Origin of the sequence: Dactylosporangium siamense (assembly GCF_016862795.1) — a bacterium.
In the GTDB taxonomy this organism is placed as follows: Bacteria; Actinomycetota; Actinomycetes; order Mycobacteriales; family Micromonosporaceae; genus Dactylosporangium; species Dactylosporangium siamense.
Genome location: NZ_BONQ01000026.1, coordinates 1 through 53,981, shown reverse-complemented (window position 1 = coordinate 53,981; position 53,981 = coordinate 1). Strand labels below are relative to the sequence as shown.

The following is a 53,981-nucleotide window of genomic DNA, read 5'->3' as shown; positions in this document are numbered from 1 at the left end:
TATCCACTGCGGTGCACGCGGCCGACGCCGAGGCCGCTGCCGGCAACCTCGCGGGCGCCCGCGATCTGCTCGTCGACGCGGTCGACGCCGCGCGCGCCACGCTCGGACCCGACGACCTCGAGGTGCTGGCCGCGCAGGCCCGGCTGGCCGCCGTGCTCCGCGAGCTTGGCGCGCTCCCCGAAGCCCGGCGGGTGCTGGAGTCGATGCTGGAGGCCGGCTGCCGCACCCACGGCGCCAACCATCCGCAGTTGCTGCTGGCGACCCACGAGCTGGCGGTGCTCGCGCACGAACTGGGCAACTTCTACGAGGCCGGCCGCAACTTCCAGCTGCTCAGCCAGCACGGGCCGGCTGCGCTCGGCGCGGACCACCACCACGTCCTCGCCGCGCGGCGGTACCTCGGCGAAGACGTTCCCGGCGAGATCGACGCGCCACCACCACTGCCGTTGCCGCCCGTGGGCCCGCCGCCCGGCGAGCCGATCCTGGCCGGCCGGGAAAGGCGGTGGTTGCCGGCCGCCCTGGCGGTCGCGAGCATGGCCCTGGTCGCGTTGATGGCCACGCTGGTCGCCGTCTGGGCGATCCCGCAGCGCGATCCCCGGCCGGACCCGCCGTCGCTGGCCGCACCGGCGGGCCCGATCCCGTCCGCCGACGCCCCGTCGACGAGTTCGAGCGCATCGGTGCCGCCGTCGGGCACCGCGACCGGTCCGGGTCTCCCCGTTCCCGGCGGCACCCGGACGCCGCCGCGGAGCACACCGAGCACGACGGCGCCGGCGGCGATCGCCGGCCGTTACGTGATCCACGTCGCGCACACCGGGCTGTGTCTCGGCGAGGGGCCGGAGCTGTTCGTGAACTCCGGACGCACGGTGCTCGGCCAGCACACCTGCGGCTCGTCGCTGCCGCAGTTCACCATCGAACCGGTCGCCTCCAACGTCTACCGGATCCTGGTCGCCGGTCGCGACGGCACCGGCTGCGCCGACGTCGACTACCAGGGGACGGAGGAAGGTCTGCTGCTCGCCGCACAGACCTGCACCGGAGCCGCCGACCAGCGGTTCACGCTCGAACCGGTGACCACCCCGGCCGCCGGGTACCGGCTGCGGTCGGTGGCCGGCAGCAAATTCTGTATCGGTGTGCTCGAACAGAAACAGGAGCGCGGCGTCCAGATCATGCAGGACACCTGCCGGGGCAGCAAGGCCGAGGTGTTCACCCTGGAGCGTCGCTGAGCACGTCCCGGACCCGCTTGCACTCCTTGGACCGGGCATGCGGCGACTGCCGGACGTTGTTGCACTATCGGCGGCACACGAAGGGTGACGATCATCTGCGCGTCACGGGGCCGCACCACGACGCTGGTCGGACTGCATCCTCGGTAGCCGGCGAGCCCGCGCTCGTCATTCGTCAGCGGGGCTCTCCGATGGTCCACCGGAACGATGCCGCCGCGTGGGTCGCGCCTTCGCGGAGGTAGAAGCGATGCGCCTCGGCCCGCGCGACGCCGGACTCCAGGAAGACGTAGTCGGCGCCGTGTTCCTGCGCCCACGCCCTGGCGGCCGTCAGCAGGCGTGCTCCGACGCCTTGGGAGCGCCATCCGGGGTGCACGGCGAGGTCCTCGATCGAGGCTCGACGCCCGAAACGCACGGAGATGATGTCGAGGTAGACGCTCACCACGCCGACCACCTGGTCCTCGTGCGAGCGGGCGGCGAACAGTGCCACGTGCTCGTCGGCGAGGATCTGCGCGGTACGTTGGACGGCCCGGTCGTGGTCCCAGCCCGGTGGACGACTACCGGGCGGTTCGAAGAGCCACTGCAACCCGCTCACGAACTCCGCCTCGGCGCCTGGTCGGAGCCGCCGTACCTCAATGCCCATCAGACGATCATCCACCGGCTTGATGAGATCGGCGATGCGAATCAGGCGCCGCCGACGATCTGGACACCACGGTCAGCCTGGCCGGCCAGGCCTGCTCCGAGACGCGTAGTCGGCCCTTCATCCGGTTGCCACGCCGGTCTGCGTCTCGAGATCGGCCAGGAACCTTTCGGCGCGGCGGGCGAAGAGGTGGGCCCCCCGTTCGCCGGATCGGACCCGGGCTTCGTCGGCGGCGGCTCGCACGACGTCGACGGGTTCGCCGCGGGCGTGCAGCAGGCGCGCGCGCAGCAACAGCAGGAGTCCTTCGGCATAGCGCTGGCCGTGGGCCTTGATGGCCTGGTCGGCCTGGTCGAGGGCGGTCGCGGCCTTGTCGGGTGTCTCGGCTGCCAGCCACATCTCGGCGACCAGTCCGTACCAGTAGGCGAGGCCCCATCGTGGCGGGTCACGCAAGGTCGCGGCCAGGAGATCCTCGGCCTTGGCCGCGTTGCCGGCCGGGTCGTCGCCGGTGAGGGCGCGGGCCCAGTACCAGTCCAGCCGTATGTAGGTTTCCTGCGCGACGCCGGGAAGGTCGGCGTCGGCCGCGACCCACCGCTCGGTCGCGTGCATCGCCCAGGCCGCGTCGCCGGCCATCGAGGCGGCCATGGTCTGGTAGCGGGTCCAGCCCGACATCTCGAAAGTGTCTCCCTCGGCCTGGTACACCGTGCCGAGCAGGGACCGCGCCGTCTCGACATCGCCCTGCAGCGCGGTGATCACGGCCAGATAGCCGAACCACTCGTCCGGGATCCGCCAACGTCCGAGGTCGTGGCGACGTCGAATCGGGGCACCCCCGACCTGGCCGGCGAGGTGGTACAGACTTTCCTGAGCCGGCCCTGGGTGCGGGTCGGCCGAGTTCGCGAGCAGCGAGGCAACGCCGTCCACCGTGGTGCGGCCTAGCCAGCTGAAACACTGGTACGCCGCGCCGATGTCGCCGATGTCCCAATTGTACAGGCCCCAGGCCTGCCGGCCGTACGCCTGGATGATCGGGTCCGCGGACGCCTGGCCTTGCTCATGCAGCCGGCGAGCCCACATCCCACGGTCTTTCCCGGTGTTGACGTAGGCCCCGGTCATTCGAAAGAAGAGGAACTCGGCGGCGGCCGTCTCGCGGCCGAGTCTGCCGGCGAGATATGCGCCCCGTTCCAGCAGATCGAACGACGAGCCGCCCATTCCCGGGGGCTCGACGGCGAGGAGGTTGAGCAGCGACAGGACGGACAGTTCCAGCTCCAGCAGCCCCGCCGTCCGGGCGATCTGGACGGCCGATTCCAGGTTCCGATAGGCGGCTGCGAACGCGAGCTTGGTCGCCGCGCGGCGACCGGCGCGCGCCAGTGCCTTCGCGGTGCGACCCGGGTCGGCGAGGGGGCCGGCGCCCCGCAGGTGGTAGGCGAGGCGTTCGGCGACGGACTCGTCGTCCGCATGAATGTGTTCGAGGGCGTCGGCGACGCGCAGATGCAGCTGGACGGCCTGCTGCCGCGCAGTGGTCTCGGTGACCGACTCGCGGACCAGGTCGTGCGCGAAGCGCCACGAGAACGGGTCGTCCGGCTTGGTCTCCAGGAGACCGAGTGCTTGCAGCGGTTCGAGGCGTTCGAGGCAGTCCGCGATGTCGACGCCGATCGCGCGGGCGAGCAGGTCGAGGTCCACGTCGCGGCCGATGACCGCGGCGATGCGCAGCAGGCCGTGAGCGCTGTCGTCGAGACCGGTCATCCGATCGCGGACGACGTCTCGCACGGTGGCCGGCACTCCGGTCCGTGTTGATGCGCCGCCGTCGCCGAGCGAGCCGCCGTCGCTGAGCAGCCGGGACAGCTCCTGGACGAAGAACGGGTTGCCGGCGGTGCGGACATGGATGTCGCGGGCGACCTCGGCACCGGGATCGTGGCCGGTCTCGCGGCGGATGAGCTCGGTCACGTCGGTCAAGCCGAGCGGGCCGAGCCGGATCCTGCGGTGGCCGGGCTGCCGGCTGGCCTCAGCCAGCACCCGCGACAGGCCGGAGCCGGGTGTGGGCGCGCGATCGCGCAGCGCACCGATGATCACCGTGCCGGCGGGTAAGCGGCCCGCCAGGTGGCCGAACAGCTGGAGCGAGGCGGCGTCGGCCCACTGCAGGTCATCGACGATCAGCAGCATGGGCCGTGGCGCCGAGGCCTGCCCGACGACGGTGACGACCTGCTCGAACAGTCGGAACTGCGCACCGCTGTCGAGAATCGCCGGCGCGGCCGCATAATCGTCGTCTCGCGATTCGAGGAGGCCGCCGACCTCACTGGCGAGCCACTTCTCCCGCAACGGCGCGGGCAGGCTGTCGAGAATCGGGCGGAGCGTCTGTTCCCAGGGCCACATCGACGGTGTTCCGTCGCCTTCCAGACACGAACCCCACACGACCAGCGCGCCACGCTGACTCGCTTCGGCGGCGATCTCTCGCACCAGGCGGGTCTTGCCCACGCCCGGCTCGCCTTCGACGATGCGGAGCGCTGGGCTGCCGCTGAATGCCATCTCGACGGCTTGCCGCAGTAGGGCGAGTTCCTCGGCCCGGCCGACCAGCCCAGCTGCCGTTCGCGCCGACGCGCCGTCACCCCAGCCGTCCGTACGCGCCACGAGCGGCGACGCCGAGGGCTGCGACAGCACTCGCAGGTGCGCGGCTTGCAGCTCCGGGCCAGGATCGATACCGAGCTCGTCGGCAAGGCGGGCGCGGACCTCGCGGAACAGCGACAGCGCCTCCGCCTGACGTCCCGCCGCCCCGAGGGTGGAGATGAGGCTGGCCTGGACGGGTTCGTGGAACGGCGCCATCGATGCGGCCATCTGCAACGCCGCCAGCACCCGTGCCGGTCGGCGCAGCGACACGGCCAGTCCGGCCGCTGCAGTGCACGCGGCGTAGAACTCATCGTCGATGGCGGCGAAGATCGGCAGCGCGGTTGACCTGTGCGTGAACCCGTCGCCCGCACGGCCCCGCCAGACGCCGAGCGATTCGACATAGCGATCGAGCGCCGTTTCAAGGCGTTGCTGTGCGAGGGCTTCCTTGGCCGTCTCGACGAGTTCCCGGAAGGTGACGAGATCCAGGGTGCCGGGGGCTGCGGTGAACAGGTAGGCGTTTCCGCGGCGGTGCAGGTAGGAACCGTGTGTACGGGCGGGGACCGCGGGTTCGAGCAGCCGGCGCAGCGCGCCGACGTACTTATGGATGACGTTGAGCGCACTGCTGGGGGCCTCGTCGTCCCAGATCAGGTCCATCAGCTCGCTGGTGCTGACCGGCCTGCCCACCCGGGCCAGGAGCAAGGCCAGCAGATAGGCCTGTTGCCGTGGGCCGGCATCCACTTCGACACCGTCGCACCACACCCGCAACGGACCAAGGACCTGAAGGCGCACGAGAGTGCTACCGACCGGCCGATCTTCGTTGCCCGGCCGGCTGGGATGAACGGGCAGGGCCACGCCGACTCCCGGGTGACACAACAGATCGCCAGCTGAAAACCGTCAAGATCGTACTCCAGCAGCGCGGAACCTGCCAGGTCCACAGTCGCTGTCGCTTGCGTCGTCATTCCACGATCTGGTCGGCAGGTCGTGACCTTGCGGCGGTCGGGCGAAGGCAGCAATTGCCGCAGTCGGCCCCGACCCGAGGCGCAGCCAGCCGTGCTGAGGACATAGCGCCTGCGGCCCGGACGGAATCGGCGCGTTTGGATGAGACCGGTAGCGTACGGGCCAACGGGATCGGGCGACGGGGCGGACGATGAGTGATGTACCGGACCTACCGAGCGATGAGCTTGCGGCCTTCGTCGCGGCGGTGATCCCGGTGCTCACCCAGTGGGTTCCCGTCACGCCCGCCCGGACGTTGGGGCGGCTGGGCGCGCCGGACGAGGCGGATCTGCCCTCTCCAGGCGTGCAGGTCGTCCGCGGTACGGCCGACAGCGAGCCCGCGTGCCTGACCGCGCTGCGAGCGCTGGGACCCTTACTGGTGGAGCGTTTGCTCGGCGCGCTGGAGCTCGTCGTCGCCGGTCACGATTGGAGCGGCGCGCCGAGCCTCGTAGCGGATCTGCCGGGTCTTGCGCCGGGTGGGTACGCGTGGGTGGCAACTGGCGGGCATGACAGCGAGGCGACGTCCGCCGCCGCGCTGTTGGAGCGGCTGCATCCAGGACTGGCCGACCGCACGGTTGCCCTGGCAACAGGGATCGCGGCACACCCGGCGGTCACGCGGTTGCTCACGATCCCGCCGGCCGTGACGGACGAGCCCGCGATCGCTGCCCGCCACGGCGCCGCCCATCTCGCCCTGGCTGTGGCGGTTGCCGGTGCCGTGGTCGATCAGGCGGCCCCACCGGTGGTCGTGGAGCGTGCCGCTGCCATCGTCGGCCTCGGGGCTGGTGCGGCGGCACTGCTGCTACGGGACGGTTCCATGCCGCCGGCCTACGCGGCGGCGCTGCTCGCCAAGGTCCGCGCGGAATACCTCCTGCCGCGCGGCATGTACGGCTCGGTCGGCGTGGCCGGGAACCGGTTCGGGTTGACTGAACACGGGGTCGTCGGGCAATCCGACTTCGCCGGTAACGGGTTGGTGGCCGTGACCGACGGCGGCGCCGTGATCCGGACCGGAGTCGCGCAGGGCTCGGTGCACGTCGAGCTGGCCGTGCTCGCGCAGGCACCGGCCGAGGTCGAGTCAGGGTGGGAGGAGATCGTCGAGGTCAGCTGGCCCGCGGCCGAGGGCCGCGCGTCGGTGATCGCGCCGGACGGCACGAGCAGTCCGAGGCTGCGCCGGCAGACCCCGCCGTGGCCCGGCGACTACCGGGTGCGGGTGCACGCCCGTGGCCGCGATGACCTCGACACCGAATCCGAGCGCTACAAGCTCATCGTCTGGGCGGCGCCGGCTGCGGCGGAAACCGTGCACAAGCGCACCGACCGGCTCGGCCACCGGATGCGCGGCGAGCCCGAGCCGGTCCGGCCGCCGCGCCCCGAACACGCCTACCGGTGGGTGCGTCGCAGCCCGCTGTCGGTGGCGGCGACGGTCACGGTTGTCATCGGCGCAACGCTGGAACAGGTGCTGCGTGCTTTCGGCGCCGATCCGAACCGACCCGAACCGATCGACGGCATACGGCGCGATCTGTCGTCGCCCGGCGCCACCGAAACGTGGGTCACCGCGCTGGACACGGGCGACGCGGTCCTGGTCGTTGAGGACAACGGCTACCGCGGCTCGAATGCGGCGGTGCTGTGCGCCGCGTCAGTCTCTGGCCGTGCGGCCAGCATGTTCTGGAACGTCAACGCGGTAACCCGGCTCTCCTTCGCCGACGGCGGCCAACTGCTCGCCTCGTTCGAACCCTGGGGACGTGACGAGGCGGTCCCGCCGCGGGTCGCCGCAGCTCTCGCCGGGCTCGACTTCGCCGAACCCGGCGACCGAACGGAGAAGGGATTGGTGGCGGTCGAGCGGTTCACCGGCGGTGGCATCACCACGGACGACGTCGCCCAGATTTTCGAGACCGGCATCGGTTTCCGCGTCCCGCGCGCGCTGTCACGGTCGGCCCGCTTCAACTCCCAGGGGAACCGCACCGACGCACCACCTTCGGCGCCTCAGGAAGCTGGGCGACCCGACGTGCGGTGAGGGTGCGTAGCGCTCGCCGCACGGCAGCAGCGGATGCGGCACCCCTCTCGTTGGTCGCGCATCCGGGCCCGGAATGTCATCAGCGGTTCGGCCCGCGGAGCACACTGTGGCGGTGGTCGACGATTCGGTTCCGCCTTCCGGCACGGGCACGCCCGGTTCGGTGGACCGACTCGCCGCAGCGAGACCGTCGCCAGCGAGCCGTTGCGCGCGGTCGGTGCCAGATGTGCGTGTCGGTTTCGGTACCGGCGGCCGTTGAGCCGGTAGTGGGGTCACGCCTCTTCGGTTTCTCGCAGGTGCTCGGCGAGTTCGGGAACGGTCGTGAGCACAAGGGGGTCGACGCTCGCGCGGATCAGGTCCGCCTCCTCGTCTCCCCGCTGACCCTCCAGAATGACGACGACGAACGTGGCCGGGAGTGAGCTGTGGATGCCGCCCAGACGTGCGGTCGTGGTCATCGCCTTGCAGACCCGGGCCATGGCGGCGTCATGAGCCGTCCAGAGCGACTCCAGCGCCAGGTCACGTTCGGCATCATCGGTGGCGGGGGCCAGGTACTCCTCGGTGAGGCGCTGGTACCACGGCCGCATCGCATCGCTCGCGGCGTCCAGCACGTCCCACCGCCACTCCGGCGGCGTGAACCGCGTCGAGTATCCGTCGTTGTGGTGCACGGCCGTCTCGGAGTTGGCGGCCAGCGCGGGCGGGAGGATCACGGTGCCGTCGGCGTAGAAGAGGTGGAACGCCGCGGCGTACAACCGCTCGCCCGGACAGGCCGTGGCCAGACCAGCGAGGGCATGGCATCCGCTGTCGTGCCACGCCGCCTCGAAGGCCTGCCAAACCACCACCGCACGGTACCTCGCCGGAGCCGGCGGCGTGCGGCACCGGCGTCGATCGCCATTGACGACGGCGTGAATCCGGCGGATCCGGATCCAAGATCGCCGACCGAGGATCGGCGGCGTGGTCATCGACGTCTCAGGTACCGTGCGGGTTCATATCACAGTCGCTGCCTGCACTTCTGCACGCTCCCGCCGCTACGACCCTCACCGATCCCATCCGACGACCGAGCACTCATCGAGTGTTCGGATGGACCGATCCGTGCAGTTCGGTCAGCGAGCCGCCGCCGACCGAAGTTTCGATCGCCGGCTACGGCCGCTACCTTTCTGCTGAGCGCCCAACGGAGAGGCAACGAAGTGAACCTTCTCAAGGCCAGCCAGGATGCCTGCGCCGCGGCGCTGCGAAAGTACGGCTTCACGGCGAAGCTTCGCGGCATCCTCCTCCAGCCTCGTGCGGACGACGCGGTAACAGGTTGGCTCGGTCTCAGGCGCGAAACGTCCGGCCTGCCGGCCGAAGTCCAAGTCAACCCGGTCGTCGGCGTTCGCCACATCCCTGTGGAGAAGGCGTTCATCGAGCTGCTCAGAGGCACCGCACCGATCCCCACTCTTTCGCAACCCTTGGAAAATCTCGTATCTCGGAGGACCGTCGCACAATGGAGGTTTCGCGCAGGAACGGATCTCAACGCGACAGCGGAGCGCCTCGCCCGGAATGTGCGCGACCACGGACTGCCATTCATTGATCGCTGGGCCGACTGGCGCGTGCTCTCCAGGGACATTGAACAATCCGGTCTGCTTACCGATAACGACCGCTGGTTCCTGCTCCCCATTGTTGCGGCCTTGGATGGAAACCATTCCAGAGCTAGGCAACTGATAGATGAAAGGCTGGCGCGTGAGGCCGGCAGGACCGACGCGTACGCCGCGGCATACTGGGAGTTCGCCGCCAAGTTTTCGACCTGGACTTCAACTCTGTAGATTGCCGCCGGGACCCCATAAGGCTCCGATCGACGTCAATGCACGTGCTGAGCGATGGTGCGGGCGCAGTCCAACGATTCGGCGTGTGTGGTATCAACCTCGACGTCGTAAGCGACGCCCTTGTGCACGGTTTCAGCCTGTAGCGCGGCCATCCCGGGTGCTCGGTCGCCCCGGGCGAACTCCCGCGCTGCGGCGGCCTCTGGCGCGCAGTGCACACCGACCCACAACACCTCCAGACCGTCGAGGTGGCCGCGGAGGCGCTCCTGCGAGGTCCTGCCGTCGAGGAAGACGTCATCGATGATGATCCGTGCGCCCGCTCGGGCCATGGCGGCGACACCCGTTGTCCAGGCTGTCTCGATTGCTCGCCAGCCCTCGCCGAGGACTACTTCGCCGCCCTGCCCGAAGGAGATACCGGAGCCGGACTCGAGGAGGGCGGGCGGCAGGCGGTCGACCAGGTCGTCGACACCCAAATTGATCCACGGCTGGGGAAGGATCGCCTTGAGACAACGGACAATGCCGGACTTCCCCGAACTTGACCCGCCGTTCACGACGATGACGTCAATGCCCACCAGATGACTCCCCTTTCAGAGACCCGGCAGTTCCACGGTGCAACGAAGACGGCTGAAGTACGGGACGATGGTGTCAGCTCGCACGCGTCAGGGCCCAGACTGCGAGTCCGGCGCTGGCGGGCGCTGCGACGATCATCGTGAGGAGCGCGAGTGTCGGCAGGTTCGGCAGGTCGCGGGCGTGGTCGCGCCAGACGCCCCAGACGAACGCGGTCAGCGCGTACGCGGCGAGCGCCCACCACCACGGTCCGCCGGCCGCTGCCAGGGCCACGCCGGCGCCCGCCTGGCACAGGATCGCGGTCATGGCCAGCGTGCCGACCGGTATGCCGTAGAGGGTCGGCGCCGGGGGTGGGGTGGGCGGTGCGACGGCCGGGGCCAGCCGCTGCAGCGGCGCGGCGTTGCCGTCCGGGTTGTACAGGCCGCCGGTGCGGAACATGGCCCGGCCGACGAGGTGCTGGTGGTCGGCGGCGGTCCGGAACCAGGTCTCAGCGGCCGGGATGCCGTCACGCTCCTCGGTCAGCCGTCCCATCTCCCACATCGACTCGACGTCGCCCCGGTCCGCGGCGGATTGCAGCAGCCGCGCGGCCGAGTCGGTGTCGCCTGCCTGTTTGTGCATCATGGCGTGGCCCCGCATGGCGCGGTGCTCGCCGGCCTCGGAGGCCGCCAGCAGCAGGTTCTGCGTGGGGTACCGGCGCCGCACCACCCGCGAAACGCCCCACAGGATCACCGCCCCGACGGCGCAGCCCTGACCGATGGCGAGCAACCAGCCGACGTCGGCGAGCCGACCCACGATCGCCGGGACCGCCGCCACGGCAAGGAGGATCGCCGCATAGCCACGCCAGACCGCCCGGTCCTGCTGCTGCATCACGCACCCCGTCGGACTCATCGACCAGTGGACATACGTCATCACCGTAGCCGAGCCGCCCGGCCGTGTTGGCCCGATGCCGTTGGAAATGCGGAGCGAAGCCGCGTCGACGCTGTCGGAACGCGCGTCACGCGGCTGAAGACCGCGCCGCCGCTACCCGAATGACTGCTCGGCGAAGCTTGGTCCGCCGCGTTCGGCCAAGGTCAGGATCTGTCGCCCGACGTGCTGTGGCGGTTGGCGCAGATACTGCGTGTACCGGTGCGCGCGGAGGCGTAGGTCGAAGTTCTGGCCCTCGAGGTGCCATTCGTGGTCCGGCTGGCCGTCCGGCGAGGCGAGTCGGTGCAGGTCGGCGATCTCCATCAGGTCGTGCAGCGGTCCGAGTCGGCCCGTGATGTTCCAGGCTTGTTCGAACACGAGGGTCGCCGGCGAGATCCAGAAGCTGAACGGCTGAGCGCTCCCGGCCGGCTCGACCCAGCGCACGATGTAGTCGAGATCCAGTAGCAGCCGAGCGGGCGGGAGCGTTGCGTCGTCGTACTCGCCGACGCTGATGGCGTGCACCCGGCAGTCGTGCCAGCCCATGTGTGCGAAGTCAGCGTCCGTCCAGGTGGCTTTGGACAACCCGGAGCCCTCATGCGGCAGTGTGATCACCGTGCCATCCTCCACGACGGCCGCCGTCCACCGCCCGGCTCCATGGGTCAGCCGCGGTGGGGCTGCCCGCCTGCGGCTTTGACGACCCGGTCGCCCACCTGGAGTTGGCTCCACAGCTTCCGGTCGACCTTGACGTCCAGATGTGTACCGTCGTCGAGCCGGACCTTCAGGCGCCGGTACAGGTTGGAGCCGTCGAACAGCGCCCGCGACTTCTTCGCGACGGTCCCGCTCCACGCGTTTTCGTTCGTGGTCATCGAATCCCCCTGGTGAACGGCTGTGATGATGCACTAACCGTACGAATCCGCGGGATCGGGGACGTCCGTCGCGAGACGGGTCTTGCGCCTACGACTTGAGGATGAGTGCAGGCGGTGGCCCGGGTAGGGTACGGCGGCATGGGGGATGCGTTCGCCGTGCGGTTCTCGCGGCGCTGGCGGGCCGTCGCCGCCGTGGGGGCCGTCGTCGTGTCGGTGCCGCTGCTCGCGCCCGCGCCGCTGGTCGTGACGGGGGCCGCCGGGCGGGTTGTGGCGGTGCTGCTGGTGCTGGCGCAGGCCGCCGGGTTCTGGTGGCTCGGGGTCCGGCACCGGCTCGGGATTGTCGTCGTGCTCGTGGCCGCCGCCGGGCTGCAGGTGCTGTATCCGGGCGTGGGGCCGGGTCTCGTGTTCGTCGTGGTGTGCACGTACGCGTGGCTGCGGCCCGCCGCCGAGACGCTCTGGGGGCTGGGTCTCGCGGCGTTCGCCGCCTGCGGACCGGCCGTTGTCCGCGGGCATTGGGCGATGGCCGGGCTGTGGCTCGGCGGGGTCGTGCTCGCCTGGAGCTGGGGCGCGCTGGTGCGGGCCCGCGGTGCGCGGCGGCTGGCCGAGCAGCGGCAGGCTGTGCTGGAGGAGCGCGCCCGGATCGCGCGTGAGCTGCACGACGTGCTGTCCCACACCGTGTCGGTCATGGTCGTGCAGGCGGCCGCGGCCGACGACGTGTTCGACGTCGACCCGGCGCGGGCCCGTGAGGCCCTGCGGCGCACCGAGCAGGCCGGGCGGGAGGCTCTTGCTGAGCTGCGCTGGTTCCTGCGCACCGTGCGGGCCGACGATGAGGGCGACACCGGGACGCAGGCGGCGCCGCAGCCCGGCCTCGATGATGTCGAGCGGCTCGCCGAGACGGTGAGCGCCGCCGGGCTGCCCGTGACGGTACGCCGGGAGGGCACCGACGCCGGGCACGTGCCGCTGGCCGTGCAGCTGTCGGCGTACCGGATCATCCAGGAGGCCCTCACCAACGCGCTTCGGCACGCCGGCGCGGGCAGGGCCGAGGTGGTGATCCGCAGCGGACCCGCCGAGGTGTCCGTCGAAGTCCGCGACGACGGCCGTGGCGGCGCCGGAACCGACAAAACGCGCGTTGGAACCGACAAAACGCGCGTTGGAACCGACAACGCGCGCGCCGGAGCAGACAGGGCGCGGGCCGGAACCGACAAGGCACACGCCGGAACCGGACGGGGCATCGCCGGCATGCGGGAGCGCGCCGCGCTGCTCGGCGGCACGTTGCGGGCCGGACCGGCGCCCGGCGGCGGGTTCGAGGTGGCGGCACGACTGCCGACGCGGGAGCAAACCCCATGAGCGATGACGCGGAAGCAAACCCGACGAGCGATGACGCGGAAGCAACCCGATGAGCGCAGCGCGGACGATGACGGCACCCAAACCGGACGATGACGAGGGAACACACCCGATGAGCGCGGCGGAGGTGACGACGTGACGATCAAGGTGCTGATCGCCGACGACCAGGCGCTCGTGCGCTCCGGCTTCCGGATGATCCTCGAGGCCCGTGACGACCTCGAGGTGGTCGGTGAGGCCTTCGACGGCGCGCACGCGATCCGGCTGGTCGAGCAGACCCGGCCCGACGTGGTGCTCATGGACGTGCGGATGCCGGGTCTCGACGGCGTCGCCGCCACCGCGCAGCTGACCGGGCGGCCCGGCGCCCCACGGGTCATCATCCTCACCACGTACGACCTCGACGAGGCCCTGTACGCGGCGCTGCGGGCCGGCGCCAGCGGCTTCCTGCTCAAGGACGTCCGCCCCGCCGATCTGGTCGAGGCGATCCGGATCGTGGCCCGCGGCGACGCCCTGCTGGCGCCGAGCGCGACCAGGCGGCTGCTGGACCGGTTCGCGGCCATCGACGCGACGCCGCCGGCCGCGCACGGTGCCCTGGAGCAGCTCACCGAGCGGGAGCGGGAGGTGCTGATGCTGCTGGCCCGGGGCGCCGCCAACGCCGAGATCGCCGAACGGCTGGTCGTGACCGAGGCGACGGTCAAGACCCACGTGTCGTCGATCCTTCGCAAGCTCGGCGTCCGCGACCGGGTCCAGGCCGTGGTGCTCGCCTACGACCTCGGTCTGGTCCGGCCCCGGCCGTCATCCTGAAGTCGTAGGCGCGGGACCAGCCGCCGGTCGGACGTGCGCTCGCCGCCGCGTTCCTAGCGTCGATGTCATGATGACACCGCAGCAACGCCGGGCCGTTCGCGTCGTCGTCGGTCTGCTCGTCGCCGGTCTCGCCCTCGGCGTGGCCTCCGCGGCGCTGACCCTGGTGCTGCACGGCGACGTGCTGGCGTACCAGCGAAACCGTCACCCGGACGCGGACCCGGAGGCGCTCGCCCGCACCTTGTGGACGCGGCCGATCCCGATCCTCGTCGTCGCCGGGCTGTACGTCTGGGTGGCCCGTCAGCTGCTGGCGGGCGCGTACCGTGCCTACCGCCGGGTCCGCATCGTGTCGGGCCTGGGGTTCGTCGCCGTCGGCTGGCTGTTCGTGTCGGGCGAGTATCCGTGGTGGCTGCGCGTCGTCCAGGGGGTTCAGCTCGCCGTCCTCGCCGCGCTCATCGCCGCCGTCAACCGGCCCGTGGTCCGCGCCGCGTTCCCGCCGGTGCCCGACCCGCGCCCGCGCAACCGTCGCGCCGCGCTGCTGCTGGCCGTCCTCGCACCGGTCGCCGCCGAGGTCACGCTGGGCACGGTGCCGCTGCGGCTGGCCTGGGCCTGGCTGGTCTTCGCCCCGGTCTACGGCGCGGGTGCCCTGTTCGTGCGCGAGGTGGTCCGCCGCACCGGCGGCGGCTACCCGAACCTGCTGCTCATGGGCGTCGCCTACGGTCTGCTGGAGGAGGGGCTGGCCCTGCAGAGCCTGACCAGCCCGCACCTGTACCACGCCGCCGACTGGGCGCCGCGGCTGTTCGGTGTCAACACCGCCTACACGGAGCTGAACCTCGTCTACCACGCGGTCTTCAGCATCGTCGTTCCGATCGCGCTGACCGAGCTGTGCTTCACCCGCCACGGCACGGCGGCGTACCTGCGTCGCGGCGGCGTCATCGCGGCCGGCGTCGTCACCCTGCTCGGCGCCGCGCTGCTGCGGGTTGCGGTGCCGCCCGGCGAGGACCCGGGGTACAATCTGCCGCTGCCCGCCGTCCTGGGCATCGCCGCCGGGATCGCCGTGCTGGTGACGCTCGCCCTGCGGGTGCGGGTCCGCCCGGCACGCCCCGCCGCCCCGCCCCGGCCCACCGTCCTGGGCGTCCTCACGGCGGTGGTGGCGCTGGTGTTCCTTGGCGCGATCTGGCCCTTCGCGGGTGCGCGGCAGCCGCTGTTCACCCACGGCGCCTGGGCGCTGCTGCCGATGGCCGGCGCGGCCGCCGTGGCCGCCGCCACGCTCGTCGCGCTGCGCCGCTGGGGCGTGGACGGCGGCTGGACCTCGCGCCACGTCGTGGCGGCGTGCACCGGGGCGCTCGCCGGGCACACCGTCTTCGGCGTGATCGGCAACGCGGACAGCCCGCTGGACCGCGGGTACCTCATCGTGGTCACGGTGCTCACCGTCGCCGCCGGGGTGGTCGCGGCGAGGCGGCTCCCCGCAGCCGTCAGCTCCGCGCGGTTGTCGGTGCCGGCTGCAGGGCCCATGCAACGGTGATGGTCGCGGTCAGCCGCTGCTGGCCGGGTTCGGTCGGCACCGGTGTGTCGAGGCCGGCTCTGAAGTCCGGTCCGCCCGCGCTCATGTCGCCGGGAACCACCTCGCTCACCATGATGACCCGGCCGAGTGACCTGCCCGCCTCCCGGGCGTACAGCTCGGCCTTGGTCCTGGCGTCGGCGAAGGCCCGCTTGCGCGCCTCGGTGAGCAGTGCCGTGTCGTCCTCGATCGAGTACCACACGCCGTTCAGTCGCGCGGCGTCGCCGCCGGCCGCGATGGCCCCGGACATGAGGGTCCCGGCCCGCGCCAGGTCGTGGATGGTCGCGGTGAGCCCCTGGGCGGCGGTGTATCCGGTGATCTTGCCGTCGTCGGTGCGTTGTGACGTGACGGTGACGTTCGACGTCTGCAGGTCGGCTCTGGTCAGCCCGGCGCTGATCAGTGCGTCGCGCATCCGGGTGGCCGCGGTGTTGGCCCGGTTCAGGGCTTCGTCGACCGCGGCCGCGCTGGTCTCCACGGCGAAGTCGGCGGTGAGCGTGTCGGGTTCGCCGGAGACCTCGCCGGTGCCGGTGACCAGCACGGTGTCCGTGGGTTGCGCGGCGGCCGGGACATCCGCCAGGGCGGGATGAGCGCCGAGGAGCGCCGACGACAGGGCGACGAGGGTGGTCAGCGCTACGAGGACAGGCATGGTGGCACGTGATCGGTACATTCTTCACCTTAGGGTCGTATTACCCCTATTCAAGCCGCCGCAGCCCGAGTTCAGGTCGCATCTCGCGTATTTGACCGCGAAGGCCCGGACCGGCAGTGGCGGTCCGGGCCGGTGCCGCCGGTCAGTGGCAGCCGCCGTTGGCGGTGTGTTCGGTGCTGGTGGTTGGCGCGCAATGGGTGGCCGTGGAGGCGGGGAGGTCGAGCGTGGGGTTGCGGTCGAAGAAGCCGTAGGGCTTGAGCGTGAAGCCGGCGCTGTCGGTGGGCATGACGGGCCAGTCCTCGGTGCGGGGGAAGTGGGTCAGGCCGAAGGTGTGCCAGAGGACCACGTCCTGGCCGTCCAGAGGGCGGTCCGGCCGGACGTAGGTGGGGATGCCGGCGTGGCCGGGGTGCTGGTTGACGAGGTCACCGGCGGGGAAGCGTTCGGCCGGGTCATACCGGGTGACCCAGAGGTGCTTGGTGGCGAACGCCGCGCGGCGGGCGATGGAGGAGCTGGGGTCGGCGAGGAGGATGGGCTGGCCTTGCGGCGTGAGGACGTAGGCGGTGGGCTGGCCGAGGCGGTTGGCGCGGTCGGCGCTCCCGATGCGCCAGACCCGGCCGGCGCCGGGGTTGGCGTCGCGGGCGCTGTCCGCCTCGCTGCTGATGCGGGTGTACGTGCGGCTGAAGGCGTTGCCGTAGGGGTTGTCCGGGCCGATCGGGTCGGGGCGGATGTCGATCTCGTCGACGGTGTTGGCGACGCCGTCGACGGTCATGTCGAGGCGGGCGCAGAACAGGTGCTGGTGGGCGGGGGCGCCGAGGCCGGGGGCGACCTGCGTGGCCCACGGGGTGTCCCGGGTGTACGAGGACGTGAACATGACGCCGGTGGCCTGGGTCTTGAGCTCGATGGTGCCGTCGAGGTACAGGTACCAGTAGAAGCCGTAGTCGTAGTTGCCGACGGTGGCCCAGAACGAGATGACGAGGCGGCGTTGACGGCGGACCTCGCGGGACTCGGTGAACAGGTCGGTGTGCTTCCACAGCACGCCGGCGTCTTCTTCGTGCATGCAGATCGCGTTGGGTCTGGTGTCCGCGTTGCCGTTGCCGTCGGCGAGGTCGGCGTCGAAGTAGTGGATCTCGCCGAGGCAGTCGCAGCCGAGCTCGAGGCTGTTGACCTGGGCGCCCAGCAGGTATTCGCCGGTGTCGAAGTAGTTCTGCCAGTATCTGATCGGTGACGGGTCGGCGTAGGGGACGACCATCTCGGCGACCGAGGCGCGGTAGATGACCGGGCGGCCCTGGATGGCGAGCTGGTGCAGGATGAGGCCCTCGCGGGCGTCGAACCCGACCCGGAACGTCCAGCCTTCCCAGCTGACCACGTTGCCGTCGACGGTGTACGAGGGCCCGGCCGGCTGGGTGATCTCGATCGGTTTGAGGGTCTGGCGGGCCGGGCCGGTGTAGGCGGGGTCGTCGAAGTTGCCCTCTTCGGCCGGGATGGGCAGGTCGGCGGCGTCGATGAGCTTGACGACCTGCCGGGCGGTGAGGTCGACGTGGGCGACGACACCGTCGACGGGGTGCGCCCAGCAGTGGTCGTCGTCACGGTTCGCGACGAAGGACAACACCCGCAGCAGCCGGCGGCCTTCCTCACCGGGCAGGTCGAACACTCCGGCGGACAGCGGGCAGGGACGCAACAGGCTGAGGTCGGTCAGGCCCCGTCTCGCCATCGCGGCGACCCAGCCCGGGTCGGCCTTGACGATCTCGTCGACGGCGATGAACTCCTCGAGCAGGATCGGCGGCTGTCCGTCGGTGATCGGGTCGATCGGGGTGCGCTGGGTGACGGCGGCGTCGGTGACTGACACCACGACGGTCTCCGCGACGCCGGTCGCGACGTCCAGCAGCACGGCCCGCACGCTCCGCCGTGGGGTGGTGCCGGCGGTGAACGCGAGCACCTCGGCCTTCGCCGGTTCGTCCAGGCCGAGGTACGCGAAGCGGGTGGTCGGGGCGAGCAGCCCGGCCGTGTCGAGGATCGCCCGCGCGGCGACGATCTCGTCGGCGGTGAGCCGGTCGAGGGGGTGGGTCACCGCCGGGGCGGTGGTGGGCGAGGTCGGTGCGGTCGGTGCGGCAGTCATGCTCGGGCCTTCTTCCATGCTGCTGAACGGGGCGCTGCGAGGGGGAGACGGTCACGGCGGACCCGGAGATGTTCCGGGTCCGCCGTCATCGTGGGGTGGTGCATCAGGGTCGGGTCGCGGAAGGAACGGTCACCGCACCGGGGAGGAGTGTTCGGCCGGGCCGGACCCTTGTGGGATCGGGCTGGCCAGGCCGGGCAGTCCGGACAGGCCGGAGAGACCGGACAGACCGGTGGCGCTGCCGCCGCGGCCGATGCCGTCGTACACGTCGCGGCGGGTGCTCTTGACGACGTAGCCCCAGATGAGGCCGATGACCGCGGCGACGATGATGATGCCGGGCAGCACGTAGGTCAGCGCCGACCCGGCCTCGGCCCCCAGGACCGAGTCGGAGTTGACTGCCGTGACGACCAGGATGAAGGCCAGCGCGAGGGTGGCCAGGGCCGGGGCGATGAGCCGCTGCCACAGCGACTCCGGGCCGCCGCCGCGCCGGTTGAAGAAGCCGATGACGGCCACCGACGTGGTGAGCATGAGCAGGATGACGCCCACGGCGGCGACGTAGCTGAGCCACGTGAACAACTCGGCGATCGGGTCACGGTTCAGGACGGCGAACAGGGCGACGATGACAGCTGCCAGCGCGGTCTGCAGCAGGGAGCCGGCGACCGGCGCCGCCGTGCGCCGGCTCGTCTTCGCCGTCCACGCCGGCAGGACCCGCTCGTGGCCCAGGCTGAAGGTGTACCGGGCGACGACCGCGTGGAACGACAGCATCGCCGCGATGATCGAGGTCAGGAACAGGACGTTCGCCGTGGTCGCGAAACCCTCGCCGATGTGCTGGGCGATGACGCTGAAAGGCAGGCCGCCCTCCGGATCCTGGGCGGTCGCGACGACCTGGTCCGGGCCGACGGTGACCGTCATCGCCCACGACGACAAGGCGTAGAGGACCGCGGTGATCGCCACGCCGATGTAGGTGGCGCGGGCAACGGTGCGCTGCGGGTTGCGGGTCTCCTCGCTGTACACCGCGGCGGACTCGATGCCGACGAACGCGGCGATGCCGAACGCGAGGACCCCGCCCAGGCCGGGACCGAAGAGGTTGCCCGGGTCGAGCCCGGCGAACGAGACGGTGTCGCCGGCCGGGTGCCCGAGCGCGGCGGTGTCGAACAGCAGCACCGCGGCGACCTCGGCGATGAGCAGCACGCCGACGACCTTCGCGGAGAGGTCGATGTTGAGCACGCCGAGGACGGCGATGATCGCCCACAGCAGCAGCGACCACACCCACCAGGACCAGGTCAGCCCCCAGTGCGCCGCGGCGAACAGGTTCATCATCGCGCCGAACAGCCCGTAGAGGCCGATCTGGATGGTGTTGTACGCGACGAACGCCACGGCCGAGGCGGATACGCCCCAGGCGCCGGAGAGACCCTGGGCGATGTAGGAGTAGAACGCGCCGGCGTTGTCGATGTAGCGGGTCATCGCGGCGTAGCCGACCACGAACAGCGCCAACGCCACGCCCAGCAACAGGAACGACAGCGGGGTGCCGACGTTGCCGGTCACCGCGAGGGTGACCACCACCCCACCGGCGAGGACGGTCATCGGCGCCGACGCACTGACGACGAAGAACACAAGCTTGCCGGTCCCCAGACTCCGGCCCGCCATCCCGGGTGCATCGGGCAGTTGCCCTTGCATGGTTGTCATTGAGATCCCATCGTCATGATTGTTGACAAGGCACCATAGCCCCGGCTTAGAAGTACTTCAATACCGAATGAACGACGACAGTCGTTAACCGGGAAGAAACATGACCGACGGTAGTGTCCGTCGGTAGGGTATGGCTCAGTTTGAGAACTGGTATGCGATCGGCTACGGTTCGCTGTCGACGTTTCGGGCCCAAATGTTGACCATTCCCGGAATTCAATACCAGTTGGGGAGGCGCGTCGTGCAGCCGCAGAGCCGCCTGCCGCTCGGTGACCAGGTCTGGTTCCTGTTCCACAGCCAGTACAAGCCCGAGACGTTGATCGCCGGGTCCCTGTTCAACGTGGCGCTCGGCGGGGCGTTGATCGCCGAACTGTGGTTCGCCGGCCACGTCGAGATCACCCCCGACGGGGCGCTGGCCCCCTGCCGGACCTCGCCGCTCGCCGACCAGCCCGACTCCTCGGCGGGTCGGCCTCCGCAGGTGTCGCCGACAGCTTTTGAGCAGCACGCATGGCAAGAGCTCAACCGGCGCCCGGCCCTCTACCCGGTCCGGGACTGGATCAATTTCTGGGCCACGCACGGGCCCGACCAGGTCCGGACCCGGATGGAGCAGCGCGGCCTGCTGGAGCGGGTCCGCCGGAACACATACATGCCGACAGATCCACACGTCGCGGCCGGCCCGACCGTCACGCAGCGCTACCTGGTCGAGAACGGCTACCACCAGTTCCGGCCGGGCGACGACGTTCGCCAATACTATGAAACGGCGGTAAATGCCGGTTTCATGCTCGTCACCAACCTTGACCTGGAGATTTCCAGGGACAGCACCGTCCCCGTCGACGAGTTCCGCGCCAGGCTCCAGTTCATGGTGACGAACCTGCAGCCGGAGATGCAGTTCCTCCTGGGCGAGGTCGGCCGCACGCTCAGCGTGCAGGGCCGCCGGCCGTCCCGTCGTTAGCCGGACATCCTGTCCGAAGGCACTCCGGAGAATTTCCGTGACGGGGCAAGGATTATGAAACCCCAATATGCACGTGCACCGGCGTCCTTCGATTCCCGGACGGTCGATATACTTGTCGTCGGCTCACTAAAATAGTGACCGCCGGGTTCAGTGACAAACGGCTCCGGCACGGAAACGATGCCCCGGTCCATCGTGTGATGGTGCCCGCCGCCCGGCCGCGAGGGTTGAACGTCACAGCCCGCTGGCATGGCCAGTCGGAAGGACGATCATTGGTGCCGTGGTAGAAGCGATCGCGGTGCTGGCGGCCGGGTTCTGGGCCGGAATGATCAACGTGGTGGTCGGCTCCGGCACGCTGGTGACGTTTCCGACGTTGCTGCTGTTCGGTTATCCGCCGCTGGTCGCGAACGTCTCCAACAACATCGGCCTGGTCGGCGGCGGGCTCACCGGCACCTTCGGCTACCGGCGTGAGCTGCGCGGGCGTGGCGGTGTGCTGCGCCGCCTGCTGCCCGCGTCACTGCTCGGCGGCATGACCGGCGCGATCCTGCTGCTGGTCCTGCCGGCCGCCGCGTTCCAGCTGATCGTCCCCGGCCTGATCGCGCTCGGCCTGGTCATGGTCGTGTGGGGCCCGGCGCTGCAGCGGCGCATCACCCGCGGACGCGACACCGGCGACGGCCACGGGCACCTCGCAACGCTGACCGGTCCCCGGCTCGCCGGCGTCGTCGCCGGCGTGTACGTGCTCGGCATCTACGGCGGCTATTTCGGCGCCGCCCAGGGCGTCCTGCTCGTCGGCCTGATGAGCGTGCTGACCTCCGACGACATCCAGTCCGTCACGGGCCTGAAGAACCTGCTGACCACAGCCGTGAACGTGGTGGCCGCGGCCATCTTCCTGCTGATCTCCGCCGGGTCCGTCGACTGGAAGGTGGTCGGGCTGATCGCCACCGGAGCGACCCTCGGCGGCGTGGCCGGCGCGCACTTCGGCCGGCGGCTGCCCCCGGTGGCGATGCGCGCGCTGATCGTCGTGGTCGGCGTCGCCGCGATCGCCCGCATGCTCCTCTGACCGCAAACAGCGCCGCACACGGAGAACACCGCACCGCGCCTCTGGTGCGCCAGATCCAGCATCCGGCCCATAGGATCTGGGTGTGCTGTCGGAGCTGTCGTTGGGTATTGAGCCGGCGTTGCTCGTGCGGTCCCCCGAGCAGCTGCGCGTGATCGTTCGTATCGACGGCGTCGACGTCAGCCACACCGACGGCCAGGACGGCCCGGGACCGTGGGACGTGCTGGTGCCGGTGAACCGCTTCGCGGCGACCGATCACGTCACCACCGCGACGGTTGCCTGCTGTCCGAGCTGTGGCCCGGACTGCAGCGCCATCGAAGCGCGCGTCCGCCGCGAGGGCGGCCTGGTGCGCTGGGAGCTGCGGGACCGGCGCGGCGTTCGCCAGGTGGGCGAGTCGCGCACGGTCGTGTTCGATGCCGCGGCCTACGACGCCGAGGTTGCGCGCCTCGAGGTCGACCGCGGCTGGGAGAAGGCGATGCACCGGGCCGGCCGGCTCATCCTCGCCGACCTCGCCCTGCCGCCAGGGATCGAGGGTGTCAGGGTTGGCGTGATCGGTACCGGCGAGCTCGAGGTGTGGCTCGAGGAGCCGGACGAGTATCAGATCTGGGTCCACGCCCCCTGGGATCCGCAGCGACCCGACGAGAGCGCCGCCGTGGTGCGGGCGATGCTTGCCGGACCCGCCGCCGAATGGCCCGCGCAATGGCACAACATCGACGCTGGCTGTGAGGATCCGCCCGCGTACGCCGGGCCGTCCTGGCGGCGTGCGCAGTGGTGAGTGGCCCCAATCGCGGTTGAAGCGGCAGCCCGGCCTCTCGCAGGAGGCCGGGACCGTCGCGGAACGTCAGTCGGCGAGGAACTGCTCCAGCAGGTTGGGAGTGGCGGTGCGGGCGACCCGGATCGCCTCCGCGTCGGGGACGTCGAGGATGGGGTACCCCTGCCGGCCGCCGGCCGTGGTGGCCACCAGTGTGGTCAGGCCGGCTCGACGCTGGAACACCGACATGGTCAGGTTCCAGCCGATGACCGCGTCGGTGCGCAGGACGTAGCGGCGGCGGACCAGGCTGCCGTGCCGGCTGACCAGCCAGCCGGCGGTGAGGGCGTGACCGAGGGACCCGGCCCGGTCCAAGGCCAGGAGCGCGCCGAGTGGCAGCAGCGACACCGCCGTCCAGAACGCCCACCAGGGGGCACCGGCGAGCAGCACGAACGCCAGGACGATCAGGATCAGGATCGTGCTGCCCGTGCCGGCGCGGGTGAACCTGCGCAGGCGGGCCCGGGGACCGTGACGGGTCAGCGGGACGGTCAGCGGGTCCGCGTCGCCGATGACCGTGCCGGCCACGTCCACCGCGACGGCCCGGGGCCCGGGTGGCAGCAGGATCGAGCCGCCGCGCTCGGCGCCCCGGCCGACCCGCAGGCCGGTGGCGATGGCCAGGACCCGGGCGCCGCGCACCGCCCGCAGCAGCAGCGGCTCGCTGAGCTCCACACCGCGCAGCCGGCGCTCCTCGATGGTGGTGTTGCGGGTGGTGAGCAGGCCACGCCGCACGTGCAGGGTGCCGCTGCTGTGCCGGCTCAGCCGGAAGTTCCAGAAGGCCAGCACGTAGCCGGCGGTGGACGCGATCGCGGTGAACCCGGCCACCGCGGCGGTCACGAGGAGGATCGCCACCGGCAGCGGCTGGTTGCGCAGGTAGTCGATCGAGTCGTGCACGAAGCCGATCTTCGTGAGGTCGACGTGGCCCTCGTTGACCAGGCGGGACCCGATGCCGACCAGCACACCGATCGTGACCAGGCCGGACAGCGTGAACGGGCCGTACCGGATCCAGGCCGGGCGCAGGGCCGCCAGCAAGGTCTCGGAGACGGGCTGCGACGGCGCCGACTCGACGCCGGGCATGGGCCGGTGCAGCAGCTCGCGGTGCAGGTTCTCGGCGGCGGCGGCGCTGAGCCCGTCGAGCTTCACGCCGTCGTTCTTCTTGTCGGTCTTGCCGGTGCCGACGGTGACCCGGGCCAGGCCGAAGATCCGGTGCAGCACGTGCGACGTGACGTCCACGGTGCGGATCCTGTCCCGCGGCACGGTCAGTGTCCGGCGGCGGAGCAGGCCCCGGCGCACCTGCACCGAGTCCGGGGTGATCCGGAACGAGGTGGTGAAGTAGCGCAGGAAGCCGATCACGATGCCGATGCCGCCGATGCCCAGCGCCCACCAGCCGCCTTCGCCGCCGGCCCCGCTGCGCAGCCCGACCACCACCGCGACCAGCGGGAAGATCAGCCGTCGCAGCTCCATTACCGGGTGCACCGCCAGCATCCGCGGGCTCAGCCGGCGCCAGCGCTCCTCGACGTCCGCGTCTGCCACCAGAGGAGCGGTGGTCACGTCGCGTCCCCGGTGCTCTGGCCGACCCGGGCGGTCAGGTCGGCGACCAGCTGGTCGGCGACCTTCGCGGCCAGGCCTTCGATCTTGAGGGGACCGGCCGCCGACGCGGTGGTCACGGTCACGTTCGCCAGCTTGAACAGCTGCTCGATCGGCCCGCGTTCGCTGTCCACGGTCTGCACACGGGAGATCGGCGCGATCCGCCGTTCCTGGCTGAGCCAGCCCGTCTGGGTGTACACTGCGGTGTCGGTGGCCTCCCAGCGGTGCACCCGGTAGCGCCACTGCGGCATCACCAGCAGGTGCGCGGCGGCCAGCACCAGCCATACCGCGCCGACGACCAGGTGGGGGAGGCGCGAGCCGTCGCCGTCGATGAACCACCAGGCCGCCTGCGGCGCGAGCAGCACGACCCACAGCACTGCGGCCCTCGCCGCCCAGTACCACAGGGCGCGGGGGCTGGCCCTGTGCAGGGGAGGCCGGAGCCGCACCACATCTGCCGTCATTGTCATGCCTTTCACCTTCGCATCCGGACCCCGATCATCATCGGCCCGTTCGTCGTGGGATCAGCAGTACAAATGTCATAGGTGCAGCCGCGCGGCCCGGGACTCCAGGTAACGCTGCTCCGGCCGGCTGAGCGTGCGCCGGGCCGCCAGCCGGTACTGCTCCCGCGCCCCGGCCTGGTCGCCGGCCAGCTCCAGCAGGTGGGCCCGCACCGCCGCGGTCCGGTGGTGCCGGGCCAGCACCGGGTCCCCGGCGACCTGGTCCAGCGCGGCGAGCCCGGCCTCCGGGCCGTCGACCATGGCCCGGGCGACGATCCGGTTCAGCGTGACCATCGGGCTCGGGGCGAGGGCGTGCAGCATCCCGTACAGGGCGAGGATCTGCGGCCAGTCGGTGTCCTCGGCGCGTGCGGCCTCGTCGTGCACCGCCGCGATCGCGGCCTGCAGCTGGAACGGGCCGATCGGGGCGTGCGCCAGCGCGTGGGTGATGATCGCGACGCCCTCGGCGATCGCGGCCGCGTCCCAGCGGTCCCGGTCCTGCTCGGCGAGCGGGACCAGGGTGCCGTCCGGCCCGGTCCGCGAGGGCCGGCGCGCGTCGGTGAGCAGCATCAACGCGAGCAGTCCGGCCACCTCACCGTCGTGCGGCAGGCGCCGGTGCAGCTGCCGGGTCAGCCGGATCGCCTCCCGGGTCAGCTCCACCCGGTTCAGCGTGTCGCCGGAGCTGGCCGTGTAGCCCTCGTTGAAGATGAGGTACAGCACGTGCCGGACCGCGGTGAGTCGCTCGCCGAGCTCGTCCGGCGCGGGCAGTTCGAACCGGGTGCCGGTGTCGCGGATCCGCTGCTTGGCCCGGCTGATCCGCTGGCCGACGGTGGCCTCCGGCAGCAGCAGTGCCCGGGCGATCTCCGCGGTGCTGAGCCCGCCGACCGCTCGCAGGGTGAGCGTGATCTGTGCCGGCACGCTCAGCGCGGCGTGGCAGCACAGCAGCAGCAACGCCAGCTCGTCGTCGCCGCGGACCTCCGGCGCGGGCTCGTGCTGGATCGCCTCCTCGCGGCGCCGGCGGGCCGTCTCGTTGCGCAGCAGCTCCACCCGCCGGCGACCGGCCACGGTGATCAGCCAGTTCCGCGGGTGCTCCGGGACGCCGGTTTCCGGCCACTGCCGGGCGGCGGTGATCAGCGCCTCCTGCACCGCGTCCTCGCAGGCCTCGAAGTCGCCGTAACGGCGCACCACGGCGGCCAGGACCCGCGGCGCGCACTCGCGCAGCAGGTCCGGCAGCCCGGTCATACCTCCCACGTGCTCAGATCAAGGATCGGGCGCACCTCGACCCGGGTGAGCGCGGCGTCCGGCGCCTTCGCGGCCCACGCGACCGCCTCGTCGAGATCCGCGACGTCGATCAGGTAGAAGCCGGCCAGGTGCTCCTTGACCTCGGCGTACGGCCCGTCCGACGTGATCGTCTTGCCGTCGCGCACCGAGACCTGGGTGGCCAGGGCCGGGTCGCCGAGGCCTTCGCTGACGACGAGCACGCCGGCCTCCCGCATCTCGTCGGAGAGCCGGACGTGACCAATGCCGAAGTCGGTCTGCTGCTGCTCGGTCAGGGTCTCCCAGACGGCGAGGGACTGCGGGTTGGACTGGATCAGGATCAGGTACTTCATGACTGCTCTCCATTCTCTCTTGCCGGGATGTCGAAACCGGCCGGCCCAGCTTCGACATCCCAGGCAAAGAGAAGGGAAGGAAATGTCATGGAGGAGATCCGGGAAGTCATCGAGGGCAAGGCCGCGCTGCTGCAGGAAGGTGACGCCAAGGCCATCCTGTCGCACTACGCGCCCGGCTACGTCGAGTTCAGCCTCGCTCCGCCGCTGCGCCAGCCCGTCGACGGGCAGACCCCGGCAGCGCTGGACGCCTGGATGGCCGGCTTCGAGGCGCCGCCGCGCCGCGAGGTCACCCAGCTGGAGATCACCGCGGACGGCGACGTGGCATTCGCGACCAGCCTCGACCGCCTGACCGCCGTGCCGCGCGGCTCCACGGAGGGCTTCACCCTGTGGTTCCGGGTGACGCTGGGCCTGCGCCGCGTCGACGGCCGCTGGCTGGTGACGCACGAGCACGAGTCGGTGCCCTTCGAGATGGACGGCTCGTTCCGCGCCTCGACCGGCCTGACCCCGACCGGCTGAGCCAGGGGTCTCAGCCCGCGGCGAGCAGGTCGCGGACGACCTGCGCGCTCGCGGGCGTGCCCGCAGCCACACCGTGGGCGCCGTACGGGCGCACGGTGAGCCCTTCACCACGTGAGCCTCCGGGAGATTCCGGGCGTAGCCATGCTGATCAGCGCTTTCAACCTCGTGGTTGACGGCCTGGTGTCGGCGGGCTATCGTCCGTTTCAACCAATGGGTTGAAACGAGGTACTTGATGGTTGCGGACACGCTGTCCCGGGTCTTCGCCGCACTCGCGGACCCGACCCGGCGGGACATGGTGGCGCGGCTCGCCGGCGGCGACGCGACCGTGAACCAGCTCGCCGAGCCCTACGAGATGACGCTGCAGGCGGTGTACAAGCACCTGCGCGTGCTCGAGGACGCGGGGCTGGTGAGCCGGCCACCGGCGCCGCAGCCGCGGCCGGTGCGCCTGGAGACGGAGGTGTTCGACCTGATGGACCAGTGGATCGAGCGATACCGCCGCCAGGCCGAGGCCCGCTACCGCCGCCTCGACGCGGTGCTGGCCGAGATGAACGAAGCGACCACGAACGAAGCGACGCCGAACGACACCGACGAACAGGACGGAAGCACGGCATGACCACCATTGCCGAGACAACGATCGAGGCCGACCCGACGGTGCCGGTCATCCGGATCACCCGAGACTTCGCGGCCACACCCGAGCAGCTGCTGCGCGCCCACACCGACCCGAAGCTGTTCGTGCAGTGGATCGGGCCGGCCGACACCCGGGCCCGCATCGAGCACTGGGACGCGCGCAGCGGCGGCAGCTGGCGGTACGCGTCGGAAGGAAACGGCGAGGTGTACGCCTTCCGCGGCTGCTTCCACGACGTCGGCCCCGACCGCATCGTGCAGACGTCCACGTTCGAGGGCAACCCCGAGGCCGTGGCGCTGGAGACGCTGCGGTTCGAAGCCCTCGGCCCCGGTCGCACCCGGCTGCACACACAGTCCCTCGTGGACAGTTTCGAGCGCCGCGACGCGCGGCTGCGCACCGGTATGCGGACCGGCCTGAACGCCGGTTACGCCAAACTCGACCGGATGCTGGCCGATGGCACTGTCTGAGCTTCCCGCCGAGCGGCACCGGGAGATCTGCCGGGAGTTCACGCAACGGGTCCACGGCACCCGGCAGTGGGACGCGCCGTCGCCGGTCGACGGCTGGGTCGCCCGCGATGTCGTGCGGCACCTCATCGACTGGTTCCCCCACTTCCTCGCCGAGGGCACCGGCATCAAGCTGCCACCCGGACCGGCGGTGGACGACGACCCGGTCGCCGCGTGGCTGCACCACTGCGACGCCGTGCAGGCAGTGCTCGACGAGCCGGGTCCCGTCCGGGTGTTCCGTCACCCGTACATCGGCGAGCTCCCGCTGGACCGCGCGATCGACCAGTTCTACGCGACGGACGTCTTCATGCACACCTGGGACCTCGCCCGTGCCACCGGCCAGGACGACCGGCTGGATCCGCAGGAGTGCGCCAACCTGTTCACCGGGATGGAGTCGATGGAGGAGGTCATCCGGTCGTCCGGACAGTACGGTCCCCGCGTCCCGGTCCGCCCCGACGCGGACGCGCAGACGAAGTTGCTGGGGTTCATCGGCCGCGATCCGGCTTGGGGGAGACACTCGTGATGCTCGCGGACCGGAACGCCGTCATCTACGGCGCCGGCGGAGCGGTCGGCTCCGGAACTGCGGGCCACCACGACAGACAGCTGCACGTAGTCGCCCGTCTCGATCGCTCCCATCGGTGCGTCCCGCTCGGCGCGCACGTTCCTCTGCGAGTCCTGCGGACTTCAGCTGGACCGCGACGTGAATGCCGCCAGAGTCATTCTGGCCGCGGTAGAGCGTGACCGTGCTGGTGTTGATGGCGTGAGACATGCAGTCCCCTCCTCCGGGAGTGGGTTTCGTGCGGCCTGAGTCAGAAATCCCCCGGATCCATCCGTGGGGAAGCGTTAACCAGATGTTCCCCAGCTGAAGCGGCGAGGAGCCCGGCATGGCCGCCACCTCCGTCAGTCACCAGATCACCGGCGGTGACACCGGCACCAGACGCCTTGTCACGTGCGGCGTCGTCGCCGGCCCGCTGTTCATCGGTGCATCCCTGATCCAGGCGTTCACCCGCGACGGGTTCTCGCTCAACCGCCACGCCGTCAGCCTGCTGCTGCTCGGCGACAATGGCTGGATCCAGTTCGCCACCTTCGTGGTGACCGGCCTGCTGGCCGTCGCGTTCGCCGCCGGGGTGCGGCGGCTGCGGCACAACACCTGGGCACCGCTGCTCATCGGCACCTACGGCGTGCTGTTCATCGCCGCCGGCTGCTGCAAGCCCGACCCGGCGGACGGCTTCCCGCCCGGCACCCCCGGCGGCGCCGCGGCCACCATGAGCTGGCACGCCGGCCTGCACTCCCTGGCGTTCTTCGGACTGGTCCTCGCGGTGATCGTGGCCTGCTTCGGGTACGCCCGGCAGTTCCGTGCCCGCAACCAGCGGGCCTGGGCACGGTACTGCGCCGCGACCGGACTCGGCACGCCCGTCCTGCTGGTCGCGGGGATGGCCCTGTCGGCCACCGGCAACGGCGGCATCCCGCTGCTCGGCGTGGCGGTCGCCACCTCGGCCTGGCTCACGGCGATGGCGGTGCGCCTGCGCACGCAGGCATGAGCGCCGAGCCGCTGGACGCGACGTTCGCCGCCCTCGCCGATCCGACGCGACGGGCGATGCTGGCCCGGCTGGCGGAGGGCGAGGCCACGATGACGGAGCTCGCCGCGCCGTTCGCCATGAGCCAGCCGGCGATCTCGAAACACCTGAAGGTGCTGGAGCGGGCCGGGCTCATCTCCCGTGGCCGCTCAGCGCAACGGCGGCCGTGCCGGCTCGAGGCCAGCCCGCTGGAGACGGCCATCGGCTGGCTCGAGCAGTACCGCCGCCGCTGAGAACGGCATCACATTGACGTCGTGGCGTCGAGGCGCTCGAAGGGGCCCGGCCCGTCGTGCGGCTTCGGCGGGGCGTCGAGGTGGCGGACGCGCAGGTCGTCCATGAGCTCGTCGAGGAACGCCGGGCCCTCGTCGCGCATGAGCTGCTGCCGGCTGCGCAGCTCGTCGCTGCCGGGCCGCCAGTCGAGGCCCCAGTTGCCGAGGGCGTGGATGATCGGCAGGGTCTGGATGCCGGCCTCGGTGAGGCTGTAGCGGGCGCGCTGGCCGCGGGAGGCGGTGCCGCGGGTGAGGATCCCCGCCTCGACGAGCCGCACGAGGCGGTCGGCGAGGATGTTGGAGGCGATGCCCTCGGCCGACCCGGTGAGCAGCGCCCGGAAGTAGCGGCGGTCGCCGAAGATGACGTCGCGGAGCACGAGGAGCGACCAGCGGTCGCCGAGCACCTCGACAGCGGCGTTGATCGGACACCCGGACCGTGGTTCCACCGTTCCTCCTTGACAGGTACCTCGCCCCCAATATAGTGATTGCAGAACGCAATCACTAGGGGACGGGGGAGATGATGGGCCGCTGCATCTACTCGATGAACGTGTCCCTCGACCTGCGGATCGAGCAGGTACCCGGCGACAACGGCGCCGGCGAGTGGCTGCGCATCGACGAGGAGTTCCACCGCGCGGCCAACGCGCTGGCCCGGGACCTCGCGCTGATGGTCCACGGCCGGGTCTTCTACGAGGTCATGGAGGAGTTCTGGCCGCGGGCGCACGAGGACCCGTCGCTGCCGGACTACATGCATGAGTACGGTGAGATCTGGACCGCCAAGCCCAAGGTGCTCGTCTCCCGCACCCGCCACACCGCCGACCACAACACCCGGGTCATCGGCGGGGACGACGCGATCGATCAGCTCGCCGCCCTGCGGGCCGGGACCGACGGCACCATAAGCGTCGGCGGCGCGGCGCTGGCCACGCAGCTGCTGCGGGCCGGGCTGCTCGACGAGCTGATGCTCTGGACCCACCCGGCCTTCCTCGGCTTCGGCCGGCCGCTGTTCGACGACTACGAGATGCCGATCGACCTCGAGCTGCTCGAGCAGCGATCGTTGCAGCAGGGCGTCACGATGCATCGTTACGCCATCCAGGACGCAAGGGAGACGAACCCGTGCTGACGCAGGTCGCGGACGGTGTGCTGGTCCACGAGAGCGAGTTCGTCCAGAGCAACGCCGTCGTCGTGCAGGGCCGGGCCGGCGTGCTGCTCATCGACCCCGGCGTGCAGGAGCACGAGATGACCTGCCTCGCGAGCGACCTCCGCGAGCTGGGCCGGCCCGTCGTGGCGGGCTTCTCGACCCATCCACACTGGGACCACCTGCTCTGGCACGCCCAGTTCGGCGACGCTCCGCGGTATGGCACGGCCCGCTGCGAGGCCGCCGTCCGCGATGAGCTGTCCGACCCGGACGCGAAGGCCAACATCATCGAGCACCTGGCCGAGACCGGCATCGCCGACACGGTCCCGCTGGACCTGTATGGCCTCATCACCGCCCTGCCCACCGGGACGGCGCTGGTCCCCTGGGACGGCCCGCGGGTCCAGATCATCGAACACCAGGCGCACGCCCCCGGCCACGCCGCGCTGTTCATCGAGGAACGCCGGGTCCTCGTCGCCGGCGACATGCTCTCCGACGTCCTGATCCCGATGCTCGACCTGCACGGCACCGCCGACCCGGTCGAGGGCTACCTCGCCGCGTTGCGGCTGCTGGAAGGCGTGGTGGGCGGCGTCGATGCCGTCGTCCCCGGCCACGGGTCGGTCGGCCTTCAGGTGCAGGCACGGATCGAGCTGGACCGGGCGTACGTGCTCGCCCTGCGCGACGGCCGTACCCCCGAGGACCCGCGGATCGGCCCGTCGGCCAAGCCCGACTGGGAGTGGGTCGGCGACGTGCACAACGGGCAGGCCCACCGCCTCGCCGAACGCATCAACCGCGGCGGTGCGGCAACCGTGACGCGCTGACTTTTTCAGGATGCCACCGTGATCCTTCGCGCCTCGCCAGGCACTGTGGACGTTGTCGAGAGGGCGGCTCGGCGCTTCACCGGCGCTGCTGCCGGCGTTGCCGCGTTCGTGCGATCACCAGAGACCATCGCGTTCGTCGCTGTGGACGCTCGGGAAGTCCAGGGCTGGTGCTGGGGATATCTGCTGGCCAGGCCGGACGGGACCAGCATGCTGTGCCTGCACCACCTTGAAGTCGCCGAGTCCTGCCGGCGCCAGGGCATCGGCCGCGGGCTGCTCCGGTCGTTCATGGAGGCCGGTGTGCGACTCGGCGCCGGCAAGATGTTCCTCACCACGGGCGAAGGCAACCTGGCCGCACGCCGTCTGTACGAGTCGATGGGGGCAGGTCTGGCAACGCAGGGACCGACGGTGAACTACTGGTTCCTTCTGAATGACGCGCGCTCGCCAGGCGTCGGGGTCTGAGCGAGACGTCCGCTGCCGCTGATCGGCGCATGCGATCGGCGGCAGCGGACCAGTCGTCAGGCGGTCGGGACCTGCTGCAGTGCGGCGGCCAGCGACTCGGCGTTCTTCTTGTCCACCCGCGGGAAGGTGAGCGCGACACCGTCGCCCGGGGTGCCGAACGAGAGGCGCAGCAGGCTCACGATGCCCATCTTGACCTCGGCCAGCGAGAGCTGTGCCCGGGGGACCTCGCCCAGGACGTTCTTGCCGGGCCCGCCCATGAACGTCTGCGACAGGAAGATCATGCGGTGGTTGGTGAGCACGACGAACTGCTTGCCGGTCGAGGCCAGCGCCGCGCCCAGCAGCCCGGCGCCCTCCACGACCAGCGCCTGGCTCACGACCGCCCCGAGGCGACCGGCCGAGAACTTCCCGACCATGGCCCGCGTCGCCACGAGCGGCTGCTCGCCGGGCTGCAGCATCGGCGCCACCTGATCGAACGCACGGGTCTGAAGCTTCTCTTGCATTGCATCTCCGTTTCCACGCGGCGGACAGCCGCGACCGCGACGATGCTAATGACTCGGAGGCCGATTGAGATCAGACGATCAGGTGACATCCCGACATGGCTTGTCGATGCCCCTGACCGGCCGGAAGCCGATCAGGGGCATCGGGTCAGCGCATGCGCCGCACCGCGCGAACGCGCACTACGGCAGGTTCCAACGCTGGTTCTGGGTGCCGTCCGACCACCACAGGATGATCGCCGAACCGTTCTCCCGGTGGCCGCCTTCGACGCCGAGCACCCAGCTCGAGGAGGTGTAGTAGCCGGCCAGGCTGCCGATCAGCTCGTTGCCGTCGGCGTCCGGAAGGAACGGCCGCCAGAACTGGCCGGGGCTGTACTCCTCGCAGTTGAAGCCGAGCGCGCGAGTTCCGGCGTAGGTGTTGTTGCCCTCCAGTGCCAGGCACTTGCCGTCGCCGTTCCTCAGCGAGTACCAGCAGTAGTACGGGTAGGAGCTCCCGCAGTAATGAGGCTGATCCGTCGCGAAGTGCCAGAACTGGTCGGAGTTGCCGGAGCAGGTCCAGACTCCGGCCCTGCCCGCGGCGATACCGATGCACCTGGCCGAATCCGCGTTCTTGATGGGTCCGGCGATGATGACCGCCGTCGTGCCGACGCCACTGGCGGCGGCGCCGGCCGGCGGGTCGACCTTGTAGAGCCCGGCCGGCATCTGCGCCGCCGCCGCAGCGGCGGGCCCGGCCGGCGCGGCGACCGCCTGCGGCGCGACGAACAGTGCGGCGACCGTCGCGACCGTTGCGACCACGGCCATCGGCACGACGCGCCAGACGCGTCGCCTTGCCGTCAACTCTGGCATGGAGCACCTCCCCGTCTTGAGGGACCACGTGACGCGGCCCCGACGGTGCCATCGTTCGGGCTCCATATATTTTCCGGATACGCGTCGCGTACGGCCGGGGCCAACCACCGGCTCGAACTTGACGATGTTCCCTTGACGCGGGCGGGAAGGCTCAGTAATCATTGAGTCAATGAGCACTGAGTCTTCGTCGGTGGAGCGGCGCGCCCGGATTCACGCCGCCCTCGGTGACCCGGCACGCCTGGCCATCGTCGACACGCTCACACTCGGCGATGCGTCACCGGGCGAGATCGCCCGCGCGCTCGATCTGCCCACGAACCTCGTCGCCCACCACGTCAAGGTCCTCGACGAGGCCGGTCTGCTGGTCCGGTCCCGATCCGAGGGCGACCGGCGCCGCACGTATCTCCGCCTCGAGCCCGGAGCACTCGCCTCCCTCGCGTCGCCCGTCCTGACCGACGTGTCGCGGGTGGTCTTCGTGTGCACGCACAACTCCGCCCGCTCCCAGCTCGCCGCGGCGCTCTGGACGCACAGGGCCGTGATCCCAGGCGCGTCGGCCGGCACCCACCCGGTGGCGCGGGTCAACCCCCGCGCCGTCGCCGTGGCCCGCCGGCACGGGCTGGTCATCGACGCCACCGGCACCGCGCACGTCGCCGACGTCGTCCACGACACCGATCTGGTCGTCGCCGTCTGCGACAACGCCCACGAGGACCTCACCCAGGGCGTGCGACCGCGGCTGCACTGGTCCGTCCCGGCGCCCGCGGACACCGACGCCGCGTTCGAGGCGACGTTCGCCGACCTCGCCGCCCGCATCGACCGCCTCGCCCCGGCCCTCGAGCCCGGACCACGTCGTGACTGACGCCGCTCCCGCCGTAGCGACGAGCAGCGCCAGGAGCACGTGCTCGATGACCCACCCGGCACCGTGGCGACGGTTCCTCGCCGAGTTCGTCGGCACCGCGCTGCTCGTCACCGCCGTCGTCGGCTCCGGGGTCATGGCCACCACGCTGTCGCCGGACGATGTCGGGCTGCAGTTGCTGGAGAACTCGGTGGCGACGGCGTTCGCGCTCGGCGCGCTGATCCTGACCTTCGGCCCGGTCTCCGGCGCGCATCTCAACCCGGTGGTGTCCGCCGCGGACTGGTTCCTCGGCCGCCGGACCGGCAGCGGGCTGAGCGCGCGGGACCTCGGCGGCTACGTGGCGGCGCAGACCGCGGGCGCGATCACCGGGTCCGTCCTGGCGAACCTGATGTTCGACCTGCGGGCCGTGGGCTTCTCCGGCAAGGACCGCTCGGCCGGTCACCTGTGGCTGGGTGAGGTCGTCGCCACCGCAGGGCTGATCCTGCTCATCTTCGCCCTGGCCCGCTCCGGCCGGTCGCCGGTCGCGCCCGCGGCCGTCGGTGCGTACATCGGCGCCGCGTACTGGTTCACGTCCTCCACCAGCTTCGCCAACCCGGCCGTCACCGTCGGCCGGGCGTTCACCGACACGTTCGCCGGCATCGCACCCGCGTCGGTGCCGGGCTTCGTCGCCGCCCAGCTTGCCGGGCTCGTGGTCGGGGCCGGGCTGCTCCTTGCGCTGTACCCGGAGGCCGGCCCCGCCGCCGACCAGGTCGTCGCCGGCCACGTCCTGACAGCCGACCAGCTCGGAGGAACCGAATCATCATGAGCGACAAGCCCAGCGTCCTGTTCGTCTGCGTCCACAACGCCGGCCGTTCCCAGATGGCCGCCGGTTGGCTCCGGCACCTCGCCGGCGACACCGTCGAGGTCCGCTCCGCCGGCAGCGAGCCCGCGTCGCAGATCAACCCGGTCGCGGTCGAGGCGATGCGTGAGGTCGGCATCGACATCACCGCCAACACCCCACGCAAGCTCGACTACGAGACCGCCGAGGCGTCCGACGTACTGATCACGATGGGCTGCGGCGACGTCTGCCCAGTGTTCCCCGGCAAGCGCTACCTGGACTGGAAGTTCGACGACCCCGCCGGGCAGGGCATCGACGCCGTCCGCCCGATCCGCGACGCCATCAAAGTGCGGGTCGAGCAGCTGCTCACCGAACTGCCCGTCAAGACCCGCACCGCCACCAGTTGGGAGCGGGTCAGCCGGTGAGGAGGCGGGGCACGACCCGAGCGGTCAGGATCAGGCGGGTGAGGCTGGCGGCCGTGGCGATGGCGAGCGGCCAGGTGACCGTCAGCGACAGCAGGGCGGCCCCCACGACGACGACGGCGTCGAGGGTCATGAGGCCGAGACCGGCGGCACCGGTGATCCTGGTGCGGCGGTAGCTGTGACGCGCGGTGGCGGCGAGCGCCAGTGCGCTGACGACGGCCAGGAAGCCGAGGCCGAGCGCCAGCCGGACGGGTGCCGGCACGGGCCAGTTCCAGGCGTGGCCGGTGACCATTGCCACCGCCCAGCAGCCGCCGACCGCGGGTCCCGAGGCGACCAGTGCCTGCGCGGCGCGCCGGCCGGGTGACTGGCGCACGAATGCCGCGATGACCACGTGCGGTTCGCCGAACTCGGCGATGGCGGCGCGGGCCGCGGCGTCGGGGTCCAGGCCCGTTGAGAGGTGCTGCAGGTAGGTCTCGGTCAGGCCGTCGGCGAGCTCGTCGACCGCGTCGGCGGGCAGGTGCCGGGCGAGGTCGGTGACGGCGGCGTCGATCAGCCGGTGGCCGGCCACGGCTGCCTGTCCAGCAGGGTGGTGACGGCGGCGGCGAACTCGTGCCAGTTGACCCGGTCGCCGGCGAGTTTCCGCTGGCCGGCCTCGGTGAGCTCGTAGGTGCGGCGCCGGCGTCCGTCGGTGTGTGACCAGGTGCCGCTGATCAGGCCGGCGGCCTCCAGGCGGTGCAGCGCGGGGTAGACCGTGCCGGTGGGCAGGTCGAACCGGCCGCCGCTGCCCTCGCGGAGGGCCTCCTTGACCGCATACCCGTGCCGCGGGCCGGGTTCGAGGGCGGCCAGCAGCAGCACATCGAGGTGCCCCTTGAGTGCCTGCGCCTCAGCCTTCATAGGTAGTTATCCTACTCTACGTCGCCTCCACCGTGAGCAGTGCCGCGAGCTGGCGCATGATGGTGGGCCGGGCCCGGTAGTAGACCCAGGTGCCGCGCCGGTCGGAGTCGACCAGACCCGCATCGCGCAGGGTCTTCAGGTGATGCGAGATCGTCGGTCCGGACAGCTCGAACGCCGGCGTCAGATCGCAGACGCAGATCTCCCCATCGGGCGCCGACGCGATCATCGACATCAGCTGCAGCCGCACGGGGTCGCCGAGGGCCTTGAACGCCGGCGCGAGCACGGCGGCACTCTCCGCGGGGATGCGGCGCTGCGCGATCGGCGGGCAGCACGGGGTGTCCGCGTTGAGGTCGGTGAGCGTGAGCGCCACCGCTTGTTTCGACATGTCTCTAGGTTGACAGATCTCAAATCAGCGTGCAAATGTTGATTCGGCAGACGTCAAGGCAGTCCCGAACCGTATGACTTCAGGAGCGCACCATGACCAACGGCGGCTGCTCATGAGCGGCGTCGTGATCCGGCCGATGACCACCGACGACAGCGCGGCGGTCCTGGCGATCTACCAGGCGGGCCTGGACGACGGCAACGCCAGCTTCGAGGTGACCGCCCCCACCTGGGCGGTGTTCGACGCGGGCAGACTGCCGGAGCACCGGCACGTCGCCGTGGACCCCGGCGGCACCGTCCTCGGCTGGGTCGCCGTCTCCGCGGTCTCGGCGCGGCAGGTGTACGCCGGAGTCGTCGAACACTCCGTCTACGTCGACCCGGCCGCGCAGGGTCGCGGGGCCGGCCGGGCGCTGCTCGACGCGCTGATCGCCTCGACCGAGACGGCCGGGATCTGGACCATTCAGTCCGGCGTCTTTCCGGAGAACGCCGCCAGCCGCGCCCTGCACCGCGCCGCCGGCTTCCGTGAGGTCGGCGTCCGCGAACGCGTCGGCCGCCACGCCGTTCAGGGCAACCGCTGGCGTGACGTCGTCCTCGTCGAACGCCGCAGCCCGCACGTCTCCTGAACCAGCCCGTCGTGCCAGCTGGGCACAGTCCGCCCAAATATTTCGAATTCTGTCGAGACAAGGAACCATCTGATGAGCACTTTGCCTGTCGTCGTCATCGGTGCCGGCCCGGTCGGCCTGGCCGCCGCCGCCCACCTGCACGAGCGCGGTCTGCCGTTCGCCGTCCTGGAGGCCGGTGACGGCCCGGCCGCGGCGGTCCGGCAATGGGCGCACGTGCGGTTGTTCTCGCCGTGGCGGTACACCGTCGACGCCGCATCCCGTCGCCTGCTCGCGGACGCCGGCTGGGTCGAGCCCTCCCCGGAGCGCCCGCCGACCGGCGGTGAGCTCGCCGCCGACTACCTGCAGCCCCTGGCCGACCTGCCCGCGCTGAAGCCGCACGTGCGCTACGGGTCGCGGGTCGTGGCCGTGACCCGGCTCGGCCTCGACCGGCTGCGGACCGCCGGGCGTGACCAGGTGCCGTTCCTGGTCCGGCTGGCCGACGGCACCGACGTCCTCGCGCAGGCCGTCATCGACGCGTCGGGCACGTGGTCCGCGCCCAACGTGCTCGGCGCGTCCGGCATTCCCGCCCACGGGGAGGCCGAGGCCGCCGCGTTCGTCGAGCCCGCCCTGCCCGACGTCCTCGGTGCGGACCGGGACCGGTTCGCGGGAAAGCGCACCCTGGTCGTGGGCGCCGGGCACTCCGCCGCCAACACGCTGCTCGTCCTGGCCGACCTCGCCACGCAGGTCCCCGGCGCCGAGGTCATCTGGGCGATCCGGGCGGCAACCCCGGTCCGGACCTACGGCGGCGAGACCGCCGACGCACTGCCGGCCCGCGGCGCGATCGGCACCCGGCTGCGCGAGCACGTCGACGCCGGCCGGATCCGGCTCATCACCGGGTTCTCCGCGCGGACGCTCACCGTCCGGCCCGAAGGCGGGGTCGAGGTCTCCGACGGCGTGCGCGCCGTGGTGGTCGACCGGATCGTCGCCGCGACCGGGTTCCGTCCCGACCACGGCTTCGTGTCCGAGCTGCGCCTGGATCTCGACCCGATCCTCGGCTCGACCCGGGCGCTCGCCCCGCTCATCGACCCGAACCAGCACTCCTGCGGCACGGTCCCGCCGCACGGCGTCGACGAGCTCGCCCACCCGGAGACCGGGTTCTACGCCATCGGCATGAAGAGCTACGGCCGCGCCCCGACGTTCCTCCTGGCCACCGGCTACGAGCAGGCCCGCTCCGTCGTTGCCGCCCTGGCCGGGGACTGGGCGGCGGCCCGCGACGTCCAGCTGGACCTGCCGGAGACCGGGGTCTGCAACAGCAACCCGGTCGTCGAAGCGGAGACGGGCGGCACTGCCTGTTGCGGTACACCGTCCGAAACGGGACGCGGGCTCGCCGGTGGGCTGCTGTCCACGCCGCTGACGCTCGTGTCGGCGACGCCGTCCGCCACGGGTGAGCAGAGCGGCGGTTGCTGCAGCTGATGCCGCCGGCGGCTCCTGACGCGCGAGCCGGCTGGCGGATCGTCGCCGCGTTCGCGGTCACGCAGACCGCCGGCTACGGCTGCCTCTACTACACGTTCGCCGTCCTGCTCCACCCGATCGCCGCCGACCTGCACACCACGACGACCGCGGTCACCGGCGCCATCACCACCGCCCTGCTCGCCTCGGCGGCGGTCGCGGTGCCGGCCGGACGTTGGCTGGACCGGCACGGCGGACGTGCGCTCATGACGACCGGATCGGCGTCCGGCGCCGCGCTGCTCGCCGCCGGCTCCCAGGTCCGCACCGTTTGGCAGCTGTACGCCGTGTTCGTCGGGCTCGGACTGGCGATGGGCGCGGCACTGTACGAGCCGGCCACGGCGGTCATCGTGTCGTGGTTCGACCCGGCCCGCCGGTCGAAGGCGCTGCTGACGATGATCGTCGTTGCCGGGTTCGCCAGCACCATCTTCATGCCGCTCACCGGTCTCCTCGAACACCGGCACGGCTGGCGCGGCACCCTGCTCGTCCTCGCGGCCGTGTACGCCACCGTCGCCGTGCCCCTGCACGCCCTCGTCGTGCGCCGTCCACCCACCCCGTCCACCAGACAGTCCCACGTCGCCGACCGCAGCACGGCGATCCGCGACGGCAGGTTCTGGTGCCTCGCGGTCGCGTTCGTCGCGCACGGCGCCGCGATGAGCGCCATGACCGTCCACCTCGTCGGGTTCCTCGTCCAGGCCGGGCATCCGGCCACCTTCGCCGCCACCGTCGCCGGGCTCCTCGGTGTGCTGTCCGTGACCGGGCGGCTCATCCTGACCGGCGCCCAGCGTCGCGTCCGGCTGCACCGCGTCGTCGCGGTCGTCTTCACCGTGCAGGCCGCCGCCGCGCTGAGCCTGCCCTTCGCCGGCGGCACACGGGCGGGCGCGGTCGTTGCCGTCACCGGGTTCGGCATCGGGTTCGGCGTCGCCAGCCTCGCCACCCCGGCGCTGCTCGCCGACCGCTACGGCACCACCGCCTATGCCAGCATCGCCGGCACCCTCGCCGCGCCCGTCACCCTCGCCAAGGCGGGCGCACCGCTTGCCGCCGCCGCCCTGTACACCAGCGCCGGCGGCTACACGCCGGTGCTGTGCGCGATCGGCGCGTGCAGCCTCATCGCCGTGGCCGGCATCCTCGCCCGCGCCACGTCGGCCCCGCCACACGCCACCACCGCCCGCGCCACGGTCGACGCCACGAACCCTGACAGTGCGTACACCAACAAGCCATAGCCCAACAGCGCCAGCACGACCACAACCGCCGCCACCACCGCTGAACCGCGGTCGTTCGACAGTTCGCGCGGCTTCCGTCCGATAAGGAAGGGAACAGCGCGAATCCCGGGCCGGACGCGCCCCTGCCGAAAGGACCGCCCCATGCCGAAGACCCCTACTCCACAGCCGCACCAGTTCGATCCCGAGAGGTCCGCCGATCGGCTCATCGGCAAGATCGATAAGCGGAAGCCCTGGCGGTGGCCGGTGCTCGACCGCCGTTTTCTCAGCGCGTTCGTCCAGGCCGGCGGCGCCACGCAGCCGGTGCATCCGAGCTCGTCGTACCGCAGACCGGCTCGCCTCGACGTCGAGACCCGCCGCACCCGCGAGGTGATCGTCCGGCGGTGGCGGGCCGCGGCAACGGCTCACGGTGCGACACCATCGATCCCGCCGAGCTGGTAAGCCCACGCCGCCCGCTTCCTAAGCAGCGGCTTCGTCACCTCCCATACGCACCCTGGTCAGGTACTGGGGCTGGCCGGACGAGACGGACGCCTAGGCGTCGGTGGCGCAGCGGAAGCCGGCGTGGCCCGTGGTGCTGTCGGGGGTGGAGGAGGTGCGGGCCGAGACTCGGTACCTGTTGCAGTAGGACTCGTGGCACAGGTAGGACCCGCCGCGCATCACCCGGTTCGTGCCGGTTGGCGGGCCCTGCGGGTCGGTGCGGGTGAGCGGGCCTTCGGTGGCGTGCCAGTCGGGGCTGAACCAGTCGGCGCACCATTCCCAGACGTTGCCGCTGGTGTTGTACAGGCCGAGGCCGTTGGGCCGGAACGCGGTCACCGGCGCGGTGCCGAGGTAGCCGTCGGCGCCGGTGTTCGTGTGCGGGAACTCTCCCTGCCAGGTGTTGCACCGGTGCTGCCCGCGCGGGGTGAAGTCGTCGCCCCACGGGAACCTGGCCTGGTCCAGGCCGCCGCGGGCGGCCTTCTCCCATTCCGCCTCGGTCGGCAGCCGCTTGCCGGCCCAGGTCGCGTAGGCGGTCGCGTCGTTCCACGACACGTGCACGACCGGGTGGTTGGCCCGCTTCGCGACGTCGGAGCCGGGGCCCTCGGGGGCCCGCCAGGACGCGCCCTCCACCGGCAGCCACCACGGCGCGCCGGGCACCGTGCCGCGCAGCACCCGGCGGGCCGCCTCGCCCTGGACGAACAGGTGGAACACGAACGACCAGTTGAAGCGTTCCGCGTCGGTGAGATAGCCGGTGGCCTTGACGAACGTGGCGAACTGCGCGTTGGTCACGGCCTTCGGGTCGATCCGGAAGGCGGCGAGGGACACCTCACGCACGGGTCCCTCGCCGTCGTCCGGGAAGACGTCCGGGTCGTCGCTGCCCATCCGGAACGGCCCGGCCTGGACGAGCACCGTGCCGCGGGCCGCCTCGCGCGGGTCGACGACCCGCACGGGCAGCGCCGGCGCCTCGGACGAACGACCACCACCGGATGGGGAGCAACACGCGGACGTCATGGGTTCAGCCTTTCAGAGAAACGTCGAACGGCAGGCCGCTGTCCTCGTCCCGGCAGATCGTCCGCAGCTGCTGGTACAACGACGAAACCACGTTGGGCGAGGCGTCCCACAGGTTCATGGTCTCTCCCGGGTCGACGGACACGTCGTAGAGCTGCCCGTCGGGATGCGACGCGTCCCACGGCGGGTTGGCGTGCGCCTTGCCCGACCCGGACGCGAACAGGTTGGAGATCGACGGCTCGGAGAAGCCGCCGCCGGACCCGGGCGCGAACACCGCCTTCCACCGCCCGGCGCGCAGCGCGAACCGCCCGCCGAGGCTGTGGTGCACGATCGGCCGGTTCGCCGGCGGCGGCTCGGCCGTCCCGGCGAGCGCGCCGAGCAGGTCGAGGCCGTCCTCGGCGGCGCCGCCGGGCAGCGGGACACCGGCCGCCGCGGCGGCGGTCGGCAGCACGTCGGTGAGGCACACCGGCGCGTCGAAGACCGTGCCCTCGGGCAGGTGGCCCGGCCAGGCGGCGACGAACGGCTCACGGTGCCCGCCGTCCCACAGGTCGCCCTTCTGGCCGCGCCAGTCGCCGTTGGGCTTGTGCACGGTCACGTCGCCGTCGTCGGTGAAGATGAGCGGCGCACCGTTGTCGCTGGTGACGATCACCAGCGTATTGTCGCGCTGTCCACGCTCGTCGATGGCGGCGACCACCTGCCCGACCATGTCGTCGACCAGGCAGACGCCGTCGGCGCGGTCGCCGAGCCCGGACCGGCCGCGCAGGCCCTCGTGCGGCACGTTGGGCCGGTGCGGGGCCGAGGGCGCGACGTAGCACAGGAACGGCTGGTTGGTGGGCACCGTGCGGATCCAGGCGACCGCCTCGGCGGCGAACCGCACGTCGATCTCGTCCTCCCGGAATCCCTCGACCTGCAGGCCGGGGCGCTGCTCGGTGAGGTAGACCTCCTTCTCCCGGTCCGGAATGCCGAGCGTGCGGTCCTGGTCGATGAAGGTGTACGGCGGCATGTCCAGCGACCCGGCGATGCCGAAGAAGCGGTCGAAGCCCAGCGCGGTCGGCCCGCCGGTGACGGCGGCGGTGTAGTCGATGTCGCGGCCGAAGTCGGTCTCGACGTCGTCGTGCAGCCGGGCGCCGGGGGCGAACGCGTCGCGGACGGTGCCGTCCTGGTGCCGCCAGCCGAGCCCGAGGTGCCACTTGCCGAACGCGCCGGTGGCGTAGCCGGCGTCGCGCAGCACCGTGGCGAGGGTCGGGCGGTCCGGCTCGATGAGCGCCGGGCCGTGCCCCATGAGGACGAAGTTCTTCAGCGGGCCGCGCCAGGCGTACCGGCCGGTCATCAGCGCGTACCGGCTGGGGGTGCAGACCGCCGAGGCGGCGTGCGCGTCGGTGGCGCGGACCCCGCGGGCAGCGAGCGCGTCGATGTGCGGGGTGGGGATCTTCGAGCCGTAGCAGCCCAGGTCCCCCCAGCCCATGTCGTCGGCGAGGACGACCACGATGTTGGGTTTGCTCATGTGCGGCAACTCCCGTCGGTGCTGCGGTAGATGCGGATGGCGTTGGTGGTCACCGGGTCGACGGTGAAGTTGCCGGCCTGGACGTTGTTGAAGCAGACGCCGTTGGCGTACACGTTCTGGAAGTTGATGTTGCGCAGCTTGTGGTTGGCGTCGTACCCCTGCACCAGGTTGGGCTTCGTGTACGTGGTGTGCGCGTAGATGTTGCGGAAGATCACCTGTTCGATCTCACCGTGGCCGAGGGCCGGGTCGTACCACTTGTTGTCCTCGATGGCGAGGTAGAACAGCCGCCAGGTGGCGTTCTCGACGCGGATGTCGTCGAAGAGGTACCGCGACAGGGTGCCGCTGCCGGCGTGCAGCGCGCGGAAGATGCCGGACTTCTCGATCTGGTAGTGCTCGGCGTGGATCACGTCGTTGTCGTAGACGTTGAACGTCTGCGGGTTCACGTGGATGTTCCAGCTGATCATGAACGGGGCGCCGTTCTCCAGCTGCCAGATGGTGTTGCCGCGGGCGGTCGTGTCGCCCCAGAAGAGCTTGATCGAGTCGTCGTTGGACTTGACGAAGTTGTTCTCCAGGAGGCTCTTGTTGCCGCCGACCATCCCGTCGGTGCTGTACCACCAGGACATCGTCTTGACGTTGTGGATGGTGGTGTACTGGGCGAGCGCCCGCACGTTGAAGCGTGGCGCGTCGACGAACGTGATGCCCTCCACGAGGAGGTTCGTCGAGCCCTGGTCGGCGATGTCGATCATGCCGGGCTGGTCCTTGTTGAGGTCCTGGTTCCCGGTGTCCATGAACAGCCCCGACATGACCCCGCGGCCCTTGATGGTGACGTTGGAGACGGGCCCAGTGGCGATGAACGCGCCGGAGACGAACGCGCCGCCGGCGAGGTAGATCGTCTGCCCGGAGGTGATGGGCTGGCCGGCGCCGACGTTGTGGATGCCGGGCGCGAAGTAGCGCACGTTCGGGTCGCTCGCCGAGGGCACGTCGACCTCCGGCGGGTTGGCGAAGACCAGCATCGGGTGCAGGATCGGGTTGTGGATGTCGGGCAGGAACTCCACCGACAGGTTGCCCGGCTCGGTGAGGGTGAACGTGCAGGTGCTGCCGCTGAAGCTGGTCACCACGTTGGCCGAGTAGGGCCGCACGAGGCACCCGGTGGCGCCGGGCGCGTTGCGGGTGACCCGGACCGTCACGGAGCCCGCGAACGAGAACGACGTCCACGACGTGTCCAGCTCGCGGTTGGTGTCGGTCTTGCGGGCCAGGATCTTGTAGACGTAGGAGGAGATCTGGCCGCCGGACTGCTGGACGGTCGCCGAGTACTGGTTGGACGCGGCCATCGCGGGCGGCCCGGGGTAGGTGGTCAGCTGGGCGGGGGTGCCGGCGGCGGGGTAGATGTCGCCGTAGGGCAGCGTGGCCCGCTGCGCGGCGATCTGGTTGACGGTCGCGGCGGTCGAGGTCTTGATGCTGTCCGCGACGTCGTCGACGGTCTGGACGCTGCCGCTGATCTGGGTGATCGCGCCGCCGTAGTCGTACTGCTTGCCGGTGTATGGCGCGCCGTTCGCGTGCGCCGCGGTCGAGGGCAGCAGTGCCAGTACCAGAGCCGCGACGATGAGATAGACAGACCGAAGGGGCATGGCGGACCCACTTTCTGCAGTTGTCATCCGAATCTGCGTTGGAACTTCGCTTCCGGGTCCCACTCGTGCAGGCCCGGCTGCCCGAAGGCGGGTGCGAGCACGTAGTGGTCATGCGTCTCGTCGAGCCTGTCCCGCAGCAGGGCGTGGTGGCGGGCGACCTCGTCCGCGTGGGCGGGGTCGTCGACGAGGTTGCGCTGTTCGTAGGGGTCGGTTTCGAGGTCGAAGAACTGCCACGGCCGGCCGCCGTGCGCGTCGCCGAGCACGGTGTACTTGAACCGGGCGGTGCGCAGCCCGCGCCAGGTCTCGTCGTGGAAGGGCAGCCCGGGCCGCATCTCCGCGACGAACTCCAGCAGGACGCCCTCACGGCCAGTGGTGGTGCTCTCGCCGCGGACGATCGGGCTGAGGTCGAGCCCGGGCTTCGGGCCGGCGGGGGTGATCCCGGCCAGGCCGAGCAGGGTCGGGAAGAGGTCCTCGGTGCAGACCGGGTCGGCGACGGCCGAGGCGGTCGCGGGGCCACCGGAGACGATGAGCGGGATGCCGATCGACTCCTCCCACGGCCGCTGTTTGGCCAGGAGACCGTGTGAGCCGAGCAGCTCGCCGTGGTCGGCGGTCAGCGCGATGACCGTGTTGTCCAGCTGCCCGCGTTCGCGGAGCGCGGCGACGAGGCGGCCGATGTTGTCGTCGAGGTTCTCGATCATCGCGTAGTAGACGCGGAGGTCGTCGATGAGGTCCTGCCCGTGCGGGCCGCGCTTGTTGTACTCCTTGCCGAGCTCGACGTTGTCGCGCAGCACGATCTCCTTGTCCCGCCACCGTTCCAGGTACTGCTCGGGCGCGGTGAAGATCGGGTGCGGCGGCTCGACCGACAGGACCGTGGCGAAGGGGCCGTCGACCGCGTCGAGGTGCTCGATGGCGAGGTCGAAGAGGCCGTCGGTCTGGAAGCCGTCGATGCGGTGCGGGGTCGGGTCGGCCTCGTTCCAGTAGTAGGTGTCCCACGGGTCGTTGCAGATGTCGAAGCCCGCGAAGCGCTGGAAGCGGCCCTGGAACGGGCGCGGGACCGGGGTGCGGGACGCCTTGACCACGTTGTGGCCCGGGTAGTGGCCGAAGTTGCCGTACAGGTGCCACTTGCCGAACAGTGCGGTGGCGTAGCCGGCGTCGTTGAGCTCGTCGGCGAGGGTCCGCTCGGCCGGCGACATCCGCCACTCGATCGACGGGATGAAGCGGGTGTGCGCGTATTCGCCGGTCATCAGCGTGAACCTGTAGGGCACGCAGACCGGGTAGGTGGAGGAGGCGGCGTCGAAGCGAGTGCCGGCGGCGGCGAGCGCGTCGATGTTCGGGGTGGCCACGTTGGGGTCGCCGTAGCAGCCGAGGGCCTGGCGGCGCAGCTGGTCGGCGATGATGAGGACGATGTTCGGGCGGGTCACTTGACGCCTCCGGAGGTCAGGCCGCTCACGAACTTGCGCTGCAGCACGAGGAACAGGAGCAGGACGGGGCCGAGCATGAAGATGGCCGCGGCGCTGGTCAGGCCCCAGTCGGTCGAGTACTGGTCCTGGAAGGCCAGGAAGCTCGTCGACACGGGCCGCAGTTCGGGGGTGTGGATGAAGGTGATCGCCCAGAAGAACTCGTTCCACGACCAGAGCGCGACGATGAGCGCGACGGTCAGGAAGCCGGGCCACGCGAGGGGCAGGACGACCTTCCAGGCGATCTGGAAGCTGGAGGCGCCGTCGAGGCGGGCCGCCTCGGTGAAGTCCTTCGGGATCTTCAGCAGGAACGAGCGCAGCAGCAGCGTGGCGAACGGCGCGTCGGTGGCCCAGTAGATGAGGATCAGGCCGAACAGGTTGTCGGTGAGGTGCAGCTGGGTCCACAGGAAGAACAGCGGCACGAGGAACAGCTGCACGGGCAGTGCGCTGCCGAGGAACAGGTAGGCGACGACCGCCCCGCCGCCCGGCACTTTCAGCTGGCTCAGGGCGAACGCGGCGAGTCCGGCGATGACGCACGTACCGGCGACCGAGCCCAGGCAGATGATGAGGCTGTTGCGCATGGTGGTGGCGAAGTCGCCACGGGTCCACGCCTCGGTGAAGTTCTCGAGGCTGAACGACGTCGGCGGCGCGAGGGGGTTGGAGCCGATCTCGGCGTTGTTCTTGAACGCGTTGAACACCACGGCGACGAGCGGCCCGACGGCGAACAGCGCGAGGACGATCAGGATCAGGTAGTAGTGCGCCTTGGTCTTCTTCCGGCGGGCAGGGGCCTTCTTGTCTTGTACGGTGACCGGCTTCTCCAGCGTCGCGGCACTCATGCGTCCTCCCAGCCCTTCTTGCGCATCCACTGGTAGAACGCGAGGATCACCGCGGTCACCAGGGTCATGGACAGGCCGAGCGCGGCGGCGTAGCCGGCGGAGTACTCGTTGAACGCCTGCTTGTACATCAGCGTCGACACGACCTCGCTGGACCCGGCCGGACCGCCCTGGGTCATGATGAAGATGTAGTCGAACGCTTTCAGCGACCAGATCACCGTCATCAGGACGATGAACACCATGGTCGGGCGGATGCCGGGCAGCGTGACGCTGCGGTACTGCTGCCAGGCGCTGGCGCCGTCCATCTTCGCCGCGTCGTAGAGCTCCGGGTCGACGCCCTGCATCGCGGACAGGAAGATCACCGCGAGGAAGCCCCACCAGTGCCAGTCGACGACGAAGTTCACCGACAGCAGCGACGTGCGGGTGTCGCCGAGCCAGGACTGGTCGATGCCGAGCTGGGCGAGCACGCCGCTGGTCGGCGACAGCAGCATCTTCCAGACGGCCGCGTTGACGACGCTGGCGATGACGTACGGGATGAAGTACAGCGCCCGGAACAGCATCTGGCCGCGCTTCACCTGGCTCAGCAGGTAGGCGCCGAGCAGGCCCATCGCCATCGGCACGCTCAGGAACAGCACGAACCAGACGAGGTTGTGCCACAGCGCCTCGTGCACCTTGGCGTCGCCGAACGCCTTGACGTAGTTGTCGAAGCCGATGAAGGTCGCCGGGCCGAGCCCGGACCAGTCGGTGAACGAGTAGTACACGGTGGCCACCGACGGCCCGAGCACGACGAGAGCGTTGAGCAGCAGGAGTGGCGCGAGGAACGCCCAGCCGACGACCGCCGCGCGCCACCGCGCGCGGCGCGCGCCTGTGCTGGCCGGCGCGGCGGTGACACTCATTTCGCGGGTCCCTTGGCGGGCAGCTGCGGCAGGTTGCCGTCGGCCTTCTCGGTGCTGAACTGCTGCGCGAGCTGCTTGCAGTAGTCCGCGGGGGTGAGCTTGCCGGTCAGCACCTGCTCGAGGCCCTCGTAGATGAACACGTCGGTCTTCGGCGGCCACCAGGTCCAGGTGACGAAGCCGTAGTCGCCGGTGCTCACGGCCTTGTTGAGCGAGGTGAGCACCCGGCCGGCGCGGGGGTCGATCGTCTGCGGGATGTCGGTGTCACCGAAGTCGATCGGGATGTTGTACGTGGTCGGCACCTCGGCCATCCGCTGCAGCGCGGCGGTCTTGTCGCCGTAGTACCAGTTGAGGTATTCGGCGGCGGCGTCCTTGTTCTTGCTCGCCTCGTTGATCGCGAGGGAGCCGCCGATGCCCATCTCGAACAGCGGGTACTTCACCTCGGACCGCAGCGCCGGCATCGGCATCCAGTCCCAGTCGTTCTCGTTCTTGGCCTTCGCGCCGAAGTACTGGCCGACCTGATTCATGAACCAGTTGCCCTGCGGGATCATCGCGACGGTGCCCTTGCCGAAGTTGGCGCCGATCTCCTGCGACGGGACGGCGAAGTACTTGTCGACGCCGCCACCGATCCAGCCCTTGTCGAACCAGCTCTTCACGAGCGCGACCGCGTCGACGAACACCGGGTCGCTGAACTGGATCTCGCCGGTGAGCGCCTGGCGCAGCGCGTCGGGGCCGGAGAAGTGGTTCCAGAACACCGTCATCAGCCACTCGCCGGCGGCCTTCCAGTCCACGTTGGACGAGCCGAACGGCACGATGCCCTTGCCCATCGCCTCGGCGGCGAGCCCTTCCAGGGAGGCCCGGTCGGTCGGCTGCTTCCAGCCCTGCTTCTCGAACAGGGTCTTGTTGAAGTACAGCAGCATCGTGTCGACCCGCATCGGCAGCGCGTACAGCTTGCCGTCGGTGGTGAAGGCGTCCACGGCCCAGCTGGACAGCTTGTCCTTCCAGCCGAACTTCTTGGCGTACGGGGTGAGGTCGCCGAGCACGTGCGCCTTGCTCCAGGCGATCGTCTGAGTGGCGCTCGGCCCACGCACGATGTCCGGGCCGGAGCGGGACTGCAGCGCGGTCTGCACCAGGCGGCGCAGGTCGTCGCCCTTGTAGAAGGTGGTGTTCAGGTCGATCTTCGGGTTGGCCTGCTCGAACGCGGCGGCGACCTTGTCGTTGAAGTACTTCTGGTTGGCGTCGCCCTGGATGTCCAGCCACAGGTCGACCTTGCCGGTGCCGTCACCGGCCGACCCGCCGCTGCCCCCGCCGCAAGCGGCGAGCAGGCTCGGGGCGGTCAGGCCGAGGGCGGCGATGCCGGTCCCGGACAGGAATCTGCGGCGGCTCAACGAGGCGGTCATGATGGCTCCTCAACAATTTCGGCGGGGGTGATGTGAACGGAGTGGGTGGCGCTGCGCCCCTGGGTGACCAGGAGGGCGACGCCGCCGCAGGTGAGGGTGTCGTCGTGCAGGCCGAACAGGGTGTCGCCGTCGACCGCGGCGGTGATCCGGGTCCCGGTGACCCGGACCGAGAGGCGGTAGGTGGTGCCGTACTCCCACGGGAAGTCGCGGGCGGCGAGGACCGTGTCATGCATGACCAGCTCGGCCCGGCTGCGACCGGCCAGGCGCAGGGCGTAGTAGCGGGTGAGGCCCTGCACCCGGACGGCGAGCCCGGCGGCCTGCGCCAGGTGCGGGGTGACGTCGGCCTCGGCGGTGTAGTCGCGCCAGCCGCGTTCGCCCTGGATCAGCAGGCCGGTGCCGCGGTTCTGCACGATGCGGAACGGCTCAGGCCAGTGCGGGTCCCAGCGGTCGGTGGCCTTGACCCAGGCGCGGCGCCACATCGCGTCCGGCGGCGAGTCGAGGCCGGTGGTGGAGCCCTCCGGCCGGGTCAGCGTCAGGTCCGGCGCGCCGTCCCAGGTGAGCATGTCGATGTCGATGTCGCCGGCACAGCGGAGGCCCACGTAGACGATCGGCTGCCCGCCGGTGTCCGGCACGGTCCAGCTCACGCCGCTGTCCGCGGCCGGGCCTTCGATCCAGCGGATCGTCGCTTCCTCGCCGGCGTAGACCCCGACGACGGGCTTGGCCGGCGCGGTGGTGGTGAACCGGGCGTGGATCGTCTGGCCGCTGTACAGCGTGGGGCTCGCGATGAGGCCGTAGATCGGCATGGCCCGGGCCTCGGGCGGGATGAAGGTGGGCGTCGCGACGGTGCATCCGGCCGTCCGCACCGCGAGGCGGCCGCCGGTGTTGTGGACGGTCCCCTCGCCGTCGAGGACGGTGAAGCCCTGCACGCTGCCCGGCAGCGCGAAGTGGAACCTCGCACCCTTCCCGAGGTCGCGGGCCGGCTCCCCGGCCCAGGCGCGGCCGTGTACGGCGAGGGCGAGGGCCTCCCGGGCGGCGTCGGTGACCGTCGATCCGCCGTCGGTGCTCGGCAGGTACATCCGCTCGGCGATCGGGCTGCGGTAGTCATTGCCCGATTCGTCGATGGTGTCCAGGCCGCCCAGGACCCCGCAGACCGCGCCGACGCAGCCGGCGTTGGAATCGGTGTCCCAGCCGGACGTGTTGACGATCGTCATCGCCGGGCCGAACGCGCCGCGGCTGCGGGCGATCGCGTGGATGACGGTGGCGTGGTTCGGCACGACGTGGCAGTTGCCGCCGTACCAGTGGTAGCCGTAGCGCTCGTCGATCCTGGCCCGGGTGGTCTTCCAGTCCTCGTCGGCGGCAACCCACTCGCGGACGTCGGCGATGACCCGGTGGATCAGGCTGTCCTTCGGGATGAGACCCGCCGCGGTGTCCAGCAGCCGGTCGGTGTCCGGCTCGGTGAACGCGCCGGCGACCAGCGCCGCGACGACCCGGGCCGCGTGGATCGACTCGCCGTCGTGGCTGACTCGCGCCGCCCGCTCGACCAGGTCGGCGGCCGCCTCCGGGTCGCCGGGCCGGGTCATCGCAAAGCCCTCGACGAAGATCTGCGCGCCGACCTGCTCGGCGACGACCGTGCCGTTGCGGGCGATCGACCCGCTGTCCGGCGGGACGATGCCGTCCTTGAGGTTGAGGTACGCGGTGTGCTCGGTGGAGTTGCCGATGCCGCCCCACCACAGCACGGACTGGCCTTCGAGGATCTCGTTGAGCCAGGTGTCGCCGATCTGCGCCGACGTCGGCTCGATCCCGTGGTCGCGCAGCGCCCGCGGAAACATGAACGTGCCGCTGATGTCGTCGTCGGTGACCACGAGGAGGTGGTGCTTGAGCGCGACGTCGGTGCGGTCGTTGACGTAGCCGGTGATGTCGCCGAGCTCGGCCTGGATGCGGTCGAAGCGCCAGCCCTCGTACGGGCGGCCGAGGTACACGGCGATGACCTTGCCGAGCACGCCGGCGTAGACGCGCTCCTCGTAGTCGCTGGGGAACCCGGTCATCAGAACGGCACCCCCGCCCGCAGGATCACATTGGCGTACGGGGTCGCCTCGCCGGTCCGGACGATCGCCGTGGCCTTCCTGGTGGCGACCTTGAAGTCCTCGTGCGGGACGGTCCGCACCGGGAAGCCGGACAGCCCGGCCCGGATGCCCTCGTCGGTCAGCTCGTCGGCGACGGTGGCCTCCTCGACGACGAGCTCGGCCGCGATGGCGGCGAGCACCGGCAGGAAGGCCGGGACGCCGCGGGTGACGGCGAGCTGCACGACCTCGACGCCGGGCGGGACCGGCAGGCCGGCGTCGGCGACGACGATGATGTCGGTGTGGCCCATGCCGGCGACCAGGGCGGCCAGCCGGGGGTGCCAGAGGCCGCTGTCACGCATGGCTGAGCTCCTCATGGGTGTTCTGGAAGCTGTCGAGTTCGGGCCGGGTCGGCAGCGCCGACTGGGCGCCCATCCGGGTCGTGGCAAGAGCCCCGGCCGCGCAGCCCCGGCGGACCGCCTCGGCGAGCGGCAGCCCCTCGGCGAGCGAGGCGGCGAGCGCGCCGACGAAGCTGTCGCCCGCGCCGGTCGTGTCGACGGCGTCGACCGGATAGGCCGGGTGGGTGGCGGTGCCGGTGGCGTCGGCGTGCACCGCGCCCTGCGCGCCGAGGGTGATGACGACGGCGTCGGGTCCGAGCCCGCGCAACGCGGCGGCGAGCGTCGGCCAGTCCGCGGTGCTCCCGCTCAGGCGGAGCGCCTCACCCTCGTTGACGACCAGCACGTCGACCTCGCGGAGCAGGACCGTCATGTCCGCCGGCACCGGGTCCGGCAGCGGCGCGGCGTTGAGCAGCACCCGGGCACCCGCGGCCCGCCCGTGCCGCGCGGCAGCGAGGCAGGTGGCCGGCGGGATCTCCAGCTGCAGGACGAGCACCGTGCCCTGGTCCAGCGCGGCGGGCAGCCCCGCCAGGGCACCGTCGGCGAGCCGGGCGTTCGCGCCGGGGGCCACGACGATGGTGTTCTCCCCCTCCGGGTCGACCACGATGAGGGCCACCCCGGTCGCGACGCCCTCGACGGTGGTGAGGTGGTCCAGCGGTACGCCTTCCGCGGCGAGCGCGGCCCGGACGTCGTCGCCGAAGCGGTCGTCGCCGATCGCGGCGAAGAACCGGGTCTCCACACCGAGCCGGCGCGCAGCGACCGCCTGGTTGGACCCCTTCCCGCCGGGCCGGGCGGCGACGTCGTCGCCGAGCACCGTCTCACCGGGTGCGGGCAGGTGCGGCACGGCCACCCCGAGATCCAGGTTGGCGCTGCCGACCACCACAACGCGGGTCATGCTTGTTCTCCTTCGTTCGGCTCCGCCACGGCGGTTTCGTCGCCGCCGGGCGGGTCGTCGCACCCGCACGAGCCGCGGCGGACCAGCACGACCGGCAGCACGTCCGTCGGGCCTGCCGTCCCCGCCTGCTGGGCGAGCAGATGTGTCATGGCGGCCCGGCCGATCGCGGCGAACGGCTGGGCCATGGTGGTGAGTGCGGGCGTGGAATACGCGGCGCCGGGAATCCCGTCGAACGAGGCGACCGCGACGTCGTCCGGGCAGCGCAGCCCGGCCTCGCCGATCGCCCGGAGCACGCCGACTGCCTGCTCGTCGGAGGCCACGAACACCGCGTCCGGCCGGTCCGGCCGGGCGAGCAGCTCGCGGGCCGCCCGGTAGCCGGCCCGCCGCCCGAACTCGGAATGCACGACGGACATGTCGCGGCGGCTCACGCCCTCCTCGTCGAGCGCGTCGCGCCAGCCGCTGACCCGGTCGTGGGCCGGCAGCACGTCCTCGGGCCCGCCGATGCAGGCGACCCGGCCGCGGCCGTGCCCGATGAGGTGCCGGGTCGCGGCGTACGCGCCGCCGCGGTTGTCGACCAGGACCCCGGGAGCGGCGGCCCCCGGCACCTGCCGGTCGAGGGAGACCCACGGCGTCTGCGAGCGCTGCAGCTCCGGCAGGAACCCCGCCGGGCCGTGCGCCGGGACGATGAACAGCCCGTCGACCTGCCGGGCCAGGAACGTGCGGACGTAGCTGGTCTGCCGGTCGTCGCTCTCCGCCGCGTTGCCGATGAGCAGCGTGTACCCCTGCGCGAAGGACTCCTCCTCCACGGCCCGGGCCAGCTCGGCGAAGTAGGGGTTCGCGTTGTCCGGCACGACCAGGCCGAGCGTCATCGTGCGGCTCATCCGCAGCGACCGCGCGATGCCGTTGGGGCGGTAGCCGAGCTGTTCGATCGCCGCGAGCACCTTCGCCCGCGTCTCGGTCGAGACCGGCCGCGGCCCGTTGTTGAGGACGTAGCTCACCACCGCCGGCGACGTCCCCGCCAAACGGGCCACGTCCATGCGCCGAACCGTCACTCCGACCTCCATCAACACGAGTTGCGCCCGATGTGACGGCAATCATGTGACAGGCGTGTTAACTTGCGCAACACGTGTTGAATGCCCGTGACCCAAACGAGATCTGTGATCACTTGACAACATCCAGTCGCCTCGACGCGGAGACCCCGGCCCGACCCGGGTGGCACACCGCCCGGGTCGGGCTGCGTCTGGGCCACGGCTCGCTACGGTCCTCGGGCACGCGCC

The 53,981-nt window shown here is 71.1% G+C and carries 56 protein-coding genes and 1 pseudogene (1 of these 57 running past the window's edge); 26 read left to right on the top strand and 31 right to left on the bottom strand.

What is annotated here, in order from left to right; all coding sequences use genetic code 11:
• Positions 1-1,217 carry the 3' portion of an RICIN domain-containing protein gene (locus Dsi01nite_RS08960; protein WP_203845582.1) on the top strand. 10 nt of this gene lie to the left of the window's left edge, so 1,217 of the gene's 1,227 nt are visible here — the last part of the coding sequence; the start codon falls outside the window, past its left edge; the stop codon is at positions 1,215-1,217.
• 172 nt (positions 1,218-1,389) lie between these two features.
• On the opposite strand, the gene Dsi01nite_RS08955 is transcribed toward Dsi01nite_RS08960, so the two are convergent.
• Positions 1,390-1,854: a GNAT family N-acetyltransferase gene (locus Dsi01nite_RS08955; protein WP_203845581.1), complete on the bottom strand. Its 465-nt coding sequence runs from the start codon at positions 1,852-1,854 to the stop codon at positions 1,390-1,392.
• Between the two features lie 117 nt (positions 1,855-1,971).
• The gene (locus tag Dsi01nite_RS08950) at positions 1,972-5,298 is read right to left on the bottom strand and encodes an AAA family ATPase (RefSeq protein ID WP_239135785.1); all 3,327 of its coding nucleotides are present in this window, start codon (positions 5,296-5,298) and stop codon (positions 1,972-1,974) included.
• 295 nt (positions 5,299-5,593) lie between these two features.
• On the opposite strand from Dsi01nite_RS08950, the gene Dsi01nite_RS08945 reads away from it, so the two are divergent.
• Positions 5,594-7,447: a DUF6461 domain-containing protein gene (locus Dsi01nite_RS08945; protein ID WP_203845580.1), complete on the top strand. Its 1,854-nt coding sequence runs from the start codon at positions 5,594-5,596 to the stop codon at positions 7,445-7,447.
• Positions 7,448-7,716: 269 nt separating this feature from the next.
• Here the strand turns inward: Dsi01nite_RS08945 and Dsi01nite_RS08940 are convergent, their stop codons facing one another.
• A complete protein-coding gene (locus Dsi01nite_RS08940; RefSeq protein WP_203845579.1) occupies positions 7,717-8,403 on the bottom strand; it encodes a DUF4303 domain-containing protein in 687 nt (228 codons plus the stop codon).
• A 225-nt stretch (positions 8,404-8,628) separates the two neighbouring features.
• Between Dsi01nite_RS08940 and Dsi01nite_RS08935 the strand changes: the two genes are divergently transcribed.
• Positions 8,629-9,243 (top strand): hypothetical protein, encoded by a 615-nt coding sequence (locus tag Dsi01nite_RS08935; RefSeq protein ID WP_203845578.1) that lies wholly within the window; start codon positions 8,629-8,631, stop codon positions 9,241-9,243.
• A 35-nt stretch (positions 9,244-9,278) separates the two neighbouring features.
• Here Dsi01nite_RS08935 and cpt read toward each other — a convergent pair whose 3' ends face one another.
• From cpt to Dsi01nite_RS08915, 4 genes are all read right to left on the bottom strand, one after another.
• On the bottom strand, positions 9,279-9,812 hold the full coding sequence (gene cpt, locus Dsi01nite_RS08930; RefSeq protein ID WP_203845577.1) for a chloramphenicol phosphotransferase CPT: 534 nt from the start codon (positions 9,810-9,812) through the stop codon (positions 9,279-9,281).
• Between the two features lie 73 nt (positions 9,813-9,885).
• Positions 9,886-10,674 (bottom strand): SEL1-like repeat protein, encoded by a 789-nt coding sequence (locus tag Dsi01nite_RS08925; protein ID WP_203845576.1) that lies wholly within the window; start codon positions 10,672-10,674, stop codon positions 9,886-9,888.
• A gap of 153 nt (positions 10,675-10,827) precedes the next feature.
• On the bottom strand, positions 10,828-11,322 hold the full coding sequence (locus Dsi01nite_RS08920) for a hypothetical protein (protein ID WP_203845575.1): 495 nt from the start codon (positions 11,320-11,322) through the stop codon (positions 10,828-10,830).
• A gap of 47 nt (positions 11,323-11,369) precedes the next feature.
• Complete coding sequence (locus tag Dsi01nite_RS08915) at positions 11,370-11,576, bottom strand: DUF7489 domain-containing protein (protein WP_203845574.1); 207 nt, start codon at positions 11,574-11,576, stop codon at positions 11,370-11,372.
• 138 nt (positions 11,577-11,714) lie between these two features.
• Between Dsi01nite_RS08915 and Dsi01nite_RS08910 the strand changes: the two genes are divergently transcribed.
• From Dsi01nite_RS08910 to Dsi01nite_RS08900, 3 genes are all read left to right on the top strand, one after another.
• Positions 11,715-12,923, top strand: coding sequence for a sensor histidine kinase (locus Dsi01nite_RS08910; RefSeq protein WP_203845573.1), 1,209 nt, complete (start codon positions 11,715-11,717; stop codon positions 12,921-12,923).
• Positions 12,924-13,055: 132 nt separating this feature from the next.
• Positions 13,056-13,721 carry a response regulator gene (locus tag Dsi01nite_RS08905; protein WP_203845572.1) on the top strand — a complete coding sequence of 222 codons (666 nt, stop codon included), beginning with the start codon at positions 13,056-13,058 and terminating at the stop codon, positions 13,719-13,721.
• Between the two features lie 67 nt (positions 13,722-13,788).
• Positions 13,789-15,243: an AF_0692 family protein gene (locus tag Dsi01nite_RS08900; protein WP_203845571.1), complete on the top strand. Its 1,455-nt coding sequence runs from the start codon at positions 13,789-13,791 to the stop codon at positions 15,241-15,243.
• On the opposite strand, the gene Dsi01nite_RS08895 is transcribed toward Dsi01nite_RS08900, so the two are convergent.
• From Dsi01nite_RS08895 to Dsi01nite_RS08885, 3 genes are all read right to left on the bottom strand, one after another.
• The gene (locus Dsi01nite_RS08895; protein WP_239135784.1) at positions 15,194-15,925 is read right to left on the bottom strand and encodes an SIMPL domain-containing protein; all 732 of its coding nucleotides are present in this window, start codon (positions 15,923-15,925) and stop codon (positions 15,194-15,196) included. The two genes, Dsi01nite_RS08900 and Dsi01nite_RS08895, sit on opposite strands and share 50 nt — an antisense overlap.
• A 142-nt stretch (positions 15,926-16,067) precedes the next feature.
• A complete protein-coding gene (locus Dsi01nite_RS08890) occupies positions 16,068-18,041 on the bottom strand; it encodes a primary-amine oxidase (RefSeq protein ID WP_203845569.1) in 1,974 nt (657 codons plus the stop codon).
• Positions 18,042-18,170: 129 nt separating this feature from the next.
• Entirely contained in the window at positions 18,171-19,685 is a 1,515-nt protein-coding gene (locus tag Dsi01nite_RS08885; protein ID WP_203845568.1) for an APC family permease, read from the bottom strand.
• A 169-nt stretch (positions 19,686-19,854) separates the two neighbouring features.
• Here Dsi01nite_RS08885 and Dsi01nite_RS08880 point away from each other — a divergent pair, with 169 nt between their 5' ends.
• The 3 genes from Dsi01nite_RS08880 (at position 19,855) to Dsi01nite_RS08870 (ending at position 22,502) form a co-directional block, all read left to right on the top strand.
• Complete coding sequence (locus Dsi01nite_RS08880; RefSeq protein ID WP_203845567.1) at positions 19,855-20,673, top strand: GPP34 family phosphoprotein; 819 nt, start codon at positions 19,855-19,857, stop codon at positions 20,671-20,673.
• A gap of 277 nt (positions 20,674-20,950) precedes the next feature.
• Positions 20,951-21,730, top strand: coding sequence for a sulfite exporter TauE/SafE family protein (locus Dsi01nite_RS08875; protein ID WP_203845566.1), 780 nt, complete (start codon positions 20,951-20,953; stop codon positions 21,728-21,730).
• An 82-nt stretch (positions 21,731-21,812) separates the two neighbouring features.
• Positions 21,813-22,502: a hypothetical protein gene (locus Dsi01nite_RS08870; RefSeq protein WP_203845565.1), complete on the top strand. Its 690-nt coding sequence runs from the start codon at positions 21,813-21,815 to the stop codon at positions 22,500-22,502.
• 66 nt (positions 22,503-22,568) lie between these two features.
• On the opposite strand, the gene Dsi01nite_RS08865 is transcribed toward Dsi01nite_RS08870, so the two are convergent.
• From Dsi01nite_RS08865 to Dsi01nite_RS08850, 4 genes are all read right to left on the bottom strand, one after another.
• The gene (locus Dsi01nite_RS08865) at positions 22,569-24,083 is read right to left on the bottom strand and encodes a PH domain-containing protein (protein WP_203845564.1); all 1,515 of its coding nucleotides are present in this window, start codon (positions 24,081-24,083) and stop codon (positions 22,569-22,571) included.
• The gene (locus tag Dsi01nite_RS08860) at positions 24,080-24,586 is read right to left on the bottom strand and encodes a PH domain-containing protein (protein WP_239135783.1); all 507 of its coding nucleotides are present in this window, start codon (positions 24,584-24,586) and stop codon (positions 24,080-24,082) included. The genes Dsi01nite_RS08865 and Dsi01nite_RS08860 overlap by 4 nt, the downstream gene beginning before the upstream one ends.
• 69 nt (positions 24,587-24,655) lie before the next feature.
• Positions 24,656-25,855: an RNA polymerase sigma factor gene (locus tag Dsi01nite_RS08855; protein WP_203845563.1), complete on the bottom strand. Its 1,200-nt coding sequence runs from the start codon at positions 25,853-25,855 to the stop codon at positions 24,656-24,658.
• Entirely contained in the window at positions 25,852-26,223 is a 372-nt protein-coding gene (locus Dsi01nite_RS08850) for a YciI family protein (protein WP_203845562.1), read from the bottom strand. The genes Dsi01nite_RS08855 and Dsi01nite_RS08850 overlap by 4 nt, the downstream gene beginning before the upstream one ends.
• 87 nt (positions 26,224-26,310) lie before the next feature.
• On the opposite strand from Dsi01nite_RS08850, the gene Dsi01nite_RS08845 reads away from it, so the two are divergent.
• From Dsi01nite_RS08845 to Dsi01nite_RS08815, 7 genes and pseudogenes are all read left to right on the top strand, one after another.
• Complete coding sequence (locus Dsi01nite_RS08845) at positions 26,311-26,739, top strand: YybH family protein (protein ID WP_203845561.1); 429 nt, start codon at positions 26,311-26,313, stop codon at positions 26,737-26,739.
• 232 nt (positions 26,740-26,971) lie between these two features.
• Positions 26,972-27,352, top strand: a complete 381-nt coding sequence (locus tag Dsi01nite_RS08840) for an ArsR/SmtB family transcription factor (protein ID WP_203845560.1) — start codon at positions 26,972-26,974, stop codon at positions 27,350-27,352.
• The gene (locus tag Dsi01nite_RS08835) at positions 27,349-27,831 is read left to right on the top strand and encodes an SRPBCC domain-containing protein (RefSeq protein WP_239135782.1); all 483 of its coding nucleotides are present in this window, start codon (positions 27,349-27,351) and stop codon (positions 27,829-27,831) included. Before Dsi01nite_RS08840 ends, Dsi01nite_RS08835 begins: the two co-directional genes overlap by 4 nt.
• Complete coding sequence (locus Dsi01nite_RS08830) at positions 27,818-28,390, top strand: TIGR03086 family metal-binding protein (RefSeq protein WP_203845559.1); 573 nt, start codon at positions 27,818-27,820, stop codon at positions 28,388-28,390. The genes Dsi01nite_RS08835 and Dsi01nite_RS08830 overlap by 14 nt, the downstream gene beginning before the upstream one ends.
• Before the next feature lie 102 nt (positions 28,391-28,492).
• Entirely contained in the window at positions 28,493-28,675 is a 183-nt protein-coding gene (locus tag Dsi01nite_RS58860) for a zinc ribbon domain-containing protein (RefSeq protein ID WP_203845661.1), read from the top strand.
• A gap of 76 nt (positions 28,676-28,751) precedes the next feature.
• On the top strand, positions 28,752-29,408 hold the full coding sequence (locus Dsi01nite_RS08820) for a DUF998 domain-containing protein (protein WP_203845558.1): 657 nt from the start codon (positions 28,752-28,754) through the stop codon (positions 29,406-29,408).
• Positions 29,405-29,668 (top strand): annotated as a pseudogene (locus Dsi01nite_RS08815) (ArsR/SmtB family transcription factor); the annotation flags it as partial. The gene Dsi01nite_RS08820 and the pseudogene Dsi01nite_RS08815, both read left to right, overlap by 4 nt.
• A gap of 17 nt (positions 29,669-29,685) precedes the next feature.
• Here the strand turns inward: Dsi01nite_RS08815 and Dsi01nite_RS08810 are convergent.
• Positions 29,686-30,159, bottom strand: a complete 474-nt coding sequence (locus Dsi01nite_RS08810) for a winged helix-turn-helix transcriptional regulator (RefSeq protein ID WP_203845556.1) — start codon at positions 30,157-30,159, stop codon at positions 29,686-29,688.
• 71 nt (positions 30,160-30,230) lie between these two features.
• On the opposite strand from Dsi01nite_RS08810, the gene Dsi01nite_RS08805 reads away from it, so the two are divergent.
• Genes Dsi01nite_RS08805 through Dsi01nite_RS08795 form a run of 3 tightly spaced genes read left to right on the top strand, consistent with a single transcriptional unit; the run spans position 30,231 to position 32,122 of the window.
• Positions 30,231-30,830, top strand: a complete 600-nt coding sequence (locus Dsi01nite_RS08805) for a dihydrofolate reductase family protein (protein WP_203845555.1) — start codon at positions 30,231-30,233, stop codon at positions 30,828-30,830.
• Positions 30,824-31,663: an MBL fold metallo-hydrolase gene (locus Dsi01nite_RS08800; RefSeq protein ID WP_203845554.1), complete on the top strand. Its 840-nt coding sequence runs from the start codon at positions 30,824-30,826 to the stop codon at positions 31,661-31,663. The genes Dsi01nite_RS08805 and Dsi01nite_RS08800 overlap by 7 nt, the downstream gene beginning before the upstream one ends.
• Positions 31,664-31,681: 18 nt before the next feature.
• Entirely contained in the window at positions 31,682-32,122 is a 441-nt protein-coding gene (locus tag Dsi01nite_RS08795; protein WP_203845553.1) for a GNAT family N-acetyltransferase, read from the top strand.
• Between the two features lie 56 nt (positions 32,123-32,178).
• Here the strand turns inward: Dsi01nite_RS08795 and Dsi01nite_RS08790 are convergent, their stop codons facing one another.
• Together Dsi01nite_RS08790 and Dsi01nite_RS08785 are read right to left on the bottom strand one after the other, a co-directional pair.
• Positions 32,179-32,622: a hypothetical protein gene (locus Dsi01nite_RS08790; protein WP_203845552.1), complete on the bottom strand. Its 444-nt coding sequence runs from the start codon at positions 32,620-32,622 to the stop codon at positions 32,179-32,181.
• Positions 32,623-32,799: 177 nt separating this feature from the next.
• The gene (locus Dsi01nite_RS08785; RefSeq protein WP_203845551.1) at positions 32,800-33,462 is read right to left on the bottom strand and encodes an RICIN domain-containing protein; all 663 of its coding nucleotides are present in this window, start codon (positions 33,460-33,462) and stop codon (positions 32,800-32,802) included.
• Positions 33,463-33,631: 169 nt separating this feature from the next.
• Here Dsi01nite_RS08785 and Dsi01nite_RS08780 point away from each other — a divergent pair, with 169 nt between their 5' ends.
• Genes Dsi01nite_RS08780 through Dsi01nite_RS08770 form a run of 3 tightly spaced genes read left to right on the top strand, consistent with a single transcriptional unit; the run spans position 33,632 to position 35,554 of the window.
• On the top strand, positions 33,632-34,315 hold the full coding sequence (locus Dsi01nite_RS08780) for an arsenate reductase/protein-tyrosine-phosphatase family protein (RefSeq protein WP_203845550.1): 684 nt from the start codon (positions 33,632-33,634) through the stop codon (positions 34,313-34,315).
• A gap of 46 nt (positions 34,316-34,361) precedes the next feature.
• Complete coding sequence (locus Dsi01nite_RS08775) at positions 34,362-35,117, top strand: aquaporin (RefSeq protein ID WP_203845549.1); 756 nt, start codon at positions 34,362-34,364, stop codon at positions 35,115-35,117.
• A complete protein-coding gene (locus Dsi01nite_RS08770) occupies positions 35,114-35,554 on the top strand; it encodes an arsenate reductase ArsC (protein ID WP_203845548.1) in 441 nt (146 codons plus the stop codon). Before Dsi01nite_RS08775 ends, Dsi01nite_RS08770 begins: the two co-directional genes overlap by 4 nt.
• Here Dsi01nite_RS08770 and Dsi01nite_RS08765 read toward each other — a convergent pair.
• From Dsi01nite_RS08765 to Dsi01nite_RS08755, 3 genes are read right to left on the bottom strand one after another with little or no spacing between them, the layout of a single operon-like run.
• Complete coding sequence (locus Dsi01nite_RS08765; protein ID WP_203845547.1) at positions 35,544-36,119, bottom strand: hypothetical protein; 576 nt, start codon at positions 36,117-36,119, stop codon at positions 35,544-35,546. The two genes, Dsi01nite_RS08770 and Dsi01nite_RS08765, sit on opposite strands and share 11 nt — an antisense overlap.
• Positions 36,101-36,445, bottom strand: a complete 345-nt coding sequence (locus Dsi01nite_RS08760) for a PadR family transcriptional regulator (RefSeq protein ID WP_203845546.1) — start codon at positions 36,443-36,445, stop codon at positions 36,101-36,103. The genes Dsi01nite_RS08765 and Dsi01nite_RS08760 overlap by 19 nt, the downstream gene beginning before the upstream one ends.
• Before the next feature lie 16 nt (positions 36,446-36,461).
• A complete protein-coding gene (locus tag Dsi01nite_RS08755; RefSeq protein WP_203845545.1) occupies positions 36,462-36,830 on the bottom strand; it encodes an ArsR/SmtB family transcription factor in 369 nt (122 codons plus the stop codon).
• Between the two features lie 112 nt (positions 36,831-36,942).
• Between Dsi01nite_RS08755 and Dsi01nite_RS08750 the strand changes: the two genes are divergently transcribed.
• The 4 genes from Dsi01nite_RS08750 to Dsi01nite_RS08735 all read left to right on the top strand — a co-directional run bounded on the left by Dsi01nite_RS08750 (position 36,943) and on the right by Dsi01nite_RS08735 (position 40,595).
• Positions 36,943-37,449, top strand: a complete 507-nt coding sequence (locus Dsi01nite_RS08750; RefSeq protein ID WP_203845544.1) for a GNAT family N-acetyltransferase — start codon at positions 36,943-36,945, stop codon at positions 37,447-37,449.
• 72 nt (positions 37,450-37,521) lie between these two features.
• Positions 37,522-38,901, top strand: a complete 1,380-nt coding sequence (locus Dsi01nite_RS08745; RefSeq protein ID WP_203845543.1) for an FAD-dependent oxidoreductase — start codon at positions 37,522-37,524, stop codon at positions 38,899-38,901.
• Positions 38,889-40,157, top strand: a complete 1,269-nt coding sequence (locus tag Dsi01nite_RS08740; RefSeq protein WP_239135781.1) for an MFS transporter — start codon at positions 38,889-38,891, stop codon at positions 40,155-40,157. Before Dsi01nite_RS08745 ends, Dsi01nite_RS08740 begins: the two co-directional genes overlap by 13 nt.
• A gap of 141 nt (positions 40,158-40,298) precedes the next feature.
• Entirely contained in the window at positions 40,299-40,595 is a 297-nt protein-coding gene (locus Dsi01nite_RS08735) for a hypothetical protein (RefSeq protein ID WP_203845542.1), read from the top strand.
• Between the two features lie 90 nt (positions 40,596-40,685).
• Here the strand turns inward: Dsi01nite_RS08735 and Dsi01nite_RS08730 are convergent, their stop codons facing one another.
• The 11 genes from Dsi01nite_RS08730 to Dsi01nite_RS08680 are packed head-to-tail and all read right to left on the bottom strand — an operon-like array spanning position 40,686 to position 53,741.
• Positions 40,686-41,642 (bottom strand): formylglycine-generating enzyme family protein, encoded by a 957-nt coding sequence (locus tag Dsi01nite_RS08730; protein WP_203845541.1) that lies wholly within the window; start codon positions 41,640-41,642, stop codon positions 40,686-40,688.
• Between the two features lie 4 nt (positions 41,643-41,646).
• Positions 41,647-43,143: a sulfatase family protein gene (locus tag Dsi01nite_RS08725; RefSeq protein ID WP_203845540.1), complete on the bottom strand. Its 1,497-nt coding sequence runs from the start codon at positions 43,141-43,143 to the stop codon at positions 41,647-41,649.
• The gene (locus tag Dsi01nite_RS08720; protein WP_203845539.1) at positions 43,140-44,771 is read right to left on the bottom strand and encodes a glycoside hydrolase family protein; all 1,632 of its coding nucleotides are present in this window, start codon (positions 44,769-44,771) and stop codon (positions 43,140-43,142) included. The genes Dsi01nite_RS08725 and Dsi01nite_RS08720 overlap by 4 nt, the downstream gene beginning before the upstream one ends.
• A gap of 23 nt (positions 44,772-44,794) precedes the next feature.
• The gene (locus Dsi01nite_RS08715) at positions 44,795-46,192 is read right to left on the bottom strand and encodes a sulfatase family protein (RefSeq protein WP_203845538.1); all 1,398 of its coding nucleotides are present in this window, start codon (positions 46,190-46,192) and stop codon (positions 44,795-44,797) included.
• The gene (locus Dsi01nite_RS08710) at positions 46,189-47,064 is read right to left on the bottom strand and encodes a carbohydrate ABC transporter permease (protein ID WP_203845537.1); all 876 of its coding nucleotides are present in this window, start codon (positions 47,062-47,064) and stop codon (positions 46,189-46,191) included. Before Dsi01nite_RS08710 ends, Dsi01nite_RS08715 begins: the two co-directional genes overlap by 4 nt.
• Entirely contained in the window at positions 47,061-47,957 is an 897-nt protein-coding gene (locus tag Dsi01nite_RS08705; protein ID WP_203845536.1) for a carbohydrate ABC transporter permease, read from the bottom strand. The genes Dsi01nite_RS08710 and Dsi01nite_RS08705 overlap by 4 nt, the downstream gene beginning before the upstream one ends.
• Positions 47,954-49,354, bottom strand: coding sequence for an ABC transporter substrate-binding protein (locus tag Dsi01nite_RS08700; protein ID WP_203845535.1), 1,401 nt, complete (start codon positions 49,352-49,354; stop codon positions 47,954-47,956). The genes Dsi01nite_RS08705 and Dsi01nite_RS08700 overlap by 4 nt, the downstream gene beginning before the upstream one ends.
• A complete protein-coding gene (locus tag Dsi01nite_RS08695; protein WP_203845534.1) occupies positions 49,351-51,399 on the bottom strand; it encodes an ADP-ribosylglycohydrolase family protein in 2,049 nt (682 codons plus the stop codon). Before Dsi01nite_RS08695 ends, Dsi01nite_RS08700 begins: the two co-directional genes overlap by 4 nt.
• On the bottom strand, positions 51,399-51,776 hold the full coding sequence (rbsD, locus tag Dsi01nite_RS08690; protein ID WP_203845533.1) for a D-ribose pyranase: 378 nt from the start codon (positions 51,774-51,776) through the stop codon (positions 51,399-51,401). The genes Dsi01nite_RS08695 and rbsD overlap by 1 nt, the downstream gene beginning before the upstream one ends.
• Complete coding sequence (locus tag Dsi01nite_RS08685; RefSeq protein WP_203845532.1) at positions 51,769-52,704, bottom strand: ribokinase; 936 nt, start codon at positions 52,702-52,704, stop codon at positions 51,769-51,771. Before Dsi01nite_RS08685 ends, rbsD begins: the two co-directional genes overlap by 8 nt.
• Positions 52,701-53,741, bottom strand: a complete 1,041-nt coding sequence (locus Dsi01nite_RS08680; protein ID WP_203845531.1) for a LacI family DNA-binding transcriptional regulator — start codon at positions 53,739-53,741, stop codon at positions 52,701-52,703. Before Dsi01nite_RS08680 ends, Dsi01nite_RS08685 begins: the two co-directional genes overlap by 4 nt.
• Positions 53,742-53,981 lie beyond the last annotated feature (240 nt).

What these genes read in the sequence shown, in the direction of transcription:
- Dsi01nite_RS08955 (WP_203845581.1), bottom strand. Translation starts at nt 1,854, where the DNA reads ATGGGCATTGAGGTACGGCGGCTCCGACCAGGCGCCGAGGCGGAGTTC.
- Dsi01nite_RS08945 (WP_203845580.1), top strand. Translation starts at nt 5,594, where the DNA reads ATGAGTGATGTACCGGACCTACCGAGCGATGAGCTTGCGGCCTTCGTC.
- Dsi01nite_RS08940 (WP_203845579.1), bottom strand. Translation starts at nt 8,403, where the DNA reads ATGACCACGCCGCCGATCCTCGGTCGGCGATCTTGGATCCGGATCCGC.
- Dsi01nite_RS08925 (WP_203845576.1), bottom strand. Translation starts at nt 10,674, where the DNA reads ATGCAGCAGCAGGACCGGGCGGTCTGGCGTGGCTATGCGGCGATCCTC.
- Dsi01nite_RS08915 (WP_203845574.1), bottom strand. Translation starts at nt 11,576, where the DNA reads ATGACCACGAACGAAAACGCGTGGAGCGGGACCGTCGCGAAGAAGTCG.
- Dsi01nite_RS08910 (WP_203845573.1), top strand. Translation starts at nt 11,715, where the DNA reads ATGGGGGATGCGTTCGCCGTGCGGTTCTCGCGGCGCTGGCGGGCCGTC.
- Dsi01nite_RS08900 (WP_203845571.1), top strand. Translation starts at nt 13,789, where the DNA reads ATGATGACACCGCAGCAACGCCGGGCCGTTCGCGTCGTCGTCGGTCTG.
- Dsi01nite_RS08895 (WP_239135784.1), bottom strand. Translation starts at nt 15,925, where the DNA reads ATGCCTGTCCTCGTAGCGCTGACCACCCTCGTCGCCCTGTCGTCGGCG.
- Dsi01nite_RS08890 (WP_203845569.1), bottom strand. Translation starts at nt 18,041, where the DNA reads ATGACTGCCGCACCGACCGCACCGACCTCGCCCACCACCGCCCCGGCG.
- Dsi01nite_RS08885 (WP_203845568.1), bottom strand. Translation starts at nt 19,685, where the DNA reads ATGGCGGGCCGGAGTCTGGGGACCGGCAAGCTTGTGTTCTTCGTCGTC.
- Dsi01nite_RS08880 (WP_203845567.1), top strand. Translation starts at nt 19,855, where the DNA reads ATGGCTCAGTTTGAGAACTGGTATGCGATCGGCTACGGTTCGCTGTCG.
- Dsi01nite_RS08860 (WP_239135783.1), bottom strand. Translation starts at nt 24,586, where the DNA reads ATGACAATGACGGCAGATGTGGTGCGGCTCCGGCCTCCCCTGCACAGG.
- Dsi01nite_RS08855 (WP_203845563.1), bottom strand. Translation starts at nt 25,855, where the DNA reads ATGACCGGGCTGCCGGACCTGCTGCGCGAGTGCGCGCCGCGGGTCCTG.
- Dsi01nite_RS08850 (WP_203845562.1), bottom strand. Translation starts at nt 26,223, where the DNA reads ATGAAGTACCTGATCCTGATCCAGTCCAACCCGCAGTCCCTCGCCGTC.
- Dsi01nite_RS08845 (WP_203845561.1), top strand. Translation starts at nt 26,311, where the DNA reads ATGGAGGAGATCCGGGAAGTCATCGAGGGCAAGGCCGCGCTGCTGCAG.
- Dsi01nite_RS08840 (WP_203845560.1), top strand. Translation starts at nt 26,972, where the DNA reads ATGGTTGCGGACACGCTGTCCCGGGTCTTCGCCGCACTCGCGGACCCG.
- Dsi01nite_RS08835 (WP_239135782.1), top strand. Translation starts at nt 27,349, where the DNA reads ATGACCACCATTGCCGAGACAACGATCGAGGCCGACCCGACGGTGCCG.
- Dsi01nite_RS08830 (WP_203845559.1), top strand. Translation starts at nt 27,818, where the DNA reads ATGGCACTGTCTGAGCTTCCCGCCGAGCGGCACCGGGAGATCTGCCGG.
- Dsi01nite_RS08820 (WP_203845558.1), top strand. Translation starts at nt 28,752, where the DNA reads ATGGCCGCCACCTCCGTCAGTCACCAGATCACCGGCGGTGACACCGGC.
- Dsi01nite_RS08805 (WP_203845555.1), top strand. Translation starts at nt 30,231, where the DNA reads ATGATGGGCCGCTGCATCTACTCGATGAACGTGTCCCTCGACCTGCGG.
- Dsi01nite_RS08790 (WP_203845552.1), bottom strand. Translation starts at nt 32,622, where the DNA reads ATGCAAGAGAAGCTTCAGACCCGTGCGTTCGATCAGGTGGCGCCGATG.
- Dsi01nite_RS08785 (WP_203845551.1), bottom strand. Translation starts at nt 33,462, where the DNA reads ATGCCAGAGTTGACGGCAAGGCGACGCGTCTGGCGCGTCGTGCCGATG.
- Dsi01nite_RS08780 (WP_203845550.1), top strand. Translation starts at nt 33,632, where the DNA reads ATGAGCACTGAGTCTTCGTCGGTGGAGCGGCGCGCCCGGATTCACGCC.
- Dsi01nite_RS08775 (WP_203845549.1), top strand. Translation starts at nt 34,362, where the DNA reads ATGACCCACCCGGCACCGTGGCGACGGTTCCTCGCCGAGTTCGTCGGC.
- Dsi01nite_RS08770 (WP_203845548.1), top strand. Translation starts at nt 35,114, where the DNA reads ATGAGCGACAAGCCCAGCGTCCTGTTCGTCTGCGTCCACAACGCCGGC.
- Dsi01nite_RS08760 (WP_203845546.1), bottom strand. Translation starts at nt 36,445, where the DNA reads ATGAAGGCTGAGGCGCAGGCACTCAAGGGGCACCTCGATGTGCTGCTG.
- Dsi01nite_RS08755 (WP_203845545.1), bottom strand. Translation starts at nt 36,830, where the DNA reads ATGTCGAAACAAGCGGTGGCGCTCACGCTCACCGACCTCAACGCGGAC.
- Dsi01nite_RS08750 (WP_203845544.1), top strand. Translation starts at nt 36,943, where the DNA reads ATGAGCGGCGTCGTGATCCGGCCGATGACCACCGACGACAGCGCGGCG.
- Dsi01nite_RS08745 (WP_203845543.1), top strand. Translation starts at nt 37,522, where the DNA reads ATGAGCACTTTGCCTGTCGTCGTCATCGGTGCCGGCCCGGTCGGCCTG.
- Dsi01nite_RS08735 (WP_203845542.1), top strand. Translation starts at nt 40,299, where the DNA reads ATGCCGAAGACCCCTACTCCACAGCCGCACCAGTTCGATCCCGAGAGG.
- Dsi01nite_RS08730 (WP_203845541.1), bottom strand. Translation starts at nt 41,642, where the DNA reads ATGACGTCCGCGTGTTGCTCCCCATCCGGTGGTGGTCGTTCGTCCGAG.
- Dsi01nite_RS08725 (WP_203845540.1), bottom strand. Translation starts at nt 43,143, where the DNA reads ATGAGCAAACCCAACATCGTGGTCGTCCTCGCCGACGACATGGGCTGG.
- Dsi01nite_RS08720 (WP_203845539.1), bottom strand. Translation starts at nt 44,771, where the DNA reads ATGCCCCTTCGGTCTGTCTATCTCATCGTCGCGGCTCTGGTACTGGCA.
- Dsi01nite_RS08710 (WP_203845537.1), bottom strand. Translation starts at nt 47,064, where the DNA reads ATGAGTGCCGCGACGCTGGAGAAGCCGGTCACCGTACAAGACAAGAAG.
- Dsi01nite_RS08705 (WP_203845536.1), bottom strand. Translation starts at nt 47,957, where the DNA reads ATGAGTGTCACCGCCGCGCCGGCCAGCACAGGCGCGCGCCGCGCGCGG.
- Dsi01nite_RS08700 (WP_203845535.1), bottom strand. Translation starts at nt 49,354, where the DNA reads ATGACCGCCTCGTTGAGCCGCCGCAGATTCCTGTCCGGGACCGGCATC.
- Dsi01nite_RS08695 (WP_203845534.1), bottom strand. Translation starts at nt 51,399, where the DNA reads ATGACCGGGTTCCCCAGCGACTACGAGGAGCGCGTCTACGCCGGCGTG.
- rbsD (WP_203845533.1), bottom strand. Translation starts at nt 51,776, where the DNA reads ATGCGTGACAGCGGCCTCTGGCACCCCCGGCTGGCCGCCCTGGTCGCC.
- Dsi01nite_RS08685 (WP_203845532.1), bottom strand. Translation starts at nt 52,704, where the DNA reads ATGACCCGCGTTGTGGTGGTCGGCAGCGCCAACCTGGATCTCGGGGTG.
- Dsi01nite_RS08680 (WP_203845531.1), bottom strand. Translation starts at nt 53,741, where the DNA reads ATGGACGTGGCCCGTTTGGCGGGGACGTCGCCGGCGGTGGTGAGCTAC.